Consider the following 57,671-nt stretch of genomic DNA (forward strand, 5'->3'; position numbering starts at 1 on the left):
CGCTCACGCTGCTTGCCTGCAGATGCGCTTCGCCTACCGATTCCGCCGCCAGCTTGCTTGCGTCCACGCTTTCCGGAGCGAGATTGCTGCTGCATACGGATAAGGGCGCAAGATGCTGCGAGTGAATGCTTCTCCCGGCCAAATGGCCGGCCTGAATGGCTCCGTCTCCAATATGACGGGCTTGCACGGAGCATTCGGCAAGCTTCTCAGCCGTTACGGCAGCATTGGCCAAGTGCTCGCTTCTCACCGCCTCCTCCGCCAGATGCATACTGTCTACAGTTTGCCGGTCCAAGTGCCGTCCCGCAATCGCATTTTCCGCCAAATGAATGCCCTGGATACTGCCTGCTGCGAGTTTGGCCGCAGATACGGCGCCATCCCGCAAATGCTCGGTCGAGATGGATTCGATTTTCAGGTGCTCTCCACTTATCGACGCATCGGCTACGTGCTCGCTGTGCACAGCATCCTCCGCCAAGTGCTGGCTTCCTACCGCATAAGGCTCCAGTTGGCTCGCGCCGACCGCACCATTCTGAATATGCCGGTTCATGATCGCACCGTCGGCAAGATGATCCGCTTGTATTTGCCTGCTTTCAATATGATCCGCTTGTATCGATTTGGCTCGCACATGCTCGCTGGAGACAGCTCCGTTGGCCAACTGTTCGGCGCCGATTTCCTGCGATGCAATATGCTCCGCACGAACAGACTCGTTCGCCAGCTTGTCGCCAGTCACCGATTTGTTCATCAGATGAACCGTTGTAATGCTTTGCATCTTCAGCTTGCTGCCGTCAATGCAGGTGCTGGCCAGCTTATCCTCAGTCACAGCTCCATCCTGCAAATGCGAGGTGCGCACGCTTTCTTCTTGAAGGTGATTGCCTTGAATCGCCTTAAAGGCGATGTGCTGGCCATGGACCGCCCCATCAGCCAGCTTCTCTGCATGGACCGCTGAGGCAGCCAGCTTCTCGGCATCGACAGCCCCGTCCTCGAGATGAACGCCGGCTACCGATTGGACGGCCAGATGATTCCCCTGAATGGCCTGGTTGCCAATGTGTGCGCTCCGAATGATGCCCTCGCCCAAGTGTCCGCTTCCTACGCTCTGCGGGGCAAGTTTTTCCCCTGTGACAGCTTGATCGCGAAGCACAGAAGTATCCACTGCATCAGGCTGCAGCTTGCTCGCATCAATGCTGCGGTCAGCCAATTTGCTTCCGGTTACCGAGCCATCCTCATAGTGCTGCGTCTGCAGCGAGCTGCGGTGAATGTGCTGCGCCTCTATGATTTCGGCGGCAAGGTGATCCCCATGGATGATACGGGCTGCCAGATGCTTTCCAGTCACGGATTGCGGGGAAATATGCCGTTCCGTGACAGCATGGTCGTGAATATGCTCGGAAGTGATGGACTGCTCGCGCAAGTGGCTGCCTTCGAGCGTATTGGGCAGCACATGTTTCCCATGCACCGCACGCTCCGCCAGCTTCTCTGCTTGCACGCTCGCGTTCGCCAAATGGTCCGTTGTCACGGCGCCGCGCATCAACTTGCTCGATGACACGCATTCATCTGCCAATTTCGACTGCGACACTGCGTAATCCGCTATTTTATTGGATGAGACACATTCCGGCGCCAGCTTCGAGGTCGTAATCGTATGGTCGGCCAAGTGATGCGTTTGCAGCGTTTCCGAGGCGAGATGCGAGGAGCCGACAGAGTCTGGAGCAAGCTTATCGGAGGTCACGCTATGCGGCTGCAGCGCCTCTGAGGTTACGCTGTGCCTGTAGAGGTGCTCGCTCTGCACGGCACCCGGTCTCAGCTGCTCCGAACCTATCGCCTGACTGGCTACTTGCTCATTCGTGACAGAGTCCGGCGACAGATGCTGCTGCTTGACGGCTCCAGGGGCCAATATTTCCGCTCTCACACTATGCTCAGCCAATTTCTCCGTCGTTATCGCACGATCCGCAATATTGCCCGCACTGACAACCCCATGCGCCAGGTGAGCCGACTGAATGCTTCCCGCTTGAAGCTGTCTGGAGCCGATCGATTCCGGCTTCACATGCTCAGCCTGTATGCATCCGGGCGCCAAATGATCGGCTTGCACGGCATGATGGGCGAGATGCTTGGATTGAACAGCCTCCGCCTGCAGATGCTCCGAATGGATGGCGTCATGCTGCAGCTTATCTCCCGTAACGGCCTGGCTCTTAATTTTGCTGCTGATTACACTTTCATCCGCCAGCTTGGCGGCCGTAACGGCTCCGTTGGCCAAATTGTTCGTCTGTATGGCACCGCTTTTGATTTTTTCCGAAGTGACGGACTGGTCTTGCAAATTGTCTTCACTTACACTCTCCTTCTGAAGATGACGATTGTCGATGGAGTCCTCCGCAATCTTCACGCCGTCGATCACCTTATCCGCCAGCTTCTCTGCGGTAATCGACTGATCAGCCAGCTTCACGCCCGAGATGGATCGGTCCCTCAGCTTGCTGCCGCCTATAGCGCCGTCGGCCACATGCTGCTCATCTATGGCGCCTGGAGCTACTTTGGCGGCTGTCACACTTTCGGCAGCCAGCTTCGGTCCGGTCACGACGTAGTCCGCCAACAGCTCAGATGTGATGGTGCCAATCTGAAGCTTAGTGCTGTCTACTGAGCGGTTCGCCAGCTTCTCCCTCGTCACGGCGCCATCCTGCAGATCATCTGTGTAAATCACGGCTCCCTTGGCCTCATTCAAACGTTCCTTCTTCAATTGGCTTGCCGTCACGGCGGGTAATGGCGGCTGAGCCGGCGACTCGGTATGCTCTTCTGCAACCGCCTCGTTGACTGAAATTTCTGATTCCTTCTGATAAGTCTTTGCCTCGTTCACAGGTTCCGACCGTTCCTCTTCCGCATGGTTTAAATCCGGTTTATCCGCACTGCGGCTAGTCGATCTGGCAACTCGGTTGGACTGGTCTGTACGGGTGCGGCTGGGGGGTTTGCCGGCTCGCTTGGCCCCTTCCGATGCAGACGAAAGGCGGCGTCCGTCAATCAGGGCAAGTTCGTCAAAGTTGGCAGGCAGCGCAATACCGCGTACGGTCCGCTGCCGTGTTCTCTTCTTCATGCCTTCTCCTCGCTTTTTCCATATAGTCCATTTCACTATATGCATGCACCCATTTTCCAGCCATGTACACCCGCCTATTGGCAAGCATGCATGCCATTTTTTTGATAAAAATTTCGACATCATGCGAAACAGGAAAACGATTCCTCGACCGTTTCGCCTGCAGGCCTTTAGAATAAATAGCGGATTACCCCCATGCTGACCATGCCTGTCAATACGGTAAACGCCAAGCTTTTCGTCCAAAGCGCCACAGCCAGCGTCGGGCCTATCGCCAGCAGCACCTGCCAATCCACGGCGATTTCATCGCCCTCCTCCTTCAAGATGCTGCCTGCCACCAATGATGCAAATAGACAAACCGGAATGAAGGAAAGCCATTTCATTACAATATCCGGCAGCTGCACGCTCCGGGCTAGAATAAAGGGCAGCACACGCGGAATAACGGTTACTGCCGCGCAGGCAAGAATGATCCAAAAGACAGTCTGTTCCTCGCTCATCTGTCTCTCACCACCCCTATGGCCGCAACGCCTGCTGTCGCCAACAAGACCGCCAGGTGCATCGGCACGACCTGGCCTAAAAGCAAGGTAGCCAGAACGCTATATCCAACCAACTCCCCATACAATCGCAGCCGCCCGCGCGGCAAATGGTGCAATTGCAGCACGAGCAGCGCCAGGAACATCGCAGTCAGGGCAAAGTCCATGCCGAACCTCGCCGGATCGGAAATCCATCTGCCGAACACCGCACCGGTCACGCAGGACAAAATCCACCCTATATATGCCGTCCAGTTCAAACCATGCATCCAGCGATCGCTCATGACGCCGCCTGAAGCGAGCCGGTTCGCGGCAACCCCGAATGTCTCATCTGTCACCAGCGCGCCGATGCTGATATTGTTCACTAGCGAATAACGGGCAAAGTGAGGAGCCAGCGTCATGCTCAGCAGCAAATGCCGCAAGTTCACTATAAACGTTGTAAAAATAATGACATAAGCCGGACTGCCGGCCGCAAGCAAAGCGCAGATGATAAATTGAGCCGCGCCGGCATAGACAAGCGCTGCCAACAGCGCTACCTCGCTAATACTCAGCTGGGAGGCAATGCCGACCATGCCCGATGCGATGCCGATACTGGCATACCCGATCAACGTTGGAGCGCAAGCGCTGATCCCTTCAGCAAAAGCCGGGACAGACTGCCTTTCATTCCCGGCGACCGCCTCTTCTTTTCTAGTTGTCCCCATCTATCTCCCACCTAGAGGCTCTTTCTTGAACCGATTTCGAAAACCCGTAAACAAATAAACAAATCTATTATATACTTAGTATAATTATCACAGATTTACAACTCAACCATACAGAAAATGGTAAACACTACTCGGAGGGAAAGCATGGTGCAATCAGATAGCTGGGAGCGAACCAATAAATCCGACACCCACCTCAGTCAGCTTGCTTCGGTAGGCCAAATCGCTGCGGGCATTGCGCATGAGGTCAAAAACCCGCTAACCGCAGTTAAGGGTTTTCTGCAATTATTGAAGCAAAAGAATGACGAGCAATATATCGAAATTGCCCAGGCTGAATTGGAGAATGCTATCGCAATTCTGCAAAATCTGCTGCACGTATCCAAGCCGGACTTGGACGACGAGCCGTTCGAAAGCATCGATCTGGCGGCCGAGCTGGAGCTGCTGACACAGCTGTTCCAGGATCAGTTTTACCGGGTTTCGCTCGTCAAGGAGTTCGAGCACACGGGCTCCTACATATACGGCAAGAAAAATCAGCTGAAGAAAGTGTTCTTTAATCTAATTAAGAACGCCTTCGAGGCCATACCGGAAAATGGCAGCATCACTATCCGGCACACAGCCGACAAGGAACGCGTCATGATCACGATAGAGGACAACGGCGTCGGCATTCCGGCGAACAAGCTCGAAATGCTGGGGACCCCTTTCTACACGACAAAGCAGAGCGGCACTGGTATGGGATTGACCCTTGTGTTTTCGGTCGTCTACCAGCATAACGGTTCCATCCATGTGGAGAGCGAGGAGCATGTCGGAACGAAATTTACCATCACATTCCCCAGGGAAATCGGCAGAATCAAGCGAAAAGAGGTGGTCAAACTGGATTTGATCGATCACAGTTCCCCTAATATAGAGAACTTGACTGATTTTTTCACGCTCAACCGGGCGGCGTTCGAGAAGCGGCTGCTGGCGGAAGCGATTAATGTCAGAGACAAGATCGATGAAATTATGGAAGTCGGCAATATCAATCTGCTGGACAATGCTCACAGGCTCGTCCTGCTTGTGGTGGAAGGAAGAGAGCACGAGGTGATTTCATTCGCCAAGACCGAGGGAATCGTCTGGGCCAAGCATTCCTTGACCCTCGCTTTCAAGCTGGAGTGGATTCAAGCGGTACGGCGGGTCCTTTGGGATTTCCTCTATAACTACGACCTGTCCGACGAGAAGGTAAACAGCAGGGAAAATTTTTTCAACCTGGAGAAGCAGATCAATTCCTTGATGGATCTGTTCCTGAACCATCTGTTTATCAGCTATTCGCAATTCAAGGATGATCTGATCCGGGCGCAGCGGGAAATGGTCGAAGACCTGTCCGTTCCGATCATTCCGCTTTCCCGCTCCACCTCGATTCTTCCGCTTATCGGTCCGATTGACGCTTTGCGTTCCAGCACCATTGAGGAGAAGGTCTTCTCCAAAATTTCGAATGATCGCATTGAAACCTTGATCATCGATCTATCAGGAACGTTGGAAATGGAGCCGGAGGTCATACAGCAGCTGATTGGCGTTATTGAAGGAAGCAAGATGATGGGCTGCGAAGTCGTCATTACCGGCCTGCGTCCCGAGATCGTCAAGATAATGGTCCGGTTGGGGTTAAACTTTGGGAACAACGCTGTAACCAAGGGCACCCTGCAGCAGGCATTGGCTGTCTACATTCAACCGGAGCATTTGCAATCCAAACCGGAATAAGCAGGGAGCTGCGCTCCAGTTTGACGACTGGAGCGCAGCTCTTTTTTCATGAACAAGCATTTATTTTTTCACCTTTTCCTGTATAAATACCCAATCGCGAAAACGCTCTCAACATGATCAGCTTGACTGATCGCAATCGTTCCGTGTCCAGCCAACATTCCCAACTATCCATATTTGTCCGGCCTTCTCGGTTGTTCACACAATCGTCGAAACTTGCCGCGAAACGGTTGCAAACCCGCTTGATGCGGTGGGAGTTATCAGGGGCATAATGTATTTTTATTAGGTGAAATAGATTTTTTTATTTGCAATCCCCTAACAGGCTGTGTAAACTTTTATTGTCATAAGGAGCGTTTTGTGCCGAATTTATTTATTAAGTATTTTGTGAGTTGAAGGGAGCTTTCTGATGAATGTCGAACAGTATTTGAACAGTGTTTACGAAACTGTCATCCAACGCAATCCGCACGAGGCAGAATTTCACCAGGCCGTTAAGGAATTTCTCGATTCCCTTGCACCTGTGTTTGAAAAATATCCGCACTACAAAGACACTGGCGTATTGGAGCGCATGGTTGAGCCGGAGCGTCTGGTGTCGTTCCGCGTTCCTTGGGTAAACGACGCAGGACAAGTCCAAGTGAACCGCGGCTTCCGCGTTCAATTCAACAGCGCGCTTGGCCCGTACAAGGGCGGCCTTCGCTTCCACCCTTCCGTCAATGCCAGCATCATCAAGTTCCTGGGCTTTGAGCAAATTTTCAAGAATTCGTTGACCGGTCTTCCAATCGGCGGCGGCAAGGGCGGCTCGGACTTCGATCCGAAGGGCAAATCTGACGGCGAAGTCATGCGCTTTTGCCAAAGCTTTATTACAGAGCTGTACCGTCACATTGGCCAGGATACCGACGTACCAGCAGGCGACATTGGTGTCGGAGCCAGGGAAATCGGTTTTCTGTTCGGACAATACAAGCGTATCCGCGGCGGCAATGAAGCTGGCGTGCTGACCGGCAAGGGCATCGGATACGGGGGCAGCCTTGCACGCAAGGAAGCTACCGGCTACGGCTGCATCTACTTCGTTAATGAAATGCTGCAATCCCGCGGCTTGAGCTACGAAGGCGCTACTGTCGTCGTTTCCGGTTCCGGCAATGTCTCGATCTATGCGATGGAGAAAGCCATGGAGCTTGGCGCGAAAGTAGTGGCATGCAGTGATTCCGGCGGCTACATTCATGACCCGAACGGCATCGATTTGGATCTGGTGAAGCAGCTGAAAGAGGTCGGCCGCAGCAGAATCAGCGAGTATGTGAAGACGCATCCGCATGCGACGTATACCGAGGGCAGCCAGCGCATATGGGAAATCCCTTGCGACATTGCGCTCCCTTGTGCAACGCAGAACGAAATTGACGAAGCATCGGCGGCAACGCTGGTGAAGAACGGCGTGAAGGCAGTTGGCGAAGGCGCGAACATGCCGTCCACGCTGGAAGCGGTCGAGGTCTTCCTGAAGAACGACGTTCTCTTCGGACCGGCCAAGGCCGCAAATGCCGGCGGCGTAGCGGTTTCCGCGCTCGAAATGTCCCAGAACAGCATGCGCCTGTCCTGGACGTTCGAGGAAGTGGATTCCCGCCTGCATGACATTATGAAAAATATCTACCAGCAGAGCATGAAAGCTTCCGAAGAATTCGGCGCACCAGGCAACCTCGTTGTGGGTGCCAACATTGCCGGCTTCCTGAATGTGGCGGACGCCATGCTGGCGCAGGGTGTTGTGTAAGCCGCATCTCAATAGCAAGTAGAGCTGTCCTCTAAGATTGGGGACAGCTCTTTTTACGTTTGGGAGGGACCAGGATTTGCCGCCGCCATGATCTACCGTAACGGTCGCCGATGTCCATAAGAACAGCACTTCGGCCGATTTACCAATTGTAACGGTCGCTGATGTCCATTAGAGACAAGAAACCGATAGCTCGGCCAGGAAATCGGGCTCTAATGGACATAGAAGTCCGTTATATGTTCAAATCCGCCGAAAATGGCTGCTAATGGACATGCATGTCCGTTGCCCATTTTCCCTTGCTCTTGTTTCCATAAGCGCCACCTCCTGCACGCCGATTTGCTCGGCTATGCCGAGAAGACGAAGCAGCCGGCAGCTGGCTTTTAATGCGGCAGCGGCGAGGCAAGCAGAACTGCCCCTAAGAATACCACTTGCAGCAAGGCGCGAACCGGCAAGCTAGGCACGCGGCGGCCGCCGATGGTCAATTGCTCGCGCGCGGCCTTCACATTGGCCGGAAACATCGCAATCAGCATAGCCATCAAACCGATCGCCGCCGGAGCGGATAAAGCCGGAATCATGAGCGCGACAGCTCCGGCGATTTCCAGATAGCCGGTCAAGCTTACTGCCAAGTCCGGCCTGGGCACGCCAGCGGGAACCATGCGGATGAGGTCTGAACGGCGTTTGCCCCAATGAGCGGAAGCCGTCACCAGGAACATGACGGCGACGGCTGCCCGCAGACTCATTTGCCAATCGTCGAAGTAGGCCACCCCGGCCCAGCCTGTTGCTCGAAATACAACGAATGCTCCTGCAAGCGCAATAAGCGGTGCCATATGGCAACCCTCTCTTCTTCATTCAATATGTCGACGAATGCCCTACCGATCCGACTGCAGCACATCAGCCATAAACGCAGCCAAATCGTGCGCTGCGAATGAACCGCTTTCCGACGACGGCAAGGATTGCCGAATGCGAAAGCCGAGGGAGAGCAGCACGAACAGCTCCGAGATTTTTCCCTTGTCCAGATGCTCTCCGATCACGCCATGCGCTTGCCCGGAGGCAATCCACTGCTCGGCGAACCGCAAGGAACGCTCATAAAATTGCCCCAACACTTCCCTTACGGTCGGATCGTCCTCCTTGCCCAACAAGTACATAAACACCTTGTTCGCCACATGATCTGCAGCTTCCAGTTCCCGCAATCCTTTGGCAATTTCCCGCATGGGGCCCTCGAAGGTCGGTTGCGCCTTCTGTGCCTCAACTGCTTGAATGAAACGATCATTCGTCTGTTCCAGCTGTTCCTGGAGCACCCATACAAACAGCTCGTCCTTGCTCTTCACATAATGGAAGATCGAGCCCTTGGATAAGCCTGACTCCTCCATGATGTCCTTCATCGTTATCGCGTGGCAGCCCTTCTCGCGAATCAGCGCTTTCGTCGACTCGAGCAGCTGCCGGGTCGTCCGCTGTCTGCGTTCTTCCTGCTTCATGCCAGCTCACCTCCATGATTATCGTCCAGGTTGGAGCTCTGCCTGCTCCACATCCCTAGCATCTGTCCGGGAACGGCGTTTTTTGCCAAATCTCTCGCATTACCGATACTTATCGCTCACAGTCATTGTACATACAGACCATCGGTTTGTAAATAGAGGCATAGAAGATCGTGCCTCCTCCCCTATCACTGCGTCGGGAAAGTGCCGATGCCGCTCACGCCATTGCCTTGTCGTCGCTCCGAACCTGAATCGGGAGCTTGTCACGGCGGTTCCATCCCGGCAAACTGCGACGCCTGCCGTGCAGTGCTCGGGGGAGTTGGTACCAACTGTCCCTATGCTGGAGGAATCCGGGGCTTGATTAACGAATACTAGAAGGACGAGGGCTTCTCCGTAACCTGGAGCTTTCATCAACTGCGGATTTTTCATGGGGGAACCTTCATTAGTATAGGGATTTGTTTATGCACGGGAACCTCCAACAGTGCGGGAAATTTCCTTCATCTTTTAGTGGGAACTTCATCTTAGAGAAAAGGTGCTGAAACAAATGACAAAGCGATTCAAAATTGCGATGGGGCAAATGCTGGTGGAGCCGGGGGCTCCCGGCCAAAACTTGCAGCGGGCGAAGGGCATGATCCGAGAGGCAGCCGGCCAAGGCTGTCACGTTATTGTGCTGCCGGAATGTATGGACCTGGGCTGGACTTATGCGGAAGCGCAAAGCATGGCGCAGCCTATTCCGGGCGCATATTGCGAGGAGCTGGCTCAAGCGGCGCGCGAGCATCAAATCCATGTGGTTGCCGGATTGACGGAGAAAGCGGAAGACCGGCTGTACAATGCGTCGGTGCTGATTGGTCCGAACGGCCAGCTGCTCGCCAAGCATCGGAAGATCAACGAGCTGGCTTTCGCGCAGCAGCTGTACAGCATCGGAAATTCGCTCGGCGTGGCCGAAACGCCGTTCGGCACTGTGGCATTAACGATTTGCGCGGACAATTCCCCCAGCGCACTGGAGCTCGGCCGAGCTACTGCCCGCATGGGCGCACAAATCGTACTTTCGCCGTGCGCATGGGCGGTGCCTGCCGATCACGACAATAGTCGCGAGCCCTATGGCGACATGTGGAAGTCCTCCTATGGCACACTGGCGAACGAGCATGGCATGACTATCGTCGGCGTAAGCAATGTGGGTCGGGTAAAAGGCGGCGAGTGGGACGGCTGGAAGTGCATCGGCTGTTCGTTGGCGGTAGGTCCGGACGGCGTCATCACGCAAGGCCCCTATGGCGAGGATGCAGAGTCCTTGATGACGATTGAGCTGGATGTCCCTGTTGCTTCCGGCGCATAGACGCAGCGGTTGGGTGCCCCCTATTGCAGCTGCCCTGGCACGGCGAAGATGACATGGAGCGAATGACTCCGAACATAGCCTTTCATCTCGAAAATAGGAGACATGGCCAATATCCCTGCCAATCTGCATCTTTGCCTGCCTGAAATCCTGGGAGCAGGAGACTGGCACAGAAAATGCCTGCGCTAGCGCAGGCATTTTCTATACGGTTAGGTTACTCCGTATTTCGCATCACTTCCAGTAAACGAGAAACGACCTTAATCGGCGTTCTTTCTTTCAAGCTGGAGGTCGGCACGGCGCACTGGAGCGCATCCCAGTCCAATCTGCCGCGGACATTCGGCGGCCCAGCGCCTTGACATCGCCAATCCTGCCAGCTGCAGCAAGCCCGCCAACGCATGGTCTGCTAGTTCAAGCCGCCCATGACCGGATGCGGCACATACGGCTCTTCCAAGCTGGCGATCTCATCCGCGGTCAGCTTGACCGCGAGCGCCGCGACGGCATCCTCCAGATGATGCGGCTTCGTCGCGCCGATGATCGGCGCAGTGACCGGCTCCTTCTGCAGCACCCAAGCTAACGCCACTTGCGCCCTTGGAATGCCGCGCCGGTTCGCTACCTCGGCCACTCGTTCCACTACCTGTCGATCGGCCTCTACCATGCCATACAGCTTCTTGCCGAATTCGTCCGTCTCCGAACGGACGGTCTGCTCGTTCCAATCGCGGGTCAGGCGACCGCGTGCCAGCGGACTCCACGGTATGACGCCCACGCCTTCCTCCTTGCACAGCGGAAGCATCTCGCGCTCTTCCTCCCGGTACAGCAGGTTCAAATAATTTTGCATCGAAACGAACTTCGTCCACCCCTGCTTCTCCGCCGTATGCTGCGCCTTCATGAACTGCCATGCATACATTGAGGAAGCGCCTATGTAACGCGCTTTCCCCGCCTTAACGACATCATGCAGCGCTTCCATCGTCTCTTCTATCGGCGTATCGTTGTCCCATCTATGAATCTGGTACAAGTCTACATAATCCGTTCCCAGCCGCTTCAGGCTTTGATCGATCTCGGTCATGATCGCTTTGCGGGACAAGCCCGCTCCATTAGGACCCGGACGCATGCGTCCATGCACCTTGGTAGCAATTACCACATCGTCGCGGCGGACATAGTCTTGGAGCGCCCGGCCTACGATCTCCTCACTCGTGCCATCGGAGTACACATTCGCCGTATCGAAGAAATTGATGCCCAACTCCAGCGCCCGCTTCAAAAACGGCCTGCTCATCTCCTCGTTCAATGTCCAGGGATGCGACCCGCGCTCGGGTATCCCGTAGGACATACAGCCCAGACACAGCCTGGACACCTCCAACCCGGTGCGGCCCAGCTTGACATATTCCATGTGCAACCCTTCCTTTCATCCGCATCTTTTCGGCAAGGCAAGCAGCGCTTGCAAGTCCTGTACCCAGCCAATACCATTGTATCACACGCATGGCAAGCGGCTGATGCGGTATTCTTACGCAAAAGGGCGGGGAAATGGCAGCCTGCTCCTTGCTATTTCATCTCGGCTACAACGATCCGGTTGCCGTCCGGATCGAGCAGCGCGAATTCGGCCATTTCGGGGACGTCCCGCAGCTCGCTTGCCAGCCTCATTCCCTGCTCCTGCACGTACGCAAGCGCAGCCTGAATATCGTGAGTCTCGACCAAGAACCGCTCGGTGAAGTCATCTCCGTTCAAGTGGCGGTTATGATCCAGCAGCAGCGCCGCACCTCTGGTCACCGGAACGGCATATATCGATTGCGAGGCCATCTTCTCATCGTACGGCAGCTTCAGCAAATTGGTGTACCAGCGGGCAGCCGCCTGCAAGTCCTTCACATCTGCGAAGACTCCGCCAATCATGGGCCGGATCGGGGATGTCCCGGTCCATTCCGGGTCACTGCTTGGCTGCGCGGTCCAGCAGGCCATCAGCGCTTTGCCTTCCGGCTCGCGGAAGTTGAAGTAGGCCATCGAACCATGCCGCTCGGGCTCAAACAATCGTTCCGCCTTGCCGTTCAAATATTGATAGGCCTCATCAATATCACGAACCGGCAGCATAAAGAGCGGTTCCATATTCTCCTTCCACTTCGGGTCCAGACGGTTATTCGTATCGGCGTCCAAAATCAGGTGCGTACCAGGAAAATCAAACCAATACACCGGCCCGCCATTCAGACGCTCCTTCAGTACAGGAAGCCCGAACAGCTTGCTGTACCATTCAGCGGAACGGCGCAGATCGCTCACATGGACGAATACAGCTGCTACCCGATTTTCGAGCGGCAAGTCCTTGGGCTGGATCGGAAACCAGATATCCATCACCGATTCCGGGTCCGCATTGCCCTTATAGCGTTCGTCATAATATTCAAATTCCGCTCCCGGACGGGATGTGTATGCGGAAGAAGGCAGCCACTCATCGTAATAAAATCGGTACGCCTCCCGAATCTCGTCAATCACGCCCTTGCGGCTCACAACGCAATACAGTCCGGCGGGGAAGGCTGCCCCTTCCATGCCGTCAGGCACCTGATCTGTGCGGGAAACTTGCACGGCTGCCAAGTAATCGCATGGAGAACCTGGTTTGCAACCCGCTCCGAATAGATGAATGCCGTATGCGCCTGGAAGCGAGTGGGGGATTTCGCCTGTCCTCTCGCTGAATCGCTGCCATAATCGGGCGAACGCATTCTCGGAAGGAGCGGCCGCCTCGATTGGGTTAACCTGTACTTTTTCCCCTACGACCTGAAAGGCATCCTTCCATACAATGCGAATTTGAACATTTGCCGCCTCTGCTCTTGGTGCCATTGTCTCCTCTCACGCTCCTTTGCCGTCTTTTGTCTTTTCAACCTATATGCTGCGTTTTTTTTTCACAGCCAGGCAACCTTCACCACAAACAAGATTCCTGCCAACCCAACCGGCAATAGCCAATAGGCCCCCCTTGCAGCAGCGGCTTCACCTTCGACTTTCACCGCGTTCTGCCTCGACTCCGTCATACTGCCCAGCTTGCGCAGCAGCAGCCAGCATCCCCACAAACACGGGATCGATGCGGCGCCCAAGACAATCAAACTTGCGGCGCCAGCCCCTGCGCGCTCCCCTGCAGCCCCGACCAGATCGCCTGCCGCGGCATACGAGCCGACAACATAAGCAATATTGGTCGCGATATGCACGACCACACCCGGAATGATCGAGCGGGCGCGCAGGACAATAAGCGCAGAAATCCAGGCGGCCAGGAACAGCTCCGCCAGCCTGTACGGATTGTCATGGAAGAGCGCGAACAGGAGTGCGCTCATGCTTGCCGCGAATAGCGTCCCCCTCACCCGATAGCCGCCGAGCAGCGCCCCGCGGAACAGAAGCTCCTCGCAGATCGGAGGCAGCAAGCCAATACAGACGAGCAGCACAAGCAAGGAGAGCCAATCATTGGCGACAGGATAGACAGACATCTGATACGCGCTTCCAAGCGCCAGTGACACGAGGGAGGTCGCCTGGTGCACAAACAGCAGAAACACTTGGAAGAGCGCATAGATGCACACGCTGAGCCCGAGCACTTTCCAGGTTACCCGACGGAGCAGGAAGGCTTCTTTCAACGGAATCCCTTTATAACGCAGCCATATCAGAGCAGGCAGCACATTGCAGCCAACCTGGCCCAGTACCACATACAGCAAAAAATAGTCCAGACGCAGAACTTCTCCGCTGCCGGACAGCATCAGGAGAGACAACCCTATGCCTGCCGCATAGGAAATGAAAAATATCCACCCAGCTTGGGCAGCATTCAAGCTTTTTGGCAATCCGTACCTTCCTCCCATTCGCTTCCAGCCATTTTGATCCGCATGTCTTGGCCGAACCGCGTTTTCATCCATGCAGAAATCAGGACGATCGCCGCACCGGATACAAGAGGGACCCACACCCAGCTTATTCCGTCGAGCAGCAAACCGCACGCCCAGAGTCCGAATGGCGCGCTAACGTCCGTCAGCGTATTGGCAAGCCCCCACACTTTTCCCCTCATCTCCAAGGATATGCGAAATTGGAAGTACGTGTACATAGGTACTTGGACCAGCATTTGCAAAAAACCGATCAGAAACACCAGTGCGCCATATACCCCGACATCTCCCGCACCGACTGCCGCATCTATGCCCGGCAAGCCTGGGTATGCCCAGAGGAAAACCAGCAGGCCCAGCACAATTAGAAAATGGAAAAAGTGACGAATAAGCGCGTCCCCCCGCTTGAACACGACCAAAAAAAGCGTGCCCGCCACCATCCCTGCCGCCCAGCACGCCTGAATGGCTGCCAGCTCGGTTTCGGACATGCGCAGCACTTGATAAATGACAAAGGGAAGCACAAGCATCATCATCGGATACAGAATAAAATTCATGATGGCCGAAATTTTCAGCACCTCGTAAAGATGGGCATACCCGCGAATATAAGTCCATGTCGCCCTCATCTCCGCCCATGCGCCGCCGGGAAGCGGCAGCTCCGATACTTGCGGAAAGCGAAGCAGCAGGAGCACTAGACCCGAACCGACGAACGTAATTACATTGAGCACGATAACCGTAGTCAACCCGGTTTCAGAATACGCTACGGCCCCCAGTAAAGGCCCGCCTATGAGCGCCAGCGCCCCGATCGTTTGAAACAAGGCGTTCGCCTTTTGCGCCGCCGTCTCATCAAGCAGCTCGGGCACTGAGGAGTTCAAAGTAACCCTTAACAAGCTGCCCAGCATGCTGATGAGCACCGTACCGGCCAGTGCACTGATCCAGCTCAGTTCCTGCCAGGCATGCAAGGCCCATAAGAGCACCAGAACGGCTGCGCTCCCGTATTCCGCCCACAGGATCAAGTGCTTCTTGTCATAGCGGTCGGCCGCGATTCCTGCAAGCGAGTTGGCGACTACCCTGCCCAATATAGCAGCAGTCAGTATGAACGAATACTTCAACGCAGAGCCGGTCATCTCGAGCACATACAGACCCAGCACAAAGGAAAACATCGAGGTTCCGAGCTCGGACACCGTGCGGCTAAACAACAACAGCGGCAAATTCCTCTTGCGATGGCCTGCCTCCATCATCCGGCTCCTGCTTCGCTGCGCAATGCGGCGAACAGTTCCTCCGCATCCCGCTGCCAAGCCGCTTCGTCGACAGCGAATGGAGCATGCAAGGTTGCCCGGAAGCAGTCAGCCGTGTAGAGAAAGTCAAAGGAGATCGGCGTCCGGACCAACCCGCTTGCTTCTCCTCCGTCCAGGCCCTGCTTATGCTCCCCGAGCATCCGGAACAGTTCCAGCTTTGCCTGATCGGCATAGCCATGAAAGTTGAACAGGATGCCCGAGTTGGCCAGCGGCCGGAGCAGGTCGGCTGCTTCCGCAAAGCTCCTGCGCAGCCGCTCGTTGATTAGCAGAGCGGCGAAGTTGACGTTATACTGTTGCGTCATGCGCGTCAGCCGGGCGACGGGGACGCCGGATTCCGACGCTTCGCTTGACAGCAGGCAGGGCAGCAAATCGATACATGGCCCGACCATGTCGAAGTAAGTATTGTCTTCATACCTTCTCCCGTAATACAGCAGCAGCAGCGGAAGCTCGGACGGCAGGCCATGGCTCGCGGCGAATCGGGCGAGAATCCTGTACGGGAAGGCGAACCACTGCTCGGGAGACAGCGCCTCGCCGGGCTGGAACTTCACCTCCGCCACATAGCGGCGCCGAAGGCCGTCGCTTCGGACTTGCAGCCATTGCTGCAGCTGAACGGCAGCTTCGCTGCAGACGTTCAGTTCAAATTGCCGAATAAGCGCATCCTCCTTCAGTACAGGTCCTTTTTGCAGCTGTCGAACGTAGCCGCTGTAATGATGCTGCTCCGTCTGAGAGCTGTCGGCAGGCGCACCGGACAAGCGCTTCGCCAGGCTTTGTTCCAGCACCTGCCCGCTCATGCCGTCAAAGATCGCGTGGTGGCACGGAAGCAGCAGCTTGTATTCCCGCTCGTTCAAGCGAACCAGCAGCAGACGATAGAAGAGCCGCCCGGGATCGGCGTAGGGCACGTAGAACAAAATCCGCACCAGCTGTTCAAGCAGGACTCTCTGCTCGGGCAAGGAATGCGATGAGATATCGAGGGCGGGCACTGCAATGTCGCCTCCCGCCTCGAATTCCGCCCAGACTCCCGCTGTGCGGCTGTCCGCGAGCAGCACACTCCGCAGCAGCGCATGCTCCCGGATGACGCCGATCACGGCCTGCTGCACGACCTGAACAGGGGCACCGGCAACAAGGGTCATGACCGTGCCTGATGCCGCTTGGCCCACTTCAAGGAACGCCTGCTGTATCGGGGCAAGCGGGTACGTGCCGACACGCCGCTGTCTGGTCACGTGCTCGCTGAAGATCTCGTTATCCCGAACCGCCTGCGCCGCCAGACGTTCTGCCTTCTTGTGAATGTCGGGCTTCGGCGGGGCAAGCAGCGCGTCAATCGCACTTGGATCCGACAGCAAATAATGAGGAAGAGCAGCCGGCGGGAACAGCTGCCGCGCTTCATCCAGCAAATCGGCGGCTTCGGCATGAGCTTCCTGCGGGACCCGCCATGCGACCTTGGCATGGCCATCGTCAAGCAGGGTGAACGGCTCTACTGCGATTCCTCTGCTGCGGAACCATTCCTGCGCATCCTCCCGCGGCCGAGATGAGGCAGACGGCTCCTCCTTGGCGTCTTGCGCAATGGCCGCAGCCAACTCCCTTATGCTCGAATGCTTGAAGATATCGTGCAGCTTCACTGGAATCCCCCGCGCCTCCAGCTCCATCATCATCCGCAGCGCCTTCAGGGAATCCCCGCCGCTTTGAAAGAACGACGCCTGAACATCTCCAGCCGGTCTTCCCAGCACCATGCGCCACACTTCGGCAATGGACTGTTCCAACTCCGTCAGGGGAGCTTGCGCTTCCTCGGACCTCTTCTCGGTTTCCTCGGGGAGAGGCAGCCGAGACCGATCCAGCTTGCCGTTCGCCTTCAAGGGCAGCTGTTCCATGCTGATAATCGCAGCCGGCACCATGTATCCGGGCAGCCGCTTTTCCAGCCAAGCCCTTGCCTCTCCTTCTGCAAGCGGCTTTGCAGCCGTGTAGTACGCGATCAGCTGCCCGGCGTCATCCGGTTCTGCACGCGCCAGCATAGCTGCCGCATTCGTAATATTCGGGTGCGCCTGAAGCGTCTGTTCAATCTCACCCAATTCTATGCGATACCCCTTCCACTTCACCTGGTCGTCCGCTCTTCCCAGGCAGTCGATGCTCCCGTCCGGCAGCATCCGGCCCAAATCCCCCGTGCGGTACAAGCGCTCGCCTGCATAGAAGGGGTCTTCGGCGAAGCGGCACGCCGCAAGTTCCCGCTCGCTCCTGTATCCTCTTCCGACGTTGCCGCCGGCTATGCAAATTTCGCCTACCGCCCCATAGGGCCTGAGCTGCAGGCGCCTGTCCAACACGTACACGCGCTGATTGGGCAGCGGCCGGCCGATTGGAACGATCGGCGTTAGCTCATCCAGCTCATCGCCCGCCTCCTGGAAGGTTGCATCCACACAGCATTCCGTCGGCCCGTACACGTTCACGATTCTCGCTGCCGGACTGCATAAGCTGCGAACGCTTCTGACTGATGAGGCCGGGAGCGCTTCCCCGCCGATCATGAACAAGCGAACCGGCAGTGTCTGCTGATCGCGCTGCGAGGCTGCCAGTGCCAGCATTTGCAGATGCATCGGCGTTCCGTCCGAAATTTCGATGCGCTGCTGCCGATAAAAGTCAAACAGCGCCGCTCCGTCCAAACGCACTTCATCCGGCACGATATATAGGGTGTGGCCTCCCGTAAGCGCAGCAAATATCGGCGCTACGGAGGCATCGAATACGAACGGAGCCAAGCAGGCGATCCGGGCTTGTTCCGCGAAGAACAACAGCTTGGCCTTGAGGCCTGCAAGCAAATTCAACACTTGACGGTGCTCGATCATGACTCCCTTGGGCTTGCCCGTAGTGCCGGAGGTATATAGAACGTAGGCAAGATCATCCGCGCCGGGTTCATCCAATGCGGTGCCCCCGTCCAGAAGCGGCAGCTGCTTCATATCAACCATCCGGGCGCCAGGGACGGAGACAGGTCGCTCTGCATGCACGACTGTACGGCAGCTGCTGTCTGTCAAGATGTCCCGCAAGCGGTCCTCCGGCCATTCCGGATCAAGCGGCATATAAGCGCACCCAGCCTTCAGAATGCCTATCATCGCAGCAACTGCAAGAACCGACCGCTCCGCGCTAACCCCTACCACATCGCCTGGCTTGCAGCCCTGGCGCCTCAGCTCAAACGCCAGTCGTTCGGACAGTTCGTCCAGCTCCCGGTAACTGGCCGCTCCTTGCCCGCTCCAAACGGCCAGTTGATCGGCCGATAGCGCCGCCTGCCTTCTAAATAGGCGAACGAGACTGCCGTCCGGGACAGCAATACGATCCCCAGCCGCATGCGCCAGCAGCGTCTGCTGCATCTCCGTAGGAAGCGTTATGCCTGCGGACGCTGTAACATCCGGCTCCTCCAGCCAGCTGAGCAGAGCATGCTGGGCGTAGGCGAGAAATACGCTTGGCAAAGCAGCTTCTCTTTTGCTCATGCGGTGGCCTGTCTCGATCCACCATGAATCTCCCTGCTTCAGCAGGGAGATCTCCAGTCTGGCGCTTATGCCATCGGGAAAAGGAGCGTGCAGGCCTTCCAAGCGGCACAGCAGGTCCAGTAGGCAATGTGTGCCGGCCCCTGCCGCTGAACCGGAATGCAGCAGCTCGCGTATAGGGAAATCCTGGTGCCGGTACCCGTTCGCCAAGGTCTCCCTCGTTTTCGCGGCATGCACGCGGAACGAGATATCGCCCGCCTGCTCGCTTGCGAACAAAACCGCATCGCCGAGCGCATCCTCCAGCATATCCTCCAGGATCGGCGGCGTGCCGAAACTAAGCATCTCCTGCTGCCCATAATCGAGCCAGGCCCACTGCAATCCGGCTGCCAGCAAAGCAAAGAGCGACAGCGGCTCCCCCTTGCTTACCTTGTGCAGCCGGGCTGCAAGAGCCGGGTTCATCGGCACCCGCTGCAGCGCAGGCTCCCTGAGCCCATCGTCTGTCCTTAGCTGAAAAGGGATATATTCTAGCTGCTGCTGCCAAAACTGCTTCATCTGCGCATACTTTTCCGTGCGGAGCAGTACCGCCTGTTCCAATCGATTGCGCATGTCTTCCCCTCCTTTGACCCGGTCGCCCGATCAAAAATCGAAATCCGCTCCTGCCGAAGCCGCAGCCAGCGCCGCCGCTTGCGGCCGGTCTGCTCTCTCCAGCAAAGCTATATCGGCAATTCGCACGTCGCGGTCTGCGGTCACTTGTTCGAGCAGCCGCTTGAAGTGCTGCAGAATCAGCTGCGCCGTAGATTCCGCAAACAGCGCGCTCGCATATTCCAGTCTGATGGCGATGCCTTCAGTCTCGTCCACGGTCATGACCAAGTCGAATTTCACCGTTCGATCTGTCCAGCCTGCCAGTTCAATCGGACGAAGCCATTGCTTATCCGGCTTGCCACTAGACGATTCGCCCTGTTCCACAGCGAGCAGCGTTGTAAAGATGGGGGTCCGGCTGCTGTCCCTCGGAATATTCAGCTGTCTGACCAGCTCCTCCAGCGGATACTCCTGGCGATCCATCGCTTGCAGCGCCTGGCTCCGCACCTCCTGCAAATACGCGGCAAAATGCATGTCCGGCCGCGGGAACGTGCGCATTGGCAGCGTATTGACGAACATCCCGACGATTGGCTCCAGCTCTGTCCGCAGCCGGCCGGACACCGGCGTGCCGACCGCCACATCCTCGCTGCCGGTATACTTCGCCAGCAGCACAGAGAAGCTGGCCAACATGAGCATGTAGGTTGTAACACCGGCTGTTCGCTGCAACTCGCGAATGTTATTCGTCAGCGACTCTTCCAACAGCATCTCCACAGTCCCTCCTGCGAAGCTCTGCACAGCCGGTCTGGGGAAATCCGTCGGCAGCTCCAGCGGCGCCGGAAGCGGCGTGAACTTGCGCATCCAGAAGCGCTCCGTCTCCGCCCATGTCCCCTCTGCCAGCATCCGCTGCTGCCATGCGGCAAAGTGGCGATACTGCAAGGGCAGCGGACTTAGTTCCACTCCCTCATAGAGAGCGGCCAAATCGTCAAGGAGCACAGCCAGCGACACGCCGTCGGAAATGATATGATGCATATCCATGAACAAGTACGTGTGTCCGGCGTGCTGCAGCTCGCCAATTCTGTACAGCGGCGCTTCATCCAGGCGAAACGGCTGGACGAAGCGCTCCATGGCGCCGGACAGCCCGTCCCCCTCTTCCTCTAGCCGCGACCAGGACACGATGGACTCCTTGCCAATATGCTGGCGAAGCTCGCCGCCCTCCAGAACAAATCGGGTCCGCAGCGCCTCGTGACGCTGAACAAGCTGCCGAACGGCCTGCTTGAGACGCGCTACATCTGCCTGACCATCCAGCGCGAACAGCTGCGGCATATTGTAGCTTGTTCCGACACCTTCCATATTGTGTATGACGTACAGCGCTTTTTGCGCGGCGGAAGCCGGAGCGATGATTTCGTCCTTCGTTTCCGCAAATTCAAGTCCAGACCAGCCCGCGTCGGTGTCCTGCTGCGGCTGCAGCTGTCTGAGCTTGCGGGCCTGGCCCTGTATCGTCGTCGCCTCGTACAAGTCCTTCAAGGAAACCTGTATGCCAAAATGCTGGCGAATGCGCGCGGCCAGCGCGAACAGCTTCAACGAATGGCCGCCTGTCGCGAAGAAATCATCCTCTGTCCCGATGTCCGAACGTCCCAGCACAGTTTGCCATATTTCCAGCAGCTGCTGTTCCAATTCGTCAGCAGGTCTGCTCCGCTCTTGCGAAGCCTGCGCCTCAGGCTTCGGAAGCGCCCTGCGATTGACCTTGCCGCTTGCGGACAATGGCATTTCGTCCAGCTGGCAGTAGATCGCGGGCACCATGTACCGAGGCAGCGCAGCGGACAGTTCCTGCTTCAGCCGAGCCAGGTCCAGCTTTTCCTCTGCCGTTATATAAGCGCAGAGCAGCGGTTCCCCCTCCAGCTCTGCCACGGTCACCACGGCTTCCTTCACCATGCCCGTCTGCAGCAGCTGGAATTCGATCTCCCCCAGCTCAATGCGCAGCCCGCGTATCTGCACCTGATTATCGATGCGGCCGAGGTATTCGAGATTGCCATCCGGCAAATACCTGGCCAAGTCCCCGGTTTTGTACATGCGCGTCCAGCCCGACTCGGGAAAGGCATGCGGCAGAAAGGCGTCTGCTGTTCTCTCAGGATCATGCAAATACCCCAGCGCCAGGCAATCGCCCGCAATATAAATCTCCCCGGCAACGCCAGGCGGCACAACATGCAGGTCGCGGTCTAGCAGCATGATCTGCACATTCGGAATCGGACGGCCAATCGGAATGCGGCGCCCTTCGCCGCCCCGAATCTCGTAGCTGACACAGCCAATGCTCGCCTCTGTCGGCCCGTACAAATTCGTGATCTGCACCTCCGGCCGCAGTCTCCGGAAAGCCTGGATCGCTCCAGCCGCTGCTTCCTCCCCGCCGACAATTATGCTTGTCACCGGGCGCAGCCGCTCTGTCCAATCAGCGGCCCCGCCCACAAGCTGATCTACAATCACTTGGAACACGGACGGGACGAAATCCACAAGCGTCACTTGATGGCGCTCGATTGTCTCGGTCAAATAGTCCGCATGCAGCAGCCGCTCCCCATCGGGCAGCACAGTGCGGCCGCCGCGCGTCAACGGCCAATACAGCTGCCATACGGCGCTGTCGAACACATGGGAGGTTGTCTGCAATACTGATTGCACAGCCTCTTCTCCGAAATAGGCATCCATCCAATAGAAGCGGTTGGCAATTCCCTTGTGCGGCACGACGACGCCCTTCGGCGTGCCCGTCGATCCCGACGTGTAGATGACATACATGGCATCCTCCGGCTCTACCGGGACTGCCAAATCCGGAATGAGCGGCAGTTCCACAGCCTTGACGGCCACTACCTCCACCTGATCGACGACTCCACGGGGAAGCTTGACTGCGTGCTCTGCTGCCGACAGCACAAGCTTAGCCCCGGCAGCGCTGATGATCGCGTTCGACCGCTCGTCCGGCCAATTCACATCCATCGGAACGAAAGCAGCGCCGGCCTTCATCACGGCAAGCAGCGAGATGACCAATTCGAAGCTTCTATCCATCCACACAGGCACATAGCTGCCCTTGCCTATGCCTCGTCCGCGAAGTCTTACAGCCAGCGCGTTGGCTTTGCCGTTCAACTCGGAATAACGAAGCGCGCTTTCGTTATGCACGGCAGCTATGCGGTCCGGAATGCTCGCGGCCTGCGCCTCGATGGCGTAGTGAATCGGAAGATGAGCCATTTCCCTTTTGGGCGGATTGTATCGTTCCAGCTGGCGCAGGGCTGCTTCCCTCGACAGCAGCGATATCGAGGAGATCGAGCGCTCCTCCTGTTCCAGCACTGCGTCTAATATATGAATGTAGTGGCGCAGGAAGGCCTCCATCGTCTCGATGCGGAACAAATCGGAGGCGTAGACAAGCTCCATCTCGTATCCGTCTGCTTGCCGCACTGCCTCAATGGCGAAATCGAATTTCGCCTTGCCTGTGCGAAGCGGTACCCAGCTTGCCGAATGACCGGCGAACTGGTAGGACTCCCGCTCCTCCCGGTATGAGAAAAGCGTAGGCAGCAGCTCTGCCATGGCAACTCCCTGGCGGCCGCCTGCGGCCTGCAGCTCCTCGACGACCGACTCAAGCGGCGCATCCTGATGCCGGAAAGCGCCGGAAAGCGCCTCTTTGGTCTCTGCCAAAAATTGCTCAAATGACTTGTCTCCGGCTGGCTGCTGACGCAGAGCCAGCGTGTTGACGAACATGCCAGCGGTCTGCTCCCATACCGGCAGCGAGCGGCCAACCACCGGAATGCCGACAATCAGGTCATGCTGGGAGGTGTACTTGGACAACAAGACAAAATATGCCGCCAGCATGTACATATACGGCGTCGCTTTGTGCTTGACTGCCCGCGCTTCCACTTGTCTGGACAAGCTCGTCCCCAGCGGCAAGGAAACCCTTCCTTCCCCGGCCAGCTCGCGGCGTTCCCCCTTCGGATAATCGGTCGGGAAGCGCATCAGCGGCCAATCGCCGGCCAGCCGGTCTAGCCAATAGGCGCGCTGGCGCAAGGCTCTGCCGTCAGGCGCCTGCTGCCATGCGGCAAACTCCTTGTATTGAACCGAAAGCGGGGGCAGCTCCCTGCCCAGGTACAAGGCCTCAAAGTCCCGGAACAGCAGCTCGATGGTCACCGCATCCGCAGCGAGATGATGCACATCTATCAGCACAAGGCTGCTTTGCTGCGCAAGCGGCAGCACTTGCATGCGGCATAGGGGCGCCCGGGACAAATCAAACGGACGAACGAAGTGTTGCATCTCTTCTCTGGCGGCACGCTCGTCCATCATGGGCGCAATCTTCACTTCTGACTCCACCGCTTCTGCCGCATGCACAACCATTCGCGGCTCGCCGTCCGCGAGCACGTAGGACGTTCGCAGCGCTTCATGCCGACGAATCAGCTCGCGCCAGGCGCGGGCCAGGCGATCCGGATATAGCTCGCCCTCTATACGAAATGCGGCTGGCATGTTGTAAGCCGTTGACGCGCCTTCCATCTGCTCGATGAAGTAGAGCCGCTTCTGGGCAGAGGACAGCGGGTAATGCGGCTGCGGCGGCAGTGCAGGAATCGCCTCCTCCGCTGCAACAGCCTCCATCGCTTGCAGTTCGTCCGACATGTCAGCGAGCCGGGATGCTTCGAAGATCAGGGTGACAGGAACATCCAGCCCCCATTCCTGGCCAATGCGATGCGCCAAGGCGAGCGCCTTCAGCGAATGGCCGCCCAGCTCGAAGAAGTCGTCCGTCAAGCCGACGTCCTCCACATCCAGTACAGCCTTCCATATCTCGATCAGCCGCAAGTCCATTTCGTTCCGAGGCGCTGCTTGCGGCGACTGTTCACGCTGTCCGCTTCGCGGATCCGGCAGCGCCCGCATGTCCAGCTTCCCGTTAACGGTCATCGGCAGCGCATCCAGCTCTACAACGAAGGACGGAAGCATATAATCCGGCAAATAGCGGGCCATGAAGCTCCGCAGCTCCTTCCGGCTCCAATCGCGGTTCGCCAAGATGTAGGCGCACAAATACGAATCGCCGCTGCCATCTGTTCGGCACGCAACCGCTGCCTCTCTGACCGCTTCATGGCGCTGCAGCACCCGTTCAATTTCCCCAGGCTCCACCCGGTACCCGCGAATGCTGACCTGCTGGTCAACGCGTCCCAGATAGATCAAGGCTCCGTCCGCTGTCCATTTGGCCCGGTCGCCAGTCCGATAGAGCGTGTCCCCCTCACAGAACGGGCTCGGTATGAACGCCTCTTCCATCCCTTCGGGGCGACCCAGATAACCCCGACTTACTCCGGCCCCCGCGATGCAGAGCTGCCCTGGCATTCCCACAGGGACAGGTAGATTGCGGTCGTCCAGGATATACACCTTGTAATGCGCAATCGGCCTGCCGATGCTGATCCGCTCCTGATCGGGCTCCACGCGTCCATAGCTGGCACACACTGTCGTCTCCGTCGGCCCGTATGTGTTGTACACTTCGCACCTTTCTAGAAATCGCGCGACATGGCTTCGCTTGAGCACATCGCCTCCGCTGATCACCAGCCGGAGGCTGTCCGGAATCGGATGACGGTTCAGCTCGTTCAGCAGCAGCGGCGAACAGCTTATGACGGTAACTCCGGATTTCGCAAGCCTCTCAGCCAGCAGGGGAATTTGCCTCAGCTCCTCTTTGGATACTGCCGCAATGGTCGCGCCCGCGGCGAGGGCCGGAAATACTTCCTCCACGAAGACATCAAAGGTGAAGGCTGCCTGTTGAAGAACCACATCCGCAGTCGTCAACCGGAATTGCTGCCGGAAGGCAGATACGTACGCCGCGACATTCCGGTGCTCGACCATGACTCCCTTCGGCCTGCCTGTCGTCCCCGAGGTATAGAGCACATAAGCCAAATCTCCCGGACGGTTCACCGGCAGCCGGTTCGCGCCTTGCTCCGGCATTTCGCATCGTGCATCTGCCAAGTCATGCGAGGCTGAATTGCCAATGTGCCGGCCATCGTTCCGCTGGCCTGTTCCTACGGCATCTGCTTGGTTTCCGCCGGCTGCCGCTGCCTGCTCTCCGCCAGCGGCAACTTCCGCCAGACCGCCGGCCCCGTCATCGGTCAAGCGCAGCTGCCGAACCTCCTGCGGAATGGCTGCGATGAGCTTGCCGTCTGTCAGCAGCAGCTTCAGGCCGCTGTCTGCTATCATGAAGGCAACCCGTTCCTCCGGATATTCGGGATCTATGGGCAGATAAGCCGCGCCGGCCTTCCATACAGCAAGCAGCGCGGCAATTTGGATAATCCCCCGTTCCGCGGCTACGCCGACAATTTGCTCCCGTTCCGCCCCGCACTGCCGCAGCGTATGCGCCCAAGCCTCGCTCAATCTATCCAGCTCGCGGTACGTAAGCATACGCTCGCCAAACTGCACGGCCGGTTGATGCGGCGTTCGCTTTGCCTGCTCCGTGAATTGTTCAACGACCATTCGCGCCGGCAACGGCCCAGCTTGAGCCGATTCGGCGAATTTGTGCAGGACAAGCTGCCTCTCTTCGTCTGACAGCAAGTTCAATTCGTCCAGACTGGCATGCGGTTTGCGCGCCATTTCGCGCAGCAGCTGCATATAGTGGCCCGCCACCCGTTCCACCGTGTCAGGCGCAAACAGAGCTGCCCTGTATTCCAGCTTCAGCTGCAAGCCATCCTCGTTCTCCATGCACTCCAGAACAAGATCGAACATGGCGCTGACCGGATCCACCTCTTGCGGCTGCATCGTCACTTCTCCCAGTCGCATGTCCGGCAGCGGCGCGTTCTGCATGACGAACATTGTGTCGAAAAGCGGATTGCGCTTGCCGCCGCGCTCCAGCTTCAGCTGTTCAACCAGCTCGTCGAACGGATAATCCTGGGCATCCATAGCCGCCAAGACGGTATCCCCGACCTGCTCCAACCATTGCTGCACGGATAGCTCCGATCTCGGAAAGCAGCGAATCGGCAGCGTATTGACGAACATGCCAACCATCCGCTCCACATCCCCGTGCGTGCGGCCCGATACCGGTATGCCGATTACAAGATCATCCTCCCCGCTATATTTCCAGAGAAGCACCGCATAAGCGGACAGCAAAACAGCGAACAAGGTCGTACCGCTCGACAAAGCCATCTGCTTCAGGACATCTGCCTGCTCCCGCTGCAGCGCAACGCGCAGGGTGCGGCCGTTGTCGTTCTGTACGTCCGACCGGGGCTTGTCTGTCGGCAGCTGCAATACAGGCGGGAGGGCTGCGAACTGCTTCAGCCAATACTGCTCTTGGCGCTTTCTGTAATTGGATGCCGCCCCTTCCTGCTCCCACATGCTGTAATCTATGTAGTGAAGCTCGGCTTCAGGCAGCCTCTCTCCGGCATACAAGCGCTGGAGCTCGTCCAGCAATACGCCAAGCGAAGTAGCGTCGGCAATGCTGTGGTGCAAGTCAAGAAACAGCATGTGCAGATTGGGCGCCATTCGAAACAAGACAGCGCGGAACAAGGACGGCTTGGCCAGATCAAACGGACGAATGTGCTGTTGGAGGGCCGCATGAATGTGCCGCTCAGACACTTCTGCGATCGCCAACGCAAAGTTTGCCGGCTCATGGAGCCTTTGCCATACCTTGCCGTCCCTGTAATGAAGCGAGGTGCGCAGTGGCTCGTGGCGTGCAGCGAGCTGTTGCAGCGCCGCTTCCAGGCGCGAAGCCTCCAGCTTGCCTTCGATGCGCAGGGCTTTGCTGATGTTATAGGCCGTCGAAGCCGGATTCATCATCTGCAGGATATACATACGCGCCTGTGCTGCGGATGCCGGAAATTCCGCTGTCGTCCGCTCCACTCTCGCGATTGGCGGCAGCGCATCCGAGCGTGCTTCGCGAATGCGCGCGGCCAGCTCGCGAACCGTCGGCTGCAGGAAGATTTCCCTGACAGTCACCCGCACGCCGAATGTCTTCTGTATGCGTGTCGCCAACAAGGTCGCCTGCAGGGAGTGTCCGCCCAGTTCGAAAAAGGAGTCGTCGATCCCGATATCCGGTAAGCGGAGCAGCTCGCTCCACATGCAGGCCAGCCCCCGCTCAAGCTCGTCCCTGGGCGCTTCAGCGTTCCTGCTCTGTGCCGCAGCCAATGCCGGATCAGGCAGGCGGCTGCGGTCAAGCTTGCCATGTACGGTAAGCGGAATGCGGTCGACAGCAACATAATAGGCCGGAAGCATGTAATCCGGCAGGTGCTCGGACAGCTGTCGTCTCAACTCGGCCGCCGACCATTCCTTTCTCCCGACAAAATAGGCGCACAGCGCCGTGTAATGCTCGCCCTCGCGCAGCGGAACTACCCGCGCTTCCGCAACGCCCGAGCATTGCTCAATCGCCTTCTCCACCTCGCTCAGCTCTACCCGGTAACCGCGGATTTTGATCTGCTGGTCTGCACGGCCAAGAAAGATCAAGTTGCCGTCCGGGAGCCAACGCGCCTGATCGCCGGTTCGGTATATCCGCTCATTGCCGGCGAACGGTGCATGGCCAAATCGCTCTGCTGTCAGCTCGGGCTTTCCCCAGTAGCCTCTGGCCACGCCAGGTCCAGCCACGCAGATTTCGCCGGGTACGCCGACCGGAACCGGATTCCCCTGACCATCCGCGAGATAGATTTGATACCCGGAAATCGGCTTGCCGATCGGGAAGCGTTCGTCCTCGGGATTGCAGCAGTAGTAGGCAGCGCACACGGTTGCCTCCGTAGGACCGTATGTATTGTAAACTGCACAATGCTGCATCAGATTCGAGACGGACTCCGGCTTCAGCGTATCACCGCCGCTAATCACAAGGCGCAGGGATGAAGGCAGCGGCAGCTGATTGATTTCGTGCACCAGCTGCGAGCTGCAGCTGATGACCGTAACCTGTTCCTCCTCCAACCGTTCCGCCAGCGTAGGCATGTCCAGCACATCCACCTTCTGCATCATGACCAAGGAGGCGCCAACCGTCAAAGCCGGCAGCACTTCCTCTATATAGTTGTCGAAGGCGAAGGACGCCTGCTGCAGCACCACATCCTCTGGCGAGAGTTTGAATTCCCGCTGAAAAGCATCGATATAAGCGGACAGGCTGCCATGCTCAAGCATTACCCCTTTTGGCTCTCCCGTCGTGCCCGAAGTGTAGAGCAGCAGGGCCAAGTCCCCTTGCTTCAGCTGCACCGCTCCGGCTCCTCCCTCCCCGCCTTCCTGCCACAGGAGATCATACGGAACCAGCGAGGTATAGCCTGCGAGCCGTTCCCTTCCCGCTGCATCGACGATGAGGATGACTGGCTCGGTATCCTGTACCATGTAGCGAATGCGCGCATCCGGATAACCCAGGTCTATCGGCAGACATGCCCCGCCCGCCTGCCAAACCGCCAAGCATGCGGCAAGCTGCTTGGGACCGCTCTCCATCAGAATGCCGACAACCGCTTCTCGCCCAACTCCGCGCTGCTGCAGCGCACAGGTCAACCGATCCGCCTCGGCATACAGCTCGCCATAGGACAAACCGCCTTTATCCCCATGCAATGCCAGCCTGCCCGGCTCTCGGAGCGCCTGCTTCGCAAACCGCACCGGGAACGGCAGGCACTCGCCGGGCATGTCTTGTCCGTGCTGGAAACGGTCAAGGAGGCGGCGTTCTTCCGGCCCGACCAGCGATATCTGCGCAAGTAAAGTGTCTGGATTCAGCGCGACAGCCTCCAGAATGCGGATGTAGTAGTCGGCCAGTCGGCGTATCGTGTCGCGCTCGAACAAATCTGAACTATACTCCAGCACAAAGCCGAGCTTGCCCGCCCTCTCCGCCGCCTCCAGGCTTAGGTCGACCTTGGCTGTATGGCGTGCCGTTTCCAGCCACTCGACTGTCTGGAACTCCTCCGGCAGGGCAAGATCCGTCTGCTGCATGACGAACACGACGTCGTACAGCGCATTGCGATCCCATGTCGGCCGAAGCTGGAGCTGCTCCACAAGCTCTTCCGTATAATAGGCCTGATTTGCCAGTGCCTCCCTAACCTTCTGCTTCACATGCTGCAGCAGCCGGGCAAAGGATTCCTCCGCTTGTCCTTGCAGCCGCAAAGGCAGCGTATTGATCAGCATGCCGCCTGTACGCCGCAGCTCGGCGTGTTCCCGATTGGCAAGCGGCGAGCCGATCACAATATCCTGCTCGCCCGTCACCTTCGAAAGCCATACATAGTACGCTGCGAGCAGCACCATATAAGGCGTCACACCGGTTGCCTGTGCCAGCTGTCTCAGCTTCGCGGTCAAGTCAGCGCCGGCTTCAAAGGATAAGCTGTCACCCTTGAATGTCCATGCCGGAGGCCGCTTCCTGTCCGTCGGCAGCTCCAGCGCCTGCGGCGGCTCCGAGAATTGGCCAAGCCAATAAGCCCGCGGCGCTTCGAAATCGCCTGCTCCCTCCCGCTGCAGCCGCCAAACGCAAAAATCCGCCAAAGTCGCCTTCTCACCCTGAATGGCTTCGCCGGACATGCAGCGGAACAAATTTTCCAGCATCGCCAGTACCGAGCTGCCGTCCGTTATCGTGTGGTGAAAGTCGAGTACCAGTATATCCTTGTCTGTCTCCTTGTCATGCAACAGGCCAACCCGCCACAGCGGCGGACGATTCAGCGTGTACGGCTTCTGCCAAGCGGCAATGCGTTCCCGATATCCCCCCTGTCCCTCTATCCTTTCCACTTGCACAGGTACAGACGCATATACGCGCCAATACAGGTCGCGGCCATCGTCGGCAAAGGCCATTCGCAGCGAAGCATGAGCGTCCGCCAGCTGCAGCAGTGCCGCTTGCAAGCGTTCGATGTCGATCCTTGCCGGCATCTGCAAGGCAATCGTGATATGATTGGCAGTCCCGGCTTGTCCCAGCTGCTCGAGCACATACAGCCTTCGCTGGTTAGGCAGCGCGGGAATTGCCGCAGTCCGGCCGGCCCCATGTATAGGAATCACTTCCCGCACGTTCTCTTGCACCAGCCGGGCTTCTTCCAAATAAGCGGACAGTCGGGTCAAGCTGCCCAGCTCCAGAAGCTGAGGAACGGAAATCTCTACGCCGTACGTCTCCGCGAGCAGTTCGCTTAAGTAGGCGAGCTTGAGTGAATCGATCCCCCATTCGTAGAAGCTGTCGCCTGCCGCTTGATCGCGGCGGGCAGCTCTCTGCACCAACGCCAGCAGCTGCGCGCCCGCATTTGTCTCGGACAGCGGCACAGAAGCCTGTTGACGGAGCGACCCCTGCTCGCGCATTTCCCGAAGCAGCTCCTCATAGTCCCCCCGCATATATTGCTCGGCCAGCTTGTATCGTTGCAGCTTGCCGCTCGTCGTCTTCGGCAGATGACGAACCGGGATGACCGCGTTTACGTTCAGCCCTGTCTCCGCCTTTACAGCCTGGCGCACGCTGTCGGCCAGAGGCAGGATCACGTCCCAATTCGTCCTCGCCGCAGCCAGGAAGAACAACAGCTCGTCCTCACAGCCCTCGTTAGGGCGTACGCCGCAAGCAGCGATGCGTCCGCGCTCCACGCCTTCCACTTGTATCGCGATTGCTTCCAGGTCATGGGGATATACGTTTTGCCCGTTGACGAACAGGATATCCTTCTCCCGTCCGGTAACGACCAGCCGGCCATCGCGCATAAAGCCAAGATCCCCGGTTCGCAGCCAGCCATCCGCTGTGAACGCCCGGCGTGTAGCCTCCGGGTTTCGATAGTAGCCCTGCGTCACATTGTCTCCCTGTATCTGAATATGTCCGATGGTCCAGTCCGGCAGTACTTCATCCTGCTCGCCGCAAATACGCACGGCGCAATCCTGAACCGGGTACCCCTCATCCACGAAGAGCGCCCCCGCGTCGGCATCTCCAGCCACCCGGACACGCTCTCCCTTGGCCAGACTGCGGCGTTCTGCCTTCACAATGCGCACCGCTTCTCCTATAGGAGGAAAAGCTACGGCCAGGCTCGCTTCCGCCATGCCGTAAACCGGGAACATCGTATTGGGCTGGAGTCCGCAAGGCTGCAGGCGTTCCATGAACTGCGCGCACAGCGTGGGCGAGATCGGTTCCGCTCCATTGAAAATAAGCCGCACGCCGGACAAGTCCAGCCCTTCCAGATCCTTGTCCCGACAGTAGTCCAACACGAATTTATAGCCAAAGTTAGGAGAGGACAAATAGTGAATCCGGTGCTCGCTCACTTTCTTCAGCCAGAGAGAGGGCCGGCGAATGAATAGAGCTGTCGGCATCTGGTATTGATGGGCGCCCGCAGCCAGCGGCACCAGGTGGCCGCCGATCAGTCCCATGTCATGGGTGAACGGCATCCAGTTCAGACAGCGACCGTCCGGCTCAAACTCCATCCCTTTCTGAATCGCCCGAATATTGGCCAGCAAATTGCGGTGGGTCAGCATCACCCCCTTGGGCTCGCCCGTGGAACCGGAGGAAAACTGGATAAATGCCACTTCCTCTTCCTCGCACTGCCGAACACTGCCTGCTCCCTGCCCGATTTCCCCTTTTTCCGGACGCAGAATAAAGTTCCCGTCACGCTGTACAGAAAGCGAAAGTTCCGCCTTCTGCAAATCAAAATCTGTAATAAGCCAAGGGTGCTCCAACAAGCGCCAGATGTTCTCCAGCTTCCGCAAATGCTCAGGCTGCAGGGAAGCGGTAATGGGAACCGGGATAAATCCGCCCAATATGCATGCCCAGAACGACACCAGGAAATCGATCGGCTGCTCCACATACAGCACGACTTCCTGGCGGGGTTTCATCCCTTGGTCCTGCATCCGCTTGAGCATGACTAGAGATTGCCGATACAAGTCCGCATAAGCAAGATAGGTGTCCGCTTGTCCCGAAATGGCGAAGATGCCCTTGCCGCCCTTTGCGGCCTGACTGATGATATCCTGCAGTGTCTTCACGTGTCACCCTCCATTGCATGTTTCCGTGATTAGATAAATACCTTTTGTTTCGATGCCGTCTGGCCGCTGCCCTGAATGTCGTCTGCCCAAATTTGCTCCATCGTCTCGTGCGAAATGTCTTTGTGCATGTCCTCCTTCGAGGCATACGTAAACACAATGACCGTGCGCCGCGATGAACCGAACAACGGGCTGACCCGGTGCATCGTCGTATTCGCTTTCATGAAATAGCACTGACCCTGGGGAACATGCAGCCTTCTTACGGGATGGGCATCCAGCACCCGCTGCACACAGTGCTCCTTATCTTCGCGATTCCATTCTGTGTGCGGCACGTACTCGATCCATGCACCGTCATCCGGCGACGGCGATTCTACCATCCAAATCAAGGCGAATGCATAATCGTCCCAATGCCAGCCATGCGTATCCCCGGATGCCTCTTGTCTGTTGATCAGGTATTCCTCCGGTTCGTAAGGCACCGGAAGCACATCTTGATGCCCGTTGACCTTCTTTAGAAAATCCCGGATGGGCGCGGACGAGAAAAAAGCCGGGATATACACGCCATTCTCCTTAATTACCATTCTGCCTGCACTGCTGAAGCATCGCGGCGTATTGCCTGTCTGTGGTATGACGGTCTCCCTGCGCCTGCCCCACCGTTCCAGGATCGTCAACGCCTCGTCTTCCATTCTGCGGCGCAGGTCTTCAGGCAGCAGCTGCTCCAGAACAACAACATCTTGATCGCGAAATGTTTGTGCCAATGCTTCGGCCACACCCGTTGGGATCGATTGCAGGTGTTCACGCACGCTTTGATCAAATTGATCTTGTATATGCATAGGTTCGCTCTCTCCTCTTCTTTTCTTTGCAACAGCCGTCCCGCCTAAAAAACTAGAAAATCATACAGATAGTTGCCTCCCTGTCCAACCGACTAGGAGGCCTCCAGCAGGCCGGAAGACTGCCCGTAACCGGCCGGAACTCTGCAATCCTTATAACTCTGTTCGAAAATAATAGAGGTTCAGATTAAGATCATCTGAACCTCTCGGATGTACATACAGATATTAATATGTTTTCAAAGTGAGCACTTCTCTGGAATCTCGAATATCCTTTGGATATACGCCCAAGCCCCCATTGCCATCCAAATCAAGGCCTATTGTATCCATGAAGGCGCACCATACGAGCTGAGAGCAATTAAAGGAACTGCCTCCGCAAGAACGGTTGATGGCAAAATTGTTGTTGTATGAGGAACCAATCTTGGATTCCGCCCATAAAGCTGCTTGTTGGTCTTGCGATAAGGAAGTCTTTTTGACCTTCATGAGCCGGGAATCGCTTTCTACCGTCAAGCCGCCGCCGTGAAGCGCCACAACTGTGTCCAGCAAATCCTTGCCGCTGGCGTACGCAGGAACAGACAACAGCCAACAAGCTGAGACTCAGGAACAACAGTTTTCTCATTCCCATTCGAATTTATTAGAAATTTTCTGGTCAGAAAAATCTCCACAACATAAGTGAGTGGCTGGTTGAACCTCCTTCTATAATTTAGATTATTTTACATTTAATTAATGTATATATGTATAATGTCTATACATCAATTGGCATAATCACTCTAAAGTGATTATATAGGAATATTGTGAGGTGCAACAACAGAGATATTTGTCGAAAAATGTAAAATGTTTTCATGTCCCTCCTGCCAGCGCTGCTGAAGCAGCCGGCCTCATTGCCGGTCTTCAAACACGTAAAAATCATATAAGAACACGCCGCTTCTCCCGATTTGCTCCTGCAATTCAGGGATCACGACGGTGCGTTCCAGCTTCCCGGACAAATCAAAAGTTTGCAGCTGATACATGCCGGTTGTTTCATGGAATCGGAAAAAGTGCAGGCGTTCCTCCTGGAAACGCGCATACTCGCTCTGCTTATACTCCTGTCTTTCATAACCTTGCAAATGGAATTGCAGCTCTGTTTGCTTATGCTCCAGATCAGTCGCGTACACATCTCCAAATCCGTCTACGAAATAGAGGGAGCCGTCCGCGACCGTCAGGGTGCTTCGGTTAAAGAAGTAGTATTGAGTGGTATCGTCCGGATACTGCAGCAACGGATACACTTGCATGGACGCCGGCTTGGACGCGATGTCTATCTCCATCAGCTGGAGTTCCACAGTGCTGCCGTGAAGCTCGGCAAAGATGCCGTACATGTAATGGTCATGCGGGACCAGATTGGTAAACATAAATCGGGCGTCTGTCTCCATTTCCTTCAGGAACGTCCGTTGGTTGACTAGCTCCTCGCCTTGAAAGGCTACCGTATGGAAGTATAGTTCCTTCGGATCGTCCAACCCGGAAGAGATGAGATAGAGCTGCTCCTCATCGTCGCCCCAGGCTTCCAAATACTCCTCAATGATGCCGCAGTGATGACTGTCGGCTCCCCCCCAGCGAACCTTGGAAATGTAGCCGGAGTAATCCTCGGTAAATCGGTCGTTGAACAACGCATAGTACTGGCCGGTTGCGTCCAGCGTGCCGGAAGACTGTCCGTACCCTGCCGGCACCCGGCAGTCCTCATAGGCGATGCGTTCCACTTGGCTTTGTTCATCTATGAGCAGCAGCTGTTCCTTCTGGTTCAGCACAAGCTGTCCTTCCAGCGGAATGAGGGCATTCCACTCCAGCCCTTCGCTCCGCAAGGAGGCGAACTCGCCCGACTCATCGACCAGCACCAAATACCCTGTGCCGTCATCCACTTTTTCATGTACCAAATCTGTAGAAAAATAGAGCGCTGCCGTCGCCTCCTCCCAAGCGACCGACTCTCCGGCAAAGGAAGGTTCAGCGTTGTCGTTTTTTTCAATGCAGCCTGCTAGCATAATTATAAGCAGCAGAACAACTGCCGCCCGGATGCTCATTTCTATGAAATATGGACCTTGCTGCCTGTTCATCCCCATACGAACGCCCCTCTGTCATAAAATATAGGAGAGGTCCAGATGACATGACCTGAACCTCTCGGATGACTGTTTATGAATTAATAAGTACGAAGGGTCGAGACTCTGCTGGAATCGCGAATATCATTCGGATATACGCCCAAGCCGCCATTGCCATCCAGATCAACGTTGGCCACTTGCATGAAGGCACACCATACGAGCTGGGAGCAATTGAAGGAGCTGCCCCCGCAAGAGCGGTTGATGGCAAAGTTGTTATTATAGGAGTTGCCAACCTTGCCGTTTGCCCAGTCTGCTGCTTGCGAGTCTTGCGTGGTCGTCGTGGTTCTGGCTGTCATAATGCGGGAGCCGCTTTCTACCATTCTGCCGTTGATCGATACTCTTCTTACGCCTGAACTAGGATTCGCTGCTTCAACGATCGTCGTGGTCGTATAGTAAATGCCAATATGTCCATGATTTACGAACAACGTCGAGGCCGGCTGATAGAAGAATGTGCCTTTGCGGCTGGAATGAAGCTGGTAAGTACCGCCGCTGCCGCCGCCGGAGGATGAAGATTTCAGCGTCATCGCAGGACGTTCCGGAGTTGCGGATTGAACAGCAACCAGCAACTCACTGTGAATTTGATTGAGGATTTCATCCTCAGTCATGCCTGTTTCCTGGGACAACGCGGCGACCTGCTTCGCCAACTCCTCCTTCGTCAAGCCGTTGCCATGGAGCGAAACGACTGTATCCAGCATATCCTTGCTGCTGGCGTAAGCCGGAACGGAGAGCATCAGCATCAAGCAGAGACTCAAGAACAACAGTTTTCTCATTAGGAACTTCCTTTCCTATTGCTTTTTTTTATTTAGAAATTTTCTGGCCAGAAAAATTTCTGCGGATTGCATCTTTTGCGAGTACGTTGAACCTCCTCCAGGCATTTGGTAAGATGATAGAATAAAAGACTGTCTGCTTGGTTAGCAAATACTGAACGACTGGTTACCATTTCTCACACTGATTATAAGGCCGCTGCTTCCAGCCAGTCAACGTCTGATTTTGTCGTTACTCATTAGAATGTTGTAAATATGAGAAATTCATGGAGAGGGAGGCTGGCGCATGGAGTTACCCGTCAACAAGCATCAAATGAAGCGTATGCAATCGTATGATGCTTTTATTCAAGCTGCGCTGCAGGTAATCGCCGAGAAGGGCTACATGCATACGAGCATTGAGGACATCGCAACAACAGCAGGCTATTCGAAGGCTGCCTTTTATGTACATTTCAAGAGCAAGGACGATTTCCTTGCAGCGTTCACCCAGAATCTGATTCAGGAATTCATTGACCGCTTCCTCTCTTCCTTCATCCTCCAGGAGGATTGGACAGCCAGTGTCAGACATGGCATCCGACTGTTCATCGAGCTTGCCGAGCGCGATCAATGGTGCCTCATCTTCTTCGAGTTTTATCAGATCGCTCTCCGGGATGAGGAGGTCAGAAGCAAGCTGCAGCTCCATTATGCCAACTGGGCCCGCTTCCTTGCGGAGCTGCTGGACAAAATCTCATCGCGCAACGGACTTCGCTGGCAAACAGACAGCCACACAATCGCGTCACTGATCATGGCGCTGCTGGATGGTTACAACTTGCAGAGAAATATTTTGTCCGCTCCTGTTGATGCGCAGCATATTGAGGAAGCCGTCATCCGTCTGCTGCGTGCGTGGGTACTTCCGGAAGCAAGCAAAGAGGGCTGAACCCGATTAAGGGATCAGCCCTCTTTCATTCATGCTGTTCGGCTAATACAACATCCGGTCGGTTGACACGGCACCCGAAAGCGTGGAGGCGACCATTGCGGAACAAAAAGGTCTAATCTTCGAATGCGTTCCTTCTGCTATGGGGATAGCAGAGTGAAACGGTCTTATTCCGTGCAATTTCAGCTGAAGGCCAGGCCTCCCCCCCATATTGCGCCAACTATGCCCGTTATTTCGGTCATTTCCTCCTAGTCACGTCGATCAAGACCATTTTTTCCCGCTATTGAGCCAGACAAACGTTTAATCGGAGGCGGGTGTTCAGAGAGTTGTCATGCGCCGAACGCAGCAGGAGGAACGCATTACCTTCTGCGGAACACCCCGCCCGGTTCGTAGACGCTGCCGATGATGCGCAGCGGAACCGTCGCCTCCTTCTCTACCCCGTTGCCGTAGCGGATGCGGAAGTTCACCTCGTACAAATCCGGCGCCAAGCCTTCCGTCACCGAAGTCATCCGCTCATCGTACATCTCGCCAGCGAATCGATCCGGTGCGCCGTCCTCCTGCAATCGAACCTCCAGGGAGATCATTCGGCCATCGCGGCCCTTCGCCGAGAAGGACGCCCATACCTCTTCTACCGGATAAGGCGAGCTTGCCGCGGCCAGCAGCCATTTCTCGCCGGAATAAAAATCCTTGGGCGGCGTTTCCGTCTCATGCCCGAGCCGCTCATGCGCCTCCAGCCAATTCGGCGTATGATTCACCTGCGCTTCCAGCGTCAGCGGCTGCGCCTCGATCAGATGCTCGACCCGGTCTGACTCCCGGCCATCGGATACCGTCAGCGCCACCCGGTAACGGCCGGGCTCCGCGAATCGCTGCACAACTATCCCCACATCGCCGAAATTCAGAATGCTCCCATCTGGAGTCGTTATCTGCCACTGGCGAATTAAGATGTCGCTATCCGGATCTGTGGACTGATCGAGCAGCGTGACCGTGTCCCCTTCCCATACTGGCTTAGGCACCCAATCGAATTGGGCCGTCGGCGGCTTATTCGTATGAATGACCATATACTTAGGCGAACTGTAGTTGCCCCATTCGATGCCATCATGCACACGTACACGCACCTGCAGGTTCACGTCCTCCGGCAGATCGGCTGTCGGCACCCACTGTCTGCTGCCGGAACGAATTTCGCCTGAATCCATTACAAGCGTCCCGTCATAGCGACTAATGCGCAGCTGGAAGCGCTCCTGGGTATCTCCGTCCGCATCGCTGTAGGTGAAGCGCAATGTCGGACGCAGCTCGTCCAGTTCGGTTGGGGCCGCTGTATTGCTGCTTGCGGGCGTTGTCACGTTGGCTGTAGGCGGCCGGTTGTTGACCGTGACTATGCGAATTGCCTGGTCACTCTGTCCCTTCGAATCGGTCACCACCTGCCGGATCTGCATGCGGCCAATCGACGAGAAGCTTTTTGTCCACGTGCCGCGGCTTGTGCTCTGCAAGGTTTCCGCTTCGCCGCTGTCCAGATTGCGGATATAGTATTCATGCGGCAGGTTGGCAGCCGGACCGTCTTCCTTGTCTGATGCAGTTGATATGATCGTCACATTGACGCCTCGATAAGTGCTCGTAGTGCTGACCGTAAAGCCCGCTTTGGGCGGTTCGTCCGGCTCAGGAAGTGTAGTGATCTCAAGGTCCTGTGTTGTCCAGTCACTCCATGCGCCGTATTCATCCTTAACGGCCAAACCGACGGTATACACCCCGATTTCCCGTGGAGTTACCAGCTTGGAATTCACAATCTGCCCGCTAGGTGTCTTGTAGTAATACTTTCTCTCCAAAATTCCTCTCGTCGTGCGATAATTAATCCCGGTTGCCTCTGTACTGTAATTGGTTGCACTCAGCCAGCGGTCCGGATCATAGCTGGTATCGTTCCAGATGACCGTGTGATCCGTGGAAGATACAGATACCGTAAATCGTGCGATTGGCTGCCGATGTACGACGATGTAGCGGGTAGCCGGGTAGGACTCTTTCCGGTACTCGGCGTACCGATTATTCGGATACTTGAAGCCACTCGGGGCCGGATCATCCGTTTCTTTCAGATCCACCTTGAATACCCCGACTTTAGTCAGTGTCGGACTTGGCTCTCTTACGGTGACACCGTTGTACGTGTTCGTGCCCGGACGATCCGAATGGCCGTCACCGGCATTCAGAAACTTGTATGGCTGCGTGTTGGTAAATGTCCAAGTTGTCATGTCGGAAATGAGCGGATCATTCTCGAGATCATTGTACGATTTCGTGTACGTGATCGGCATGTTCACGATAGCTTGGTTTTCAACATTCGAACCGCTTCCTTCGAACAATTCTGCCTGCAGATCCTTCAGCACGACATGCGGCACTTCCGCATACAAGCCAAATCGCCCTGCAGCATACGTGCTATCGGATTTCTCGATGACAGGCACACCGTTCACATAAACCGTCATGTGCGCGCCTCTTGCTCTGACACGCAGCGTATACGTCTGCCCTTCTCGGATTGGATAGTCATAGCTGCCTAGCACGGTTGGTACGCCATTTACATATTTGACCAGACTGACTCGGTCTGTCGAGAGCTCCGCCCGGTACATGTTCCGGTGATTCTGCGAACGGAAGCCGATTCCAGCTGATGCGGAATCGCTGAACGTGTCTCGATTGAAGGTGACTTTAAGCGATACGTCTCCGTTTTGGAATTCTTGGTTGTTGACAGGCAAGTAGCCGTAGCTGTATGTCGGGCCCGCACCCGGTGTGGTTTGAATCGTATAGAGTGTTTCCGTCACCTCTTCGCTATCAGACGATCCACCATCATTGTCATATTGCGTCCGATAGACAATTTTCAGTCGGCCATCCTCGGTTAAATGCATTTGCTTAATAAAGTAATGTCTGTCTCTATCTTCTCCACCACGCCTATACTCTCTATATGAGAGAGGATCTTCCATACCCGTAGGGATATCTCCTTCCAACGCATACGTCTGCATGTCATAGATGAGCACGTTAGAATAATAATTGGCCAATATGAGTTTCCCGTCACCGGAAATGACAGCGTGAGGAACAGGTGTCACCATACTGTAAATATGTTCACAACAAGAATCCACTACTGAGCCGGTATACGTGCGAATGACACCAACGTCACGGGTCGTATTTGTCTTGAGGTTACGGAATTTCAAACGCCATGTTCCTTCATGGTTGGTAGTTGCGGAATTTCCATTGGCATTTCTTAATACAACACTCTGATCGATATATGCGATCACATCCTCATATACACCCAAATAATGCAGCCGACTTTTACGCGATAAGTTATATTCGCGGGTATTACCACTATAAGTATCCGTTTCGTACGTCTGCATGAGGCTGCCATTTGTATTATTGAGCAAGTAGTAGTTGCGTCGTGACGGGTCTGTCACAACGATCTTTGAACTGTCTGAAGCAACATAAACTACCTCTATATACTCATTGGTATACAATACTGAAGGGCTGAATCTCCATAGTTCATTCCCGTTTTGATCCGTCTTGACCAGATAGCATCTCTCCGTTCTATCTGACCATAGACGATCCACATAACAAACGTTTTTGTATTTATTACCTTGATAATCCGCAATAAACTCGCTTCTTGCATGAATAATTGGCGGACTGTGAATAGGTAGATGAGAATTTTCGTAATTCGGATTCCGTTCATATTGCATTTCCATTTGATGTCTATGGATGACTGCTGGCGGCAGCGAAAATTCTGCTGGCGGTGTAGGTTCTTCTACCTGATCGGGTGTTCCTCTTCCGCCAGGTACTGGAACCGTTGTACTCTGGGTTCTATACGCATTTACCTCCACATATGGATTCGTATAATTATTATATTTTTCCTGCCCCGGGGTGAATAGTCGTAGATCGTTGATCCGATACAGGTAATCTCGCCAAGTATGGCTGTAATCGGATCGACCCGAGGCAGGACTAAGCCTGTACCATATAAGTCCCAAGTCTCGATTAACCGTCAAATACCTGCCGTCAGCATCTTTCAGCATGTGCCAAAGAGAGGCTCTGCTATGACCTACAGGAAACGGCATTTCTTCATTGTAAAAGTAGTGACCGTAAGTGCCTACGCCCCCCCCATATTCTGCGATCTATTCGATTCTGGGGATCAAAATCGAAGTAGTAACCCCAGATCGAACCGGTGTTGCCGCAGGTCCCGCAATAACTTCTGTGTAATAGCCCCGTTTGACTGATATCGACATTGCTCGTGGTGATGCTGCGATAGGGCTGAAAATAACTGACGGCTCTTGTTTCCAGCTCATTCGCTGCGTTGCGCAGCACATAGTTATTTGTAGGCACATGCTCTTTGGCTATAGAAGATGCTTGTCCTCGCAGCAACTCCTGCATGCGGGGAGCAACCACCGTTATATTCGGCGGCTCCGGGTTGATGCCGAAGGCGGCAAAGTCTACTTCAGGTGCAAGGTTGACGACCGTAAACGGGAAGATGCCTTGAGCGGTTTTTCCCCAATCTTCCTTCAAGAATATTTCTACAGCGCAAGAGCCTACGATAGTCGGCGTGTACGTGAAGGAGCCGTCATCGTTACGCGTGATATTTATTCTTGTATCGTCTTCAAAGGAGCCATTGAGATTTCGGTCGCAAACAATTTTGGTTGTATGTTCCACGATCTCGTCGCCATCCGGGCTGTAGGAGGCATCCTTGAAAGTCATCGCAGCCCCCCGCACTCCTCTGTCCACGTATTGCAGCTGGGCGATTGGCGGCAAGTCTGGCTTGACCGTCAATGCATGCGTGGCTGGAGCGAGCGATCTTAATCCGGTGTTATCCTCAACATCCAGTTTGATGGCCTCTGTACCGGGGGTCATGTAGACGTCCTTCTTGTTCGTCCAGATGTGTCGAGCAATTGTCCGTCCTCTTACCGGGCTGTAGCTCTCCTCTCCCGAGAACGGTTGCGGCAGCGGTCGGCCTTCCACAACCTCTCGCGGCCCGGTAATAATCGGAACCGGGTTTTCTGGAACGACGCGCAGCGTTACAGTCCGCTCCGCACAAGCACCCCACGGGTCACAGCCCGACACCTTGATGCGATGCGTACCCAGCTCGTCCGCAATGATGTGACGCAGCTGCTCCTCATGCTCCCAAAATCCGTACTTGCTTCTATCGGCAAAGGAGCGTATCCAGGCACTGTCGCTGCCGGCAAAGTCCCACGTATACGTAATGTAATCCCCTTCCGGATCATACGGCTCCGGCGGGTCTTTTCTATCGTCATAAATAATGCGCAGGTTCACCCTGCTGTTGACGACAATTTCTTGGATGGGATCATAACTGTAATAATCATATCCCTCGAAGAAGCCCGCGTTGAACACAGGCGGCCGATTGTTGTCCGGAGTTGTAATCGTCAGCGGCTTCGTAGCGATCCAGCCCGAGTCACCTTTGTCTGTCACGATCCGCATGGATATGGTGTATGTACCTGCGCCATGTCGATGTATGAGGCCGGGGTAGTTGGCATACGGATAGTTGTCTGACACGGTTCGGCTATACTTCGAAGAACCATAGTGATACTCGCTATTTCGTTCAATTCGGAAAGCGTGCGACACGTATCTGGCGTTTTCTACGGTGATGTTCTTTGGCCGAAGCTCAAAGGCTTCATACCAGGTAATAGTATTGGACGGCAGAATATCGAAGTCGCCTGTGATGCGCGCTGCCGGTCCGGGATCGCCCGTACCGGGGCCGCCTGGACCTCCCGGCCCGCCAGGTCCACCGGTATCTGGCGGACCGTCATCATCTATGACCGTCACCCTCGCGGACACGGACCTGTTCTGCTCAGCGAAATATGCCGTTATGGTGGCATAGGACGATCCGGCAGTTGGGGACACGCCTGTTACCGTGCCCCCATTATCTACTGGCGCTCTTGCCGGTGCGTCTGACGACCAGGTAAGTTTATCATCGCTGACTACATAACTTTTCGGCTCTCCGTTTTGGATCCAATCTGCATATACCGTGAAATGCTGCGTCTGTCCAACTTGCAGCTGCTTTTGTGTTGGGTCAATACGAAGGCCAACGAATGAGTCCTGCACAGTCGCGGTCGCCACCCACATTACATCTACCTGAAACGGGTAGTTCCACATAGGCCGTCCGCCGCAGCCATCCGGGAAATAGTATCCTTGAACCCCATAACCAGAATATCCATCAATGATGACACGATCATTTTCGATTCGAGGATTTCCTTGAATATTCCTATCTGCATCAGCACTCATTCTCGGATATAGGACACCGTTTTTTACGCCCTCAACTGGCTTAATGGTACTTGGGTCTATGGTGATGTTACTCGTCAACGGTTGGTCAGTACCGTTTACTCTCCATTGAGAATCATTAACGGATGGTGGAGCAATGTTTGCATACGTTCTCACCTTTGTGTATACAGGCTGTTGTGTACTTCCTGATATATGGTTATTCGCAGAACGCGGCCCTTCAATGGTACTATCCGTCGTCCATGATCCATCAAGACGCTGACACCATCGATAACCCGGATTTTCTTCAGATACTATATATACCTGAATTTGTGTTCCGTTACTTGAAGCATTTGAATCTGAAGGATAAATCAACTGCGAAAAATGAGAAATAAGAAATAGAAGCGCAAATATTTTCGGGATGTTTTTTCTAATCCATTTTATCAAGTGTCTCACCCTTATTCTTTGTCTTTAACTAATAAAATGGATGGCGTTCCAATAGCATTATTAGCACGAACTGCTACATCAAATCGAGTAGAATCATAACGCCCGTAAAGGGCGACCTCTCTTGTCTCATCTTTTTTCAACTCGGTAGCCAACCAGAAATGTGGATACAATAATCCATACTTTTCTTCTATAATCGAATCTGAAAACGGTACACTTGGATTGGCGTATAAACTTGGCGAAAAGAGATCAGGATGATACCCTGTTTTCTTAGGAGTCAAATCTACCATGGCAATAACATAATACTCCTTATTGGTTCTGAATCTCTCCTCCAGCTTCGTGCGATCCCACAGAAACTTCTTCTCATAGAAGCTGACTGTATCACTGGCTTCAATCGGCAGCACATAGTATCTCTTGATGTTCACGGTGTAGTTGGCATGTTCAATCGTGACAGGATCTTCGTAGACGTTCAGGACAGGGATCAAATTAGAAACGGCCTTTGTGTTCGTGCCAGTCTCCGCAATTTCCTTCAACTCCTGCAGATACTGCATGCGATCCGGCGACGTGTTCAGCTGACGCAGAATATTTTCAATGATCGCCACCGCTTCGGCGCGGGTAGCGCGCTTTTTCAAACCAAGAGAATGATCCGGATAGCCGCTCATAACCTTGGCCCCTACTGTAAGGGCTGCATACGGAACATCCTTCTCTGTCAACTCCCGATAATCCACAAAAGGAATATCCCCGTTATACAAGTTGTCGAATGCGGCCAGGTATTCGCTGTACGCGTGCTGCGTAGCCAGAGAACGAGCGGCCAGACGCATCATTTCCAAACGGCTGATCTGCTCCCCATAGTTGGTAAAGTCCGAAGTGCTATGAATGTCAAACTCCAGCGCCGCCGACACATACCCCTGATACCAAGGCGATCCGCCCACTGACTTCGGCAGCTTGAGCGCATCAACAAGCATTTTGATAAACTCGGCGCGGGTCACATTTTGGTTAGGCTTGAAAGTATCGTCGGGATAGCCACTGACATATCCCTTTTGCACAGCACCCTTAATGGCATCCTCTGCCCAGTGGCCGGCAATATCAGTTAATTGTATAGGGGCACTCTCAGCGAACACTGTTGCTGGATTTACTGCTAAGAACGAGAGAACTAAAAGCATGATCATTATTTTTCTCATAAACAAAAACCTCCGATTCAAATATGTGAATTGACATGTTCTACTATGGATAGAATAATAAAAACCTCAGGTGCGGGAACACCTACGGTTCTACACAGCAGCCGCCTTTAAGGGCGGTAGGCTCAAAACAAAAGACTGATCACGAAGATAGACCGTATCCTTTGCCGAGGGCGGTCTATTTCTTTTTCAGGTACGTCAGCAGCGCCAGAATAAACATCCCAAAAAGGAGCATCAGCTGAAGCGCTTGAAATACCTCCATGGGCATCATCCCCCTTCCGGGAGACTAGCCGACCGCCCTATAAGCCTATTCTGCTGTACAGAACCCTTCTTTCAAAAGGAATCTCCTACCAACAACATAAATGATGCTCTCCGGCATTTTACGATCCCACAGAAACTTCTTTCCATAGAAGCTGGCCGTTTCACTCGCTTCTATCGGCAGCACATCGCATCTCATGATGGTTGCCAGCGTAACAGGATCTCCGTAAACCTTCAGAACCGGGATCAGATTAGAAACGGTCTTTGTATTCATGCGGCTTCCGCAATTTCCTGATACCAGGGAGAACCACTCACTGACTTTGCAGCTTAAGCCCATCAACAAGCATCTTAATAAACTCGGCGCGGGTTACATTGGTTAGGCTTGAAGGTTTCGTTCGAGCTTCTGCTAACCTCTTGATGTATGCCGTTGATCCAGACCGGGGCACTGCTCGCTGCCGCCATGAGGCAGGCATACGGCTCCTGCCAGGGCTAACATGAGGACGTAAAACGCCCAACATCTGACCAGTTTCCGCTTGTTCGCCATCATCGTCTGTTATTTCTCCCCCTTTTCCCGATTGTCATGATGTTATCGTCTCGGCTTGACCAAGACTCCCGCTGCCTCCGGATCATCCTTGTCGTCATGGCGATTGATATGAAAGCGATAAACCGTGAAGGTCATGCGGGTCATCTGAAACTTCTTGCTCCGCTGCCCACCCCCCTCTGCTGACTCCTCCTTCGACCATGAAATTACCGGCTGAGTGCCTTCTGCTGTGCCATTGTTCTCTCTTGCCTGCTCGCGTGTCAAACGATTCTTCTCCATTCGCTTCTTCCTCCCTTTCCTAGTTCCATTGCATGCAACCTAGTAGCGCAGATTGATGATTTCCCGATAAAATGACAAAAACCGCCCTTTAGCAAACATTCGTCGCTGAAAGGCGGTTCTTCCGCACTACTACTATAGACTTACTTCAAGTTACCACAGTTTTCCTGAATTCGTCAAGCTTTTGGATGATTTTCACATATAAGCGTATCATGCCTAGCTTTCCAATTCAGTCCAAAGTCGCTATACTAAGCCTGCGGCCATCCGGAACTCCATAGAACTCGAGCACGTTCTCATCCGGGCTTGCAGCAGCTTTCCAACTCGCACCTAACTTGCTAACAAAGGAGCTTTTTCAACTTGAGGATTCTGTACAACGAAGTCACGGAAAATCATGCGATCACCGTTTATGATACGACCGAGTATGAGGGGGAAAAGGGACGCTTCCGCGTTCTGCAGTTTGCGGAGGACGCTGTGCAAGGAGCGATCGATCTGAATGACCCGACGCGCATCCTGTTCGAGTATCCTCGCGCCATGATCCACCTGATGACCGTCAATCGTCCTGCCTTCGCGAATGTATTTATGATCGGCCACGGCATCGGCACGATTCCCCGCCATTTGCCGGACAAGCGGTTCAAGATCGCGGAGCTGGACCGCAAGCTGACGGAGATGAGCAGGCGCTATTTCAACAGTAAGACGACCGATGTGCATATCGGAGATGGAAGGCTGCTGTTGGAGCAGGAGTCCTCCGGCGCTTACAGCTATATCGTCCTCGATGCGTTCACAGCAGAAGGAACGCCGCCGCACTTGACGACGCTGCAGTTTTTTCGGTTGATCCGGGACAAGCTCGATGAAGAAGGGGGCCTGCTGATCAATCTGATCGCCCAAGGCCCCCGGGACAAGCGGGCTTGTGCAGCGCACACGACCTTACGCGAGGTCTATGCTTATGTGCAGGCTTTTGCCCTGCCTATTAAAGGAGCCGCCGGCCTGCTCAATATCGTTATGATGGGACGCAGCAAGCCGATCCGCTTTCAACTTAGCGAAATGACCGGTTTCCGGGAAATCCATCTGCCTCCGGGAGAACTGCTTGTAGATGAATCGGACTAAGCTACTTTCCTTCTCTCACGAACCGGTCAATGCGATCCTTGATGGCATCGCGCACTTCGCAGAACTTGGCCATGATTTCTGCTTCCGTGCCGCTGGCCTTGGCCGGATCTTCAAAGCCCCAATGCCAACGTTCACCCTTGTCATTGTACACGACCGGGCAGTTGTCATTCGCATGTCCGCACAGCGTAATAATGTAATCCGCTTTGGCCAGAATGTCAGGATCAATCACATCTGAAGTATGGCCAGAAATATCGATGCCCGCCTCCTGCATGACTTGCACAGCCCGCGGATTCAAGCCATGCGCCTCCAGCCCCGCACTCCTCACATCATACTTGTCGCCTCCGAGTGCCTTCAGAAAGCCGTCCGCTATCTGGCTGCGGCACGAGTTGCCTGTACATAGAAAATATACAATGGGTTTGCTCATGGAATCGCTCTCCTTTGGTTCGATTAGATTTTTATTGCTCGCGATCTCCTTCACCGCTAGCCTGAGACCTTATCAAGTAATGACGAGCAGCCACATATACAGACCGGCAAGCGTAATGAACAACGTCGGAACGGTCAAGACAATGCCTGCCTTGAAGTAATACCCCCATGTAATTTTGATTCCCTTGCGCGACAACACATGCAGCCACAGCAGTGTGGCAAGCGAGCCGATGGGCGTGATCTTCGGCCCCAGGTTCGAACCGATCACATTGGCATAGATCAGCGCTTCGCGAATGGCGCCGGCAGTCTGCGTGCCCTCAATCGCCAGCGCATCAATCATGACCGTGGGCATGTTGTTCATAATCGAAGACAGGATAGCTGCCAAAAAGCCCATGCCGATTGTAGCCGCGAATAAGCCTTGATCCGCGAATCGCTGAATGAGCTCGCCCAGCATATCGGTCAAACCGACATTTTTCAACCCGTATACGACAACGTACATGCCAATAGAAAATACGACAACCGACCAAGGCGCTTCCTTGATCACACGCTTCGTCTGAATAGCTGCGCTTCGGCGCGCCAGCAGTACGAACGCTAGAGCGGCAGCCCCGGCAATGAACGCCACCGGAATCTGGACAAAGCCGCTGGCAAGATAGGCAACCAGCAGGATGCCAAGCATATACCACGACAGCTTGAACAGCCGTTGATCCTTGATTGCCTCAGATGGCTGCTTCAACTCGCTGACCTCGTAGCGGGCCGGGATGCTTTTCCTAAAAAACAGATACAGCACCAGCAAGCTGGCACCAAGCGAGAAGAAATTCGGCACGATCATGCGGCTCGCGTATTCAACGAAATGAATGCCGAAGAAATCCGCAGAGACAATATTGACCAAGTTGCTGACAATGAACGGCAGCGAGGTCGTGTCGGCAATGAAGCCGCTCGCCATGATGAAAGGCAGGATCATGGCATCCGGAAATTTCAGTGCTCGCACCATAGCGAGAACGATGGGGGTCAGGATCAGCGCGGCTCCGTCATTCGCGAAAAATGCGGCCACGGCAGCACCCAAGAGCACCACATAGACGAACATCAGCTTGCCGCTGCCATGGGCGAAGCGTGCCATATGCAGCGCCGCCCATTCGAAAAAACCGATTTCATCCAAAATCAGCGATATCAAAATAATGGCCACAAAGGTCAGGGTCGCATTCCAGACAATGCCGGTCACGGTCCATACATCCTGCACGCTGACGACCTGGAACAACAGCGCCAGCAGCGCTCCCGCTGCAGCCGACCACCCGATATTCAGCCCCTTCGGCTGCCAAATAACAAATACCAATGTCAGAACAAATATTGCTGATGCCAGAACAATCATAAAGCCTCCATTATTGACACGAGATTGGGGTTAATTGAAGCAGCTTTTCCTTCTGCGGCGGCAATTCATCCAGAACGGCACGCAGGTAAGGCTTATCCTCCACGTTCAGAGAGTAATAAATCCATTGTCCTTTGCGCGCTTCCCTCACCAGGCCCGCATCCTTTAATTTGCGCACATGCTGGCTAATATTGGGCTGGCTCGTCTCCAGCAATTCCACCAGTTCGCAAACACACATCTCCCGTTCCTTCAATGAAGCGACAATGGTCAGCCGATTCTTGTCACCTAGCAGCTTGAATATTTCGGCCAGCCTCTCGATCTGCGGCATGACATTTCTCCTTTCTGGCGCCAGACAGTTTTTCCCGCTCACACACGGGAAAATGGCTCCTGCATGATCTCAGATTCTTTGTATATGATTATATAATTATTTATTTATATATAAAAGTTAAGATATTGTAAATCAGCGACAGTTGTGTTGCCAGCATCCTGCGAAGCTGATACATTGAAAACGAAATCAATGGGCGATATCAGGCACAATGAATAGAGACGAATGATATGAATCGGAGGCAAGCTGGCATGGAGAATACGGAGCGCAGAGCAGAAAGCAAGGCAAAATCCCTATGGGAAGTCCTTCTGGTTTCTACAAGACTAGGATTAACGTCTTTCGGCGGACCGATTGCCCACCTGGGGTATTTCCATAATGAATACATCAAGCGAAGAAAATGGATGGACGACCGAAGCTACGCCGATTTAGTAGCGCTGTGCCAGTTTCTTCCCGGACCAGCCAGCAGTCAGGTAGGCATTGGCATCGGCGTCATGCGCGCAGGCCTGATGGGCGGGCTTGCTGCGTGGATCGGCTTTACGCTGCCCTCTGTTCTCGCGCTTGTCCTGTTTGCCCTTGTGCTGCAAGGGTTCGACATTGGCAATGCGGGATGGGTCCACGGGCTGAAGCTGGTCGCCGTGGCGATTGTTGCCCATGCGATTCTGGGCATGGGCCAGAAGCTGACGCCAGACCGCAATCGGGCGACAATGGCCATTGCTGCTGCAGCAATCGCGCTGCTATGGCAGACCGCATTCACCCAAGTAGCGATCATCCTTGCCGCTGGCCTGCTTGGTCTGCTGCTGTACAAGAATCAGACCGCCGAAGCAGTTCCAGCCATGCGCATCCCCATCAAGCGCAGCGTGGCAGTCGCATGCCTGGCGGTTTTCTTCGGCCTGCTCGTGCTGCTGCCGCTGCTGCGAGGCATCTCTCCCTCGCATTGGCTGGCCATGTTCGACAGCTTCTATCGGGCGGGCGCGCTCGTCTTCGGCGGCGGCCATGTCGTGCTGCCGCTGCTGGAACGCGAGGTTGTGCCGACAGGCTGGCTGTCGGCGCAGGATTTCCTCGCCGGATACGGCGCCGCCCAGGCTGTGCCGGGTCCGCTGTTCACCTTCGGCGCTTATTTGGGCGCGATGATGAACGGGTGGGCAGGCGCGCTCGTGGCGACTGTCGCCATCTTCCTGCCCGCCTTCCTGCTCGTAATCGGCACCCTGCCATTCTGGGATACACTGCGCAGAATCCCGAAAATTCAGGGCGCCTTGATCGGCGTGAACGCTGCCGTTGTCGGCATTCTGCTGGCAGCTTTCTACAACCCGATCTGGACTTCCACCATCGTAGAGCCGATCGATTTCGCGCTGGCAGCGCTGCTGTTCGTCATGCTCGTCTTCTGGAAATCCCCGCCTTGGCTGGTCGTGCTCGCTGGCGCTTTGGGCGGCACCTTGATTTCCATCATGACGTAAGCGGCTGCTGCCGGCGTTCAGCAGCCATACGGGAGACTGACGAGTGCCGCCACAAATCGAGAGCCAGCCACAGACAGCCAACGGCGACCAGCGCGCCATGAGCGACACGAATGGGCTGGTTGCCGAAAAATTGCGGCAAATACAGGATCAGGCCGAGGGCGAACATCAGGCCGCCCCACTTAGACAGACCTCGGCGAGACCTCCACAGCACGACCGAAACATATACCGCGCCTACAGCCAGCAAGACAAAACCCAACAGGAACGGCACAATTCCCGGTCCAAAGCGCATCTCATTGGCAAGACTGATCAACGCATCACTTTGCTGGCTCAGCGCCTCCTGACCAAGCGCATAAAGGCCGAACATTTCCATGCCATAGTAAGGCAGAAGCAGGCCTGTGCCGATCCAAAAACAAAGCACAATACGGAAGGCCGCTCCTTCCTGCTTCGTTCCCCTCGAAGCCATATAGAACCCAAGCAGACCTAACACTGTAAACAGAAAAGCCAATACAGCCAGCATATGCGAGACGATCCACGCCCCGGAAGCAAATGCTGCCGCCCCCTCCAGCGACACTTCATCCGAAAATGGCCGAGTAGCCGGATAAAGTACAAACATAATGCCTGCCGCCATCCATGCTGCTGCCGTCCACCGAATCGTATTCATGAAATCTTCCCCTTTCTGACAGAAATTAAGCAAGTAGAGATTTTACAAAAAACTAATATAATTAGTTTTCGATTAAAAAGAAAATCATGCGCCTGATTTGCGGGTTCTACCCCTCCGTCACATGATCTTCTCCTGCCCCATTTCTGTCGCAACTTTTATCGATTTCATTTTAACTAATGTGATTAGTTTTTGCAAGCAAAAAAACTTTTTTTGTATAGCGTGTGTGTCTACAGGAACACCGCTCCGGATGCACCGCACCCAGAGCGATCCTCCAGTCCCCTTCTTTCCTTTGAAAAGTGAAATCCGCATCGGTTGCAACGAGTCTCCACGCCTCGCAACGGCGCTTACTTAGCGCGCATATGCCTTGCGAAATCCATCGATGCAATTCCAAACGGCGAAGATCAAGTAAATACTGACCGCCCCCCACATCGTTCGGCCCACAAATTGGTCAGGCGTAATCTCGAACATATCTGCCATGAAAGCGATGAATGCCTGCTCCAGCAAATCAGGCTGGCTAATAATAAGCAGGAATACGACCGCGGCTGCCAATTCCTTCGCCAGATTGAAGAACGCCAGGGGTTTCGTCCAATGACGCTTGAACAACTTCACGAGCACCAGGATCAGGCTAAACCCTATGACTAAAACTACAAGCGGCCAATAGGCGTGCAGGACCTCTTGATTGAAAGCGCGAATTTGCAAGACGAGACCATTCTCTCCGCTTTGGTGTACACCTGCGAGATGATCCGCATAGAAATAAAACGTCGCCAATATGGCCAACCCCAGTAGTTCCCAGAACACTTCAAATCGCGTAATAACCGCGTCCTTCGGCGCTTGAGGAATGCTCTTCAGATCCTGCGGCGTCCACGGTTTTTCTTTGAATCCCGCCATTTCCATGCCAGTTCCCCACCCCGTCCTCTCCAGAATAGCGAAGACGAGCGTTACCCAGAAGAACACTTGCACGGTAATTGAACAGATACGCCAGATTCCTTCCCCCACAACGAACAACACGATTTGAACCATCGCCACGTCTGTATCCTGATGCTCAAGAGTACGATTGGCAACCAGCGTAATCAGAGCAATCACTACGGCAATGGGGAAAATCATTTTCAAAACCGACACATACTGATCATACAACCGAGGACCAATCAAGTGCATGGGCTTATCCCGATAAGCGCCTGCCAGCAAAACCGGGTCGCCTAACTTCTCCAATGCTTCTTCCACATCCTGCTCCGTATAATCGTCGGGCAGCATGTCCTCAATCGTCGATCTCAGCTCTAAGGCTATGTCTTCCCTGTTTTTTTCCGGCAATCGCCGCGTTACTTCCTCAATATAAATATCCGCAAGTCTCATTCTCGTTCCTCCCCCTGCAATAAGAGATAGAGCTCCTTTGAACTATTCAGCCATTCCTTTTTCAGTTCATGGAAAATTTCTTCCCCATAAGCACTCAGCTCGTAATATTTACGCGGTCTTGCTTCCGAAGTGTCCCAGCTGCTCGTGACCAAACCTTGCTTTTCCAGTCTGCGCAGCAGCGGATACAATGTGCTCTGTTCGATGACAATTCCAGATCGCTCCAGACATTGAACTAGAGAATAGCCGTATTGCGGCGTGCGCAATTGGCTGAGCACCGCCAAAGTCAAGGTCCCTCTCCTCAACTCTATGATCAAAGATTGCAGCAGGCTATCCATGTACTTCCCCCATTCCATACTTTCCAGAACCTTATATTGTGTGTTGTATACTATGCATTATACAGTATATAAAAATAAACTGTCAACCGACTATACAGGATCTCCTCTTCTGCCTGCTCATCCGTGAATAAACCATTGACGACCCGCACCACTCAGCGATACCATGTTCCCATGCTCAAGTTGAATGGAACGCTAGCGGAACGGACAGACACGATTCGTCCAGCTTTCCGAACTTATGCAAGTCTAACGGAACTCATCGCGCTTAACAGAGCGAAGACATGCAATAGCAGTCTCTATTCCATCGAATAAGGTCTCTCGCTTCCGTTGCCTTTCACAACACGCCCAAATACGGCCAAATAAGCTCACCTGCTTCCATTTGAACTTGTCATGATGCAATAAAAGGAGTGTATGCTATGCCAGACCATATAGATTGCGACTCGAACAGCCCCATACATCGCGCAGCGCTAAAAGCAGATTGCGAGCAATGCTTTGGCTTGTGCTGTGTTGCCCTGCCCTTTGCCGCCTCTGCAGATTTCGCTATGGACAAGGAAGCCGGACGGCCATGCCCCAACCTGCAGCACGATTTCCGCTGCGGCATTCACAGCCAGCTCAGGCAGCAGGGCTTCCGCGGATGTACGGTCTACGACTGCTTCGGCGCAGGACAGAAGGTCTCCCTACTCACTTTTGGCGGCCGGGATTGGCGTATGGAACCCGCTTCAGCATCGCTGATGTATGAGGTATTCCCAATCATGCGACAGCTCCATGAGCTGCTCTGGTATCTGGATGAAGCCTTGTCCTATGAGTCTGCGCATGCCTTGCACGTCAAACTTCGGTCCGCTCTGGATGAAACGGTTCAGCTTACAAAGCTGGCCCCTAAGGAGATCTTGGAGCTGGATCTGTCCGCGCATCACATGAAGATAAGCCCGTTGCTGCTGGAAACCAGCGAGCTTGTGCGTGCCGAGGCAGCCCGGATGCTGAACATTCCGATGAATCGCCGCACCCGCTACAATCGCGGGGCCGACCTGATGGGCGCCAAGCTCCAAGGAGCAGATTTGCGAGCGGCCCATTTACGAGGGGCATATCTCATAGCCGCCGACCTGCGCGGCGCCGACCTCAGGGCAGCCGATCTGATCGGCGCGGACTTTCGAGATGCCGACATCCGCGGTGCGGACTTGACCGGCGCCCTGTTCCTTACGCAAGCCCAATTGAATGCAGCCAAGGGAGACTCCCGCACCAAGCTGCCGCCATCTCTGGAAAGCCCCCTGCATTGGGGCGCATGAACCCGCCCCAAGCATTCAAAAAGGCTTCGCGGTCATCAGATACAAAATAACAAGCGGGATCAGCGTAGCCAGGCTGCCGAAGATCATCCAGTATCGGCTGGCAGCCTGATACGCCCCGGTTATCTCCCCTTGCTCCACCGATTGTTTGCTGTACCGAACCATTCTCACCTGGAGCGGTATCAGGACGGCCAGCCATATAACGCCAGTCAAGGCGAACAAACCGTTGGATACAGATACCCAATTCACTTCGTTCATCGCGTATCCCATCCGATGCGCCATGTAATTGCCGGTTATAATCAGCAGAACCAGCCCCGGTATCGTAAAAACATAATCCGCCGCCAGAACTTTCCGCGCGCCTGCGTGAATAATCTCCAGGTTCCGTGTCGCGTCGGCCATCACCTTCCAGAAAGCTGTCACCAGAATGTTCCCGAAGAACAGGATAGCGCCTAGCACATGCAGAAACAGCATCCATTTCATGTTAATCCCTTCCTTCATTTCTAGTTACATCATTAATAACATACCGACCAGCGGTTTGTAAATAGGCAAAAAAAAGACTAGCCAAGAAAGGCCAGTCCATTTCCTTTGTATTCCGCCCTAGATAAAGGCTCGCTTGCAAGCAACCCCGGCAATGCCGCCGTCGATCACAGCGCGAAATTGGGAATACATACATGCACTGCATGTTGATTTTCCCATAGGAACCTCTTACACTCCTAGAAGGGACGCTTCTATGATAACGAACCGATAAAGAGAGGTACCGCACATGAACTCATCCAAGTGGACTATGCCATTTGCATCGATGCAATGGTTATTTTTTATATTTGCCAATACGGTCGTTGTGCCGCTGTCTGTCGGAACCGCCTTCGATCTGCCTGCCCACGAAATCGCAGGAACGCTCCGAAGCTCGCTGCTGTTTACAGGTCTGGCCTGTGTGCTCCAAGGCTTGTTCGGCCATCGGCTGCCGCTGATGGAGGGGCATTCCGGCGTAATGTGGGGGCTTGTCTTAACGATGAGCCTGTCCTCCTCCGCGCTTGGCATGAGCTTGCCGGACATCGGCGGCGGCATAGCCACGGGCATGCTGCTGGCTGGTGCAGCCATTGCGCTGCTTGCGTTATGCAACGGGTTGACCTTTATGCAAAAACTATTTTCGCCGATGGTGCTCAGCGTGTTTTTACTCCTGCTGACGTTTCAGCTGATCCTGATTTTTTTCGATGGCATGCTTGTCATCCGGGCTGACGGCACCCTGGACATCCCAGTCACCGCCTTTGCCTTCGGCATCATGCTCTTCGTCATTGCGCTCAAGGTATCGGGAATTCAGGCGATCAGCAGTTTTTCCATCCTGATCGGCATGGCTGGCGGCTGGATCGGCTATGTGTGGCTCTTCCCGACTGCTGCCGCCTATCAGACACCAGGCCTGCTGGCGTTCCCAGTTTTCCCGTTCGGCGCGCCCAATCTTAATCTGGGCATCGTCATGGTTACGTTTTTGGCGACCTTCCTGAATTTGAGCAATACGGTTGCCGCTGTCCAGACTGCATCCAAGCTGTTGGACCAGCCGGTCAGCCAGAAGCAGTTCAACCGCTCCTATATCTTGACAGGCAGCTATTCTGTCGGAGCCGCAGTGCTCGGCCTTGTCTCTTATGCGCCCTTTGCTTCCTCGATCGGATTTCTCGAAAGCACGCGCATCTTCCAGCGCAAGCCCTTCCTCATTGGGGGCGGCTTGATGGCGCTGCTCGGCCTGTTCCCCATGCTCGGCGGCTTGCTTGCTGCGCTGCCGATTTCAGTAGGGAATGCGGTCTTGTTCGCTGCTTATTTGCAGCTGTTCGGAACGGCCCTGCAATCTGTAAAGGCATTCGATTTCGACTCTGTGTCGATCCATCGCATTGCCCTGCCGGTACTGATCGGCATCGGGCTGATGTTCACCGATCCCGGCCTATTCGGCAGCCTGCCCGTGCTCATCCAGCCTTTGGTGACGAACGGCTTTGTCGTAGGGGTGCTGCTGTCCATCGTACTGGAATTCAAAAAATGGGATTGATCCAATCGGATCACAGCTCGCGAATCCGGATATTGCGCCACCGGCAGGCGGCATCCGGCGCCCAGCGCGCTTCGCCCATGCCCGGGTCATTGTCGTGAATCTCGAACGCAATATGGCCTTTGCTTCCAAGCAGCTGGCGAATAGCTTCTGCGTCGTAATCCGGATGCTGCAAGGTTGCCGTGTCGATCTCGGATACTTTCAATCCGTTAATATGGACCGTAATGCGCGGGGAAGCGCCTTCAACCCGGATGCGGAACTCATTCCAATCGTCCCACTTCCACACAGAGAGGAACTGTTCGCCGGTTGCCGCCTCCTCCAACAAGGCCGGCTTGTCAGGCGTCATCGGCTCAATGCTCGTTGCCGGATCCTCCAGGCGCAGTCCGACAGGTCTGCCCTGCTCGTCATACAGCGCATCCAGCGTATAGTTGATGCCGTGAAACCCGCCAATGCCGTTGCCGTAGATGCCGCCGATATTCCCCGACCGGCGATGGTCAAGCAAAATTTGAAAGCCTTGGGAACCAAGTGCAGTTGCCCGGACCAAAATGCCAGTATCCGCCGGCCAATCCGGGCGCACTTCCAGCACAAGCTCGAAATCGCCGTATACGTCATCGCTTAGCAAATACCCGCCATACCCGCAGCCCGGCGGGTCCTGACGGCCGACAATGGCTCCATCCTCGACTGTCCACGCGCCCGACGTTTGCAGCGCTCGCTGATACGCCTCTGAAGTTTTGTCCGGCCCCGGCAAACCGGGAGCTCGAGGAACCGGCAGGCGCGGCACGGCATGCCATCCTCGCAATGTTTTTCCGTCAAAAAGGGGGGTATACGTTTGCTGTTTGTTGTTCATGCTGCCTCCTATGTACTTGAAATGTCGTATTGCTATAATAGCATACCAGCGGCAAAATCATTCCAGCAGGCATTCATGACGATCTTGGCGATGAACCCCGTCTGACGACTGGCTGCTCGCCATGCCGTGAACGCATGCTGTGTCTCCCCTGTCTGTCTTCTTGGGTTACCTTGTTATTTTCTCATGTGAGCCTGGACTCCTGCAATTCTTTCTTGCTCTGTGAAAAAAGGATTCCTTCAGCAGGATACTGCCCATGATTACATAGATTTGCTATGCATAGATTTGCGATGTATAATAAGACATACATGAATGCAAAGGCGGTGTCTCAGACCTTGACGAAAATTAACAAAGAGCTGCTTAAGGGGAGCACGGGAATCCTCGTG

38 protein-coding genes and 1 pseudogene (1 of these 39 running past the window's edge) are annotated in these 57,671 nt (G+C 55.1%); 10 read left to right on the forward strand and 29 right to left on the reverse strand.

What is annotated here, in order from left to right:
• From XYCOK13_RS11135 to XYCOK13_RS11145, 3 genes and pseudogenes are all read right to left on the reverse strand, one after another.
• A pseudogene (locus XYCOK13_RS11135) lies at nucleotides 1-3,067 on the reverse strand (hypothetical protein); the annotation flags it as partial.
• Nucleotides 3,068-3,234: 167 nt separating this feature from the next.
• Nucleotides 3,235-3,558 carry an AzlD domain-containing protein gene (locus XYCOK13_RS11140; protein ID WP_213412231.1) on the reverse strand — a complete coding sequence of 108 codons (324 nt, stop codon included), beginning with the start codon at nucleotides 3,556-3,558 and terminating at the stop codon, nucleotides 3,235-3,237.
• Entirely contained in the window at nucleotides 3,555-4,292 is a 738-nt protein-coding gene (locus tag XYCOK13_RS11145; protein WP_213412232.1) for an AzlC family ABC transporter permease, read from the reverse strand. The genes XYCOK13_RS11140 and XYCOK13_RS11145 overlap by 4 nt, the downstream gene beginning before the upstream one ends.
• Before the next feature lie 144 nt (nucleotides 4,293-4,436).
• Between XYCOK13_RS11145 and XYCOK13_RS11150 the strand changes: the two genes are divergently transcribed.
• Both XYCOK13_RS11150 and gdhA read left to right on the forward strand, forming a co-directional pair.
• On the forward strand, nucleotides 4,437-6,020 hold the full coding sequence (locus XYCOK13_RS11150) for an ATP-binding protein (protein ID WP_213412233.1): 1,584 nt from the start codon (nucleotides 4,437-4,439) through the stop codon (nucleotides 6,018-6,020).
• Between the two features lie 403 nt (nucleotides 6,021-6,423).
• Nucleotides 6,424-7,770 (forward strand): NADP-specific glutamate dehydrogenase, encoded by a 1,347-nt coding sequence (gene gdhA, locus XYCOK13_RS11155; RefSeq protein WP_213412234.1) that lies wholly within the window; start codon nucleotides 6,424-6,426, stop codon nucleotides 7,768-7,770.
• Nucleotides 7,771-8,147: 377 nt separating this feature from the next.
• On the opposite strand, the gene XYCOK13_RS11160 is transcribed toward gdhA, so the two are convergent.
• Nucleotides 8,148-8,594, reverse strand: a complete 447-nt coding sequence (locus XYCOK13_RS11160; RefSeq protein WP_213412235.1) for a DoxX family protein — start codon at nucleotides 8,592-8,594, stop codon at nucleotides 8,148-8,150.
• Nucleotides 8,595-8,636: 42 nt separating this feature from the next.
• Nucleotides 8,637-9,242, reverse strand: a complete 606-nt coding sequence (locus XYCOK13_RS11165) for a TetR/AcrR family transcriptional regulator (RefSeq protein WP_213412236.1) — start codon at nucleotides 9,240-9,242, stop codon at nucleotides 8,637-8,639.
• Nucleotides 9,243-9,783: 541 nt separating this feature from the next.
• Here XYCOK13_RS11165 and XYCOK13_RS11170 point away from each other — a divergent pair.
• A complete protein-coding gene (locus XYCOK13_RS11170) occupies nucleotides 9,784-10,572 on the forward strand; it encodes a carbon-nitrogen hydrolase family protein (RefSeq protein ID WP_213412237.1) in 789 nt (262 codons plus the stop codon).
• Between the two features lie 173 nt (nucleotides 10,573-10,745).
• Nucleotides 10,746-10,925 (forward strand): hypothetical protein, encoded by a 180-nt coding sequence (locus tag XYCOK13_RS11175; protein WP_213412238.1) that lies wholly within the window; start codon nucleotides 10,746-10,748, stop codon nucleotides 10,923-10,925.
• Nucleotides 10,926-10,972: 47 nt separating this feature from the next.
• On the opposite strand, the gene XYCOK13_RS11180 is transcribed toward XYCOK13_RS11175, so the two are convergent.
• The 10 genes from XYCOK13_RS11180 to XYCOK13_RS11225 form a co-directional block, all read right to left on the reverse strand.
• Nucleotides 10,973-11,953 (reverse strand): aldo/keto reductase, encoded by a 981-nt coding sequence (locus XYCOK13_RS11180; protein ID WP_213412239.1) that lies wholly within the window; start codon nucleotides 11,951-11,953, stop codon nucleotides 10,973-10,975.
• 152 nt (nucleotides 11,954-12,105) lie between these two features.
• Nucleotides 12,106-13,380, reverse strand: a complete 1,275-nt coding sequence (locus tag XYCOK13_RS11185) for a GyrI-like domain-containing protein (RefSeq protein ID WP_213412240.1) — start codon at nucleotides 13,378-13,380, stop codon at nucleotides 12,106-12,108.
• 62 nt (nucleotides 13,381-13,442) lie between these two features.
• Nucleotides 13,443-14,360, reverse strand: coding sequence for a CPBP family intramembrane glutamic endopeptidase (locus XYCOK13_RS11190; RefSeq protein WP_213412241.1), 918 nt, complete (start codon nucleotides 14,358-14,360; stop codon nucleotides 13,443-13,445).
• Entirely contained in the window at nucleotides 14,345-15,625 is a 1,281-nt protein-coding gene (locus XYCOK13_RS11195) for an MFS transporter (protein ID WP_213412242.1), read from the reverse strand. Before XYCOK13_RS11195 ends, XYCOK13_RS11190 begins: the two co-directional genes overlap by 16 nt.
• Nucleotides 15,625-19,752 (reverse strand): non-ribosomal peptide synthetase, encoded by a 4,128-nt coding sequence (locus tag XYCOK13_RS11200; RefSeq protein ID WP_213412243.1) that lies wholly within the window; start codon nucleotides 19,750-19,752, stop codon nucleotides 15,625-15,627. The genes XYCOK13_RS11195 and XYCOK13_RS11200 overlap by 1 nt, the downstream gene beginning before the upstream one ends.
• A 30-nt stretch (nucleotides 19,753-19,782) precedes the next feature.
• Nucleotides 19,783-32,586 carry a non-ribosomal peptide synthetase gene (locus XYCOK13_RS11205; RefSeq protein ID WP_213412244.1) on the reverse strand — a complete coding sequence of 4,268 codons (12,804 nt, stop codon included), beginning with the start codon at nucleotides 32,584-32,586 and terminating at the stop codon, nucleotides 19,783-19,785.
• A 29-nt stretch (nucleotides 32,587-32,615) separates the two neighbouring features.
• Nucleotides 32,616-33,413, reverse strand: coding sequence for a HalD/BesD family halogenase (locus XYCOK13_RS11210; protein WP_213412245.1), 798 nt, complete (start codon nucleotides 33,411-33,413; stop codon nucleotides 32,616-32,618).
• A gap of 222 nt (nucleotides 33,414-33,635) precedes the next feature.
• Nucleotides 33,636-33,986, reverse strand: a complete 351-nt coding sequence (locus XYCOK13_RS11215; RefSeq protein ID WP_213412246.1) for a hypothetical protein — start codon at nucleotides 33,984-33,986, stop codon at nucleotides 33,636-33,638.
• A gap of 299 nt (nucleotides 33,987-34,285) precedes the next feature.
• A complete protein-coding gene (locus XYCOK13_RS11220) occupies nucleotides 34,286-35,497 on the reverse strand; it encodes a YycP family beta-propeller protein (protein WP_213412247.1) in 1,212 nt (403 codons plus the stop codon).
• Between the two features lie 77 nt (nucleotides 35,498-35,574).
• Nucleotides 35,575-36,303: a hypothetical protein gene (locus tag XYCOK13_RS11225; protein ID WP_213412248.1), complete on the reverse strand. Its 729-nt coding sequence runs from the start codon at nucleotides 36,301-36,303 to the stop codon at nucleotides 35,575-35,577.
• Between the two features lie 280 nt (nucleotides 36,304-36,583).
• Here XYCOK13_RS11225 and XYCOK13_RS11230 point away from each other — a divergent pair, with 280 nt between their 5' ends.
• Nucleotides 36,584-37,210: a TetR/AcrR family transcriptional regulator gene (locus XYCOK13_RS11230; protein ID WP_213412249.1), complete on the forward strand. Its 627-nt coding sequence runs from the start codon at nucleotides 36,584-36,586 to the stop codon at nucleotides 37,208-37,210.
• 356 nt (nucleotides 37,211-37,566) lie between these two features.
• Here XYCOK13_RS11230 and XYCOK13_RS11235 read toward each other — a convergent pair whose 3' ends face one another.
• From XYCOK13_RS11235 to XYCOK13_RS11260, 6 genes are all read right to left on the reverse strand, one after another.
• Entirely contained in the window at nucleotides 37,567-40,386 is a 2,820-nt protein-coding gene (locus XYCOK13_RS11235) for a PKD domain-containing protein (RefSeq protein ID WP_213412250.1), read from the reverse strand.
• An 892-nt stretch (nucleotides 40,387-41,278) separates the two neighbouring features.
• On the reverse strand, nucleotides 41,279-43,321 hold the full coding sequence (locus tag XYCOK13_RS11240) for an Ig-like domain-containing protein (protein WP_213412251.1): 2,043 nt from the start codon (nucleotides 43,319-43,321) through the stop codon (nucleotides 41,279-41,281).
• A 560-nt stretch (nucleotides 43,322-43,881) separates the two neighbouring features.
• Nucleotides 43,882-45,048, reverse strand: a complete 1,167-nt coding sequence (locus XYCOK13_RS11245; protein ID WP_213412252.1) for an S-layer homology domain-containing protein — start codon at nucleotides 45,046-45,048, stop codon at nucleotides 43,882-43,884.
• Between the two features lie 175 nt (nucleotides 45,049-45,223).
• On the reverse strand, nucleotides 45,224-45,316 hold the full coding sequence (locus XYCOK13_RS11250; RefSeq protein WP_308443022.1) for a putative holin-like toxin: 93 nt from the start codon (nucleotides 45,314-45,316) through the stop codon (nucleotides 45,224-45,226).
• A gap of 36 nt (nucleotides 45,317-45,352) precedes the next feature.
• The gene (locus tag XYCOK13_RS11255) at nucleotides 45,353-45,577 is read right to left on the reverse strand and encodes a hypothetical protein (RefSeq protein ID WP_213412253.1); all 225 of its coding nucleotides are present in this window, start codon (nucleotides 45,575-45,577) and stop codon (nucleotides 45,353-45,355) included.
• A 312-nt stretch (nucleotides 45,578-45,889) separates the two neighbouring features.
• On the reverse strand, nucleotides 45,890-46,123 hold the full coding sequence (locus XYCOK13_RS11260; RefSeq protein WP_213412254.1) for a hypothetical protein: 234 nt from the start codon (nucleotides 46,121-46,123) through the stop codon (nucleotides 45,890-45,892).
• Between the two features lie 354 nt (nucleotides 46,124-46,477).
• Between XYCOK13_RS11260 and XYCOK13_RS11265 the strand changes: the two genes are divergently transcribed.
• Nucleotides 46,478-47,224: a spermidine synthase gene (locus XYCOK13_RS11265; RefSeq protein WP_213412255.1), complete on the forward strand. Its 747-nt coding sequence runs from the start codon at nucleotides 46,478-46,480 to the stop codon at nucleotides 47,222-47,224.
• A 1-nt stretch (nucleotide 47,225) separates the two neighbouring features.
• Here XYCOK13_RS11265 and arsC read toward each other — a convergent pair whose 3' ends face one another.
• The 3 genes from arsC to XYCOK13_RS11280 form a co-directional block, all read right to left on the reverse strand.
• The gene (arsC, locus tag XYCOK13_RS11270) at nucleotides 47,226-47,648 is read right to left on the reverse strand and encodes an arsenate reductase (thioredoxin) (RefSeq protein WP_213412256.1); all 423 of its coding nucleotides are present in this window, start codon (nucleotides 47,646-47,648) and stop codon (nucleotides 47,226-47,228) included.
• Nucleotides 47,649-47,720: 72 nt separating this feature from the next.
• Nucleotides 47,721-49,013, reverse strand: coding sequence for an arsenic transporter (locus XYCOK13_RS11275; RefSeq protein ID WP_280520894.1), 1,293 nt, complete (start codon nucleotides 49,011-49,013; stop codon nucleotides 47,721-47,723).
• A 10-nt stretch (nucleotides 49,014-49,023) separates the two neighbouring features.
• Nucleotides 49,024-49,338 carry an ArsR/SmtB family transcription factor gene (locus XYCOK13_RS11280; RefSeq protein ID WP_213412257.1) on the reverse strand — a complete coding sequence of 105 codons (315 nt, stop codon included), beginning with the start codon at nucleotides 49,336-49,338 and terminating at the stop codon, nucleotides 49,024-49,026.
• 248 nt (nucleotides 49,339-49,586) lie between these two features.
• Between XYCOK13_RS11280 and XYCOK13_RS11285 the strand changes: the two genes are divergently transcribed.
• Nucleotides 49,587-50,789 (forward strand): chromate transporter, encoded by a 1,203-nt coding sequence (locus XYCOK13_RS11285; protein ID WP_213412258.1) that lies wholly within the window; start codon nucleotides 49,587-49,589, stop codon nucleotides 50,787-50,789.
• On the opposite strand, the gene XYCOK13_RS11290 is transcribed toward XYCOK13_RS11285, so the two are convergent.
• The 3 genes from XYCOK13_RS11290 to XYCOK13_RS11300 form a co-directional block, all read right to left on the reverse strand.
• Nucleotides 50,779-51,450: a hypothetical protein gene (locus XYCOK13_RS11290; protein ID WP_213412259.1), complete on the reverse strand. Its 672-nt coding sequence runs from the start codon at nucleotides 51,448-51,450 to the stop codon at nucleotides 50,779-50,781. The genes XYCOK13_RS11285 and XYCOK13_RS11290 overlap by 11 nt on opposite strands.
• 348 nt (nucleotides 51,451-51,798) lie before the next feature.
• Nucleotides 51,799-52,800: an HAAS signaling domain-containing protein gene (locus XYCOK13_RS11295; RefSeq protein WP_213412260.1), complete on the reverse strand. Its 1,002-nt coding sequence runs from the start codon at nucleotides 52,798-52,800 to the stop codon at nucleotides 51,799-51,801.
• Nucleotides 52,797-53,135 carry a PadR family transcriptional regulator gene (locus tag XYCOK13_RS11300; RefSeq protein ID WP_213412261.1) on the reverse strand — a complete coding sequence of 113 codons (339 nt, stop codon included), beginning with the start codon at nucleotides 53,133-53,135 and terminating at the stop codon, nucleotides 52,797-52,799. Before XYCOK13_RS11300 ends, XYCOK13_RS11295 begins: the two co-directional genes overlap by 4 nt.
• A 413-nt stretch (nucleotides 53,136-53,548) precedes the next feature.
• Between XYCOK13_RS11300 and XYCOK13_RS11305 the strand changes: the two genes are divergently transcribed.
• On the forward strand, nucleotides 53,549-54,415 hold the full coding sequence (locus tag XYCOK13_RS11305; RefSeq protein WP_213412262.1) for a pentapeptide repeat-containing protein: 867 nt from the start codon (nucleotides 53,549-53,551) through the stop codon (nucleotides 54,413-54,415).
• A gap of 15 nt (nucleotides 54,416-54,430) precedes the next feature.
• Here the strand turns inward: XYCOK13_RS11305 and XYCOK13_RS11310 are convergent, their stop codons facing one another.
• Nucleotides 54,431-54,892 carry a DUF2269 family protein gene (locus XYCOK13_RS11310; RefSeq protein ID WP_213412263.1) on the reverse strand — a complete coding sequence of 154 codons (462 nt, stop codon included), beginning with the start codon at nucleotides 54,890-54,892 and terminating at the stop codon, nucleotides 54,431-54,433.
• 283 nt (nucleotides 54,893-55,175) lie between these two features.
• On the opposite strand from XYCOK13_RS11310, the gene XYCOK13_RS11315 reads away from it, so the two are divergent.
• Complete coding sequence (locus XYCOK13_RS11315; protein ID WP_213412264.1) at nucleotides 55,176-56,444, forward strand: uracil/xanthine transporter; 1,269 nt, start codon at nucleotides 55,176-55,178, stop codon at nucleotides 56,442-56,444.
• Nucleotides 56,445-56,454: 10 nt separating this feature from the next.
• Here XYCOK13_RS11315 and XYCOK13_RS11320 read toward each other — a convergent pair whose 3' ends face one another.
• On the reverse strand, nucleotides 56,455-57,288 hold the full coding sequence (locus tag XYCOK13_RS11320; protein ID WP_213412265.1) for a 3-keto-disaccharide hydrolase: 834 nt from the start codon (nucleotides 57,286-57,288) through the stop codon (nucleotides 56,455-56,457).
• Between the two features lie 332 nt (nucleotides 57,289-57,620).
• Between XYCOK13_RS11320 and XYCOK13_RS11325 the strand changes: the two genes are divergently transcribed.
• On the forward strand, nucleotides 57,621-57,671 hold the beginning of the coding sequence (locus XYCOK13_RS11325) for a PadR family transcriptional regulator (protein ID WP_244865120.1). Its footprint extends 285 nt past the window's final position; the window shows 51 of its 336 coding nt (coding positions 1-51); the start codon lies at nucleotides 57,621-57,623; the stop codon falls past the right edge of the window.

The organism is Xylanibacillus composti (assembly GCF_018403685.1).
In the GTDB taxonomy this organism is placed as follows: Bacteria; Bacillota; Bacilli; order Paenibacillales; family K13; genus Xylanibacillus; species Xylanibacillus composti.

What these genes read in the sequence shown, in the direction of transcription:
- XYCOK13_RS11140 (WP_213412231.1), bottom strand. Translation starts at nt 3,558, where the DNA reads ATGAGCGAGGAACAGACTGTCTTTTGGATCATTCTTGCCTGCGCGGCA.
- XYCOK13_RS11145 (WP_213412232.1), bottom strand. Translation starts at nt 4,292, where the DNA reads ATGGGGACAACTAGAAAAGAAGAGGCGGTCGCCGGGAATGAAAGGCAG.
- XYCOK13_RS11150 (WP_213412233.1), top strand. Translation starts at nt 4,437, where the DNA reads ATGGTGCAATCAGATAGCTGGGAGCGAACCAATAAATCCGACACCCAC.
- gdhA (WP_213412234.1), top strand. Translation starts at nt 6,424, where the DNA reads ATGAATGTCGAACAGTATTTGAACAGTGTTTACGAAACTGTCATCCAA.
- XYCOK13_RS11160 (WP_213412235.1), bottom strand. Translation starts at nt 8,594, where the DNA reads ATGGCACCGCTTATTGCGCTTGCAGGAGCATTCGTTGTATTTCGAGCA.
- XYCOK13_RS11165 (WP_213412236.1), bottom strand. Translation starts at nt 9,242, where the DNA reads ATGAAGCAGGAAGAACGCAGACAGCGGACGACCCGGCAGCTGCTCGAG.
- XYCOK13_RS11170 (WP_213412237.1), top strand. Translation starts at nt 9,784, where the DNA reads ATGACAAAGCGATTCAAAATTGCGATGGGGCAAATGCTGGTGGAGCCG.
- XYCOK13_RS11175 (WP_213412238.1), top strand. Translation starts at nt 10,746, where the DNA reads ATGCCTGCGCTAGCGCAGGCATTTTCTATACGGTTAGGTTACTCCGTA.
- XYCOK13_RS11180 (WP_213412239.1), bottom strand. Translation starts at nt 11,953, where the DNA reads ATGGAATATGTCAAGCTGGGCCGCACCGGGTTGGAGGTGTCCAGGCTG.
- XYCOK13_RS11185 (WP_213412240.1), bottom strand. Translation starts at nt 13,380, where the DNA reads ATGGCACCAAGAGCAGAGGCGGCAAATGTTCAAATTCGCATTGTATGG.
- XYCOK13_RS11195 (WP_213412242.1), bottom strand. Translation starts at nt 15,625, where the DNA reads ATGGAGGCAGGCCATCGCAAGAGGAATTTGCCGCTGTTGTTGTTTAGC.
- XYCOK13_RS11200 (WP_213412243.1), bottom strand. Translation starts at nt 19,752, where the DNA reads ATGCGCAATCGATTGGAACAGGCGGTACTGCTCCGCACGGAAAAGTAT.
- XYCOK13_RS11210 (WP_213412245.1), bottom strand. Translation starts at nt 33,413, where the DNA reads ATGCATATACAAGATCAATTTGATCAAAGCGTGCGTGAACACCTGCAA.
- XYCOK13_RS11220 (WP_213412247.1), bottom strand. Translation starts at nt 35,497, where the DNA reads ATGGGGATGAACAGGCAGCAAGGTCCATATTTCATAGAAATGAGCATC.
- XYCOK13_RS11225 (WP_213412248.1), bottom strand. Translation starts at nt 36,303, where the DNA reads ATGAGAAAACTGTTGTTCTTGAGTCTCTGCTTGATGCTGATGCTCTCC.
- XYCOK13_RS11230 (WP_213412249.1), top strand. Translation starts at nt 36,584, where the DNA reads ATGGAGTTACCCGTCAACAAGCATCAAATGAAGCGTATGCAATCGTAT.
- XYCOK13_RS11240 (WP_213412251.1), bottom strand. Translation starts at nt 43,321, where the DNA reads ATGTGGAACTACCCGTTTCAGGTAGATGTAATGTGGGTGGCGACCGCG.
- XYCOK13_RS11245 (WP_213412252.1), bottom strand. Translation starts at nt 45,048, where the DNA reads ATGAGAAAAATAATGATCATGCTTTTAGTTCTCTCGTTCTTAGCAGTA.
- XYCOK13_RS11250 (WP_308443022.1), bottom strand. Translation starts at nt 45,316, where the DNA reads ATGATGCCCATGGAGGTATTTCAAGCGCTTCAGCTGATGCTCCTTTTT.
- XYCOK13_RS11255 (WP_213412253.1), bottom strand. Translation starts at nt 45,577, where the DNA reads ATGAATACAAAGACCGTTTCTAATCTGATCCCGGTTCTGAAGGTTTAC.
- XYCOK13_RS11260 (WP_213412254.1), bottom strand. Translation starts at nt 46,123, where the DNA reads ATGGAGAAGAATCGTTTGACACGCGAGCAGGCAAGAGAGAACAATGGC.
- arsC (WP_213412256.1), bottom strand. Translation starts at nt 47,648, where the DNA reads ATGAGCAAACCCATTGTATATTTTCTATGTACAGGCAACTCGTGCCGC.
- XYCOK13_RS11275 (WP_280520894.1), bottom strand. Translation starts at nt 49,013, where the DNA reads ATGATTGTTCTGGCATCAGCAATATTTGTTCTGACATTGGTATTTGTT.
- XYCOK13_RS11280 (WP_213412257.1), bottom strand. Translation starts at nt 49,338, where the DNA reads ATGCCGCAGATCGAGAGGCTGGCCGAAATATTCAAGCTGCTAGGTGAC.
- XYCOK13_RS11285 (WP_213412258.1), top strand. Translation starts at nt 49,587, where the DNA reads ATGGAGAATACGGAGCGCAGAGCAGAAAGCAAGGCAAAATCCCTATGG.
- XYCOK13_RS11290 (WP_213412259.1), bottom strand. Translation starts at nt 51,450, where the DNA reads ATGAATACGATTCGGTGGACGGCAGCAGCATGGATGGCGGCAGGCATT.
- XYCOK13_RS11295 (WP_213412260.1), bottom strand. Translation starts at nt 52,800, where the DNA reads ATGAGACTTGCGGATATTTATATTGAGGAAGTAACGCGGCGATTGCCG.
- XYCOK13_RS11300 (WP_213412261.1), bottom strand. Translation starts at nt 53,135, where the DNA reads ATGGATAGCCTGCTGCAATCTTTGATCATAGAGTTGAGGAGAGGGACC.
- XYCOK13_RS11305 (WP_213412262.1), top strand. Translation starts at nt 53,549, where the DNA reads ATGCCAGACCATATAGATTGCGACTCGAACAGCCCCATACATCGCGCA.
- XYCOK13_RS11310 (WP_213412263.1), bottom strand. Translation starts at nt 54,892, where the DNA reads ATGAAATGGATGCTGTTTCTGCATGTGCTAGGCGCTATCCTGTTCTTC.
- XYCOK13_RS11315 (WP_213412264.1), top strand. Translation starts at nt 55,176, where the DNA reads ATGAACTCATCCAAGTGGACTATGCCATTTGCATCGATGCAATGGTTA.
- XYCOK13_RS11320 (WP_213412265.1), bottom strand. Translation starts at nt 57,288, where the DNA reads ATGAACAACAAACAGCAAACGTATACCCCCCTTTTTGACGGAAAAACA.